This is a genomic window from Paracidovorax valerianellae (assembly GCF_900102625.1).
In the GTDB taxonomy this organism is placed as follows: Bacteria; Pseudomonadota; Gammaproteobacteria; order Burkholderiales; family Burkholderiaceae_C; genus Paracidovorax; species Paracidovorax valerianellae.
Genome location: NZ_FMZC01000002.1, coordinates 442,953 through 497,672, shown reverse-complemented (window position 1 = coordinate 497,672; position 54,720 = coordinate 442,953). Strand labels below are relative to the sequence as shown.

The 54,720-nt window shown below is 65.3% G+C and carries 53 protein-coding genes, 1 tRNA gene and 1 riboswitch (2 of these 55 running past the window's edge); of the genes, 27 read left to right on the top strand and 27 right to left on the bottom strand.

What is annotated here, in order from left to right:
• On the bottom strand, nt 1-156 hold the 5' portion of the coding sequence (gene rpmB / locus BLT03_RS04945) for a 50S ribosomal protein L28 (protein WP_087496789.1). The gene continues 78 nt to the left of window position 1, outside the view; 156 of the gene's 234 nt are visible here — the first part of the coding sequence; its start codon is at nt 154-156; its stop codon lies beyond the left edge, outside the window.
• A 196-nt stretch (nt 157-352) separates the two neighbouring features.
• On the bottom strand, nt 353-1,312 hold the full coding sequence (trxB, locus tag BLT03_RS04940) for a thioredoxin-disulfide reductase (RefSeq protein ID WP_092740866.1): 960 nt from the start codon (nt 1,310-1,312) through the stop codon (nt 353-355).
• 9 nt (nt 1,313-1,321) lie between these two features.
• Here trxB and BLT03_RS23765 point away from each other — a divergent pair, with 9 nt between their 5' ends.
• From BLT03_RS23765 to lolA, 3 genes are all read left to right on the top strand, one after another.
• Nucleotides 1,322-1,546 carry a hypothetical protein gene (locus tag BLT03_RS23765; protein ID WP_139160323.1) on the top strand — a complete coding sequence of 75 codons (225 nt, stop codon included), beginning with the start codon at nt 1,322-1,324 and terminating at the stop codon, nt 1,544-1,546.
• Entirely contained in the window at nt 1,543-3,885 is a 2,343-nt protein-coding gene (locus tag BLT03_RS04935; protein WP_092740864.1) for a DNA translocase FtsK, read from the top strand. The genes BLT03_RS23765 and BLT03_RS04935 overlap by 4 nt, the downstream gene beginning before the upstream one ends.
• A gap of 61 nt (nt 3,886-3,946) precedes the next feature.
• Nucleotides 3,947-4,579: an outer membrane lipoprotein periplasmic chaperone LolA gene (gene lolA / locus BLT03_RS04930; RefSeq protein WP_092740862.1), complete on the top strand. Its 633-nt coding sequence runs from the start codon at nt 3,947-3,949 to the stop codon at nt 4,577-4,579.
• A gap of 153 nt (nt 4,580-4,732) precedes the next feature.
• Here lolA and BLT03_RS04925 read toward each other — a convergent pair whose 3' ends face one another.
• A complete protein-coding gene (locus BLT03_RS04925) occupies nt 4,733-5,095 on the bottom strand; it encodes a DUF1304 domain-containing protein (RefSeq protein WP_092740860.1) in 363 nt (120 codons plus the stop codon).
• A 259-nt stretch (nt 5,096-5,354) separates the two neighbouring features.
• Here BLT03_RS04925 and BLT03_RS04920 point away from each other — a divergent pair, with 259 nt between their 5' ends.
• From BLT03_RS04920 to BLT03_RS04900, 5 genes are all read left to right on the top strand, one after another.
• Nucleotides 5,355-6,659 carry a replication-associated recombination protein A gene (locus BLT03_RS04920; RefSeq protein ID WP_092740858.1) on the top strand — a complete coding sequence of 435 codons (1,305 nt, stop codon included), beginning with the start codon at nt 5,355-5,357 and terminating at the stop codon, nt 6,657-6,659.
• 526 nt (nt 6,660-7,185) lie between these two features.
• The gene (locus BLT03_RS04915) at nt 7,186-8,115 is read left to right on the top strand and encodes a branched-chain amino acid ABC transporter permease (RefSeq protein ID WP_092740856.1); all 930 of its coding nucleotides are present in this window, start codon (nt 7,186-7,188) and stop codon (nt 8,113-8,115) included.
• Nucleotides 8,116-8,128: 13 nt separating this feature from the next.
• Nucleotides 8,129-9,208 carry an ABC transporter permease subunit gene (locus BLT03_RS04910; RefSeq protein WP_092740854.1) on the top strand — a complete coding sequence of 360 codons (1,080 nt, stop codon included), beginning with the start codon at nt 8,129-8,131 and terminating at the stop codon, nt 9,206-9,208.
• 19 nt (nt 9,209-9,227) lie between these two features.
• Nucleotides 9,228-10,010 (top strand): ABC transporter ATP-binding protein, encoded by a 783-nt coding sequence (locus tag BLT03_RS04905; RefSeq protein WP_092740852.1) that lies wholly within the window; start codon nt 9,228-9,230, stop codon nt 10,008-10,010.
• 2 nt (nt 10,011-10,012) lie between these two features.
• Nucleotides 10,013-10,741, top strand: a complete 729-nt coding sequence (locus BLT03_RS04900; RefSeq protein ID WP_092740850.1) for an ABC transporter ATP-binding protein — start codon at nt 10,013-10,015, stop codon at nt 10,739-10,741.
• Nucleotides 10,742-10,825: 84 nt separating this feature from the next.
• Here BLT03_RS04900 and BLT03_RS04895 read toward each other — a convergent pair whose 3' ends face one another.
• Nucleotides 10,826-11,428 (bottom strand): outer membrane beta-barrel protein, encoded by a 603-nt coding sequence (locus BLT03_RS04895; RefSeq protein WP_092740848.1) that lies wholly within the window; start codon nt 11,426-11,428, stop codon nt 10,826-10,828.
• A gap of 294 nt (nt 11,429-11,722) precedes the next feature.
• On the opposite strand from BLT03_RS04895, the gene BLT03_RS04890 reads away from it, so the two are divergent.
• Together BLT03_RS04890 and BLT03_RS04885 are read left to right on the top strand one after the other, a co-directional pair.
• On the top strand, nt 11,723-12,370 hold the full coding sequence (locus BLT03_RS04890) for a DUF47 domain-containing protein (RefSeq protein WP_092740846.1): 648 nt from the start codon (nt 11,723-11,725) through the stop codon (nt 12,368-12,370).
• Nucleotides 12,371-12,404: 34 nt separating this feature from the next.
• Nucleotides 12,405-13,415 carry an inorganic phosphate transporter gene (locus BLT03_RS04885; RefSeq protein WP_092740844.1) on the top strand — a complete coding sequence of 337 codons (1,011 nt, stop codon included), beginning with the start codon at nt 12,405-12,407 and terminating at the stop codon, nt 13,413-13,415.
• Nucleotides 13,416-13,512: 97 nt separating this feature from the next.
• On the opposite strand, the gene BLT03_RS04880 is transcribed toward BLT03_RS04885, so the two are convergent.
• Nucleotides 13,513-13,959 carry an NINE protein gene (locus BLT03_RS04880; protein WP_092740842.1) on the bottom strand — a complete coding sequence of 149 codons (447 nt, stop codon included), beginning with the start codon at nt 13,957-13,959 and terminating at the stop codon, nt 13,513-13,515.
• 10 nt (nt 13,960-13,969) lie between these two features.
• Nucleotides 13,970-14,491, bottom strand: a complete 522-nt coding sequence (locus BLT03_RS04875) for a GNAT family N-acetyltransferase (protein WP_092740840.1) — start codon at nt 14,489-14,491, stop codon at nt 13,970-13,972.
• 124 nt (nt 14,492-14,615) lie between these two features.
• On the opposite strand from BLT03_RS04875, the gene rpsP reads away from it, so the two are divergent.
• The 7 genes from rpsP to BLT03_RS04840 all read left to right on the top strand — a co-directional run bounded on the left by rpsP (nt 14,616) and on the right by BLT03_RS04840 (nt 19,915).
• Nucleotides 14,616-14,867, top strand: a complete 252-nt coding sequence (rpsP, locus tag BLT03_RS04870; RefSeq protein ID WP_092740838.1) for a 30S ribosomal protein S16 — start codon at nt 14,616-14,618, stop codon at nt 14,865-14,867.
• 86 nt (nt 14,868-14,953) lie between these two features.
• Nucleotides 14,954-15,526: a ribosome maturation factor RimM gene (gene rimM, locus BLT03_RS04865; protein ID WP_092740836.1), complete on the top strand. Its 573-nt coding sequence runs from the start codon at nt 14,954-14,956 to the stop codon at nt 15,524-15,526.
• A 52-nt stretch (nt 15,527-15,578) separates the two neighbouring features.
• Nucleotides 15,579-16,346, top strand: a complete 768-nt coding sequence (gene trmD / locus BLT03_RS04860) for a tRNA (guanosine(37)-N1)-methyltransferase TrmD (RefSeq protein WP_092741095.1) — start codon at nt 15,579-15,581, stop codon at nt 16,344-16,346.
• A 112-nt stretch (nt 16,347-16,458) separates the two neighbouring features.
• A complete protein-coding gene (gene rplS / locus BLT03_RS04855) occupies nt 16,459-16,860 on the top strand; it encodes a 50S ribosomal protein L19 (RefSeq protein WP_092740834.1) in 402 nt (133 codons plus the stop codon).
• 85 nt (nt 16,861-16,945) lie between these two features.
• On the top strand, nt 16,946-17,674 hold the full coding sequence (locus BLT03_RS04850) for a CoA pyrophosphatase (protein ID WP_175537662.1): 729 nt from the start codon (nt 16,946-16,948) through the stop codon (nt 17,672-17,674).
• Nucleotides 17,675-17,739: 65 nt separating this feature from the next.
• Nucleotides 17,740-18,717 carry a CobD/CbiB family protein gene (locus BLT03_RS04845; protein ID WP_092740830.1) on the top strand — a complete coding sequence of 326 codons (978 nt, stop codon included), beginning with the start codon at nt 17,740-17,742 and terminating at the stop codon, nt 18,715-18,717.
• A gap of 82 nt (nt 18,718-18,799) precedes the next feature.
• Entirely contained in the window at nt 18,800-19,915 is a 1,116-nt protein-coding gene (locus BLT03_RS04840; protein ID WP_175537661.1) for a hypothetical protein, read from the top strand.
• A 25-nt stretch (nt 19,916-19,940) separates the two neighbouring features.
• On the opposite strand, the gene rsgA is transcribed toward BLT03_RS04840, so the two are convergent.
• From rsgA to BLT03_RS04825, 3 genes are read right to left on the bottom strand one after another with little or no spacing between them, the layout of a single operon-like run.
• Nucleotides 19,941-20,915 (bottom strand): ribosome small subunit-dependent GTPase A, encoded by a 975-nt coding sequence (gene rsgA / locus BLT03_RS04835; protein WP_092740827.1) that lies wholly within the window; start codon nt 20,913-20,915, stop codon nt 19,941-19,943.
• An 18-nt stretch (nt 20,916-20,933) separates the two neighbouring features.
• The gene (locus tag BLT03_RS04830; protein WP_092740825.1) at nt 20,934-21,272 is read right to left on the bottom strand and encodes a 4a-hydroxytetrahydrobiopterin dehydratase; all 339 of its coding nucleotides are present in this window, start codon (nt 21,270-21,272) and stop codon (nt 20,934-20,936) included.
• Entirely contained in the window at nt 21,269-22,588 is a 1,320-nt protein-coding gene (locus BLT03_RS04825) for a M48 family metallopeptidase (RefSeq protein WP_245711245.1), read from the bottom strand. The genes BLT03_RS04830 and BLT03_RS04825 overlap by 4 nt, the downstream gene beginning before the upstream one ends.
• Before the next feature lie 37 nt (nt 22,589-22,625).
• Here BLT03_RS04825 and orn point away from each other — a divergent pair, with 37 nt between their 5' ends.
• The 3 genes from orn to BLT03_RS04810 all read left to right on the top strand — a co-directional run bounded on the left by orn (nt 22,626) and on the right by BLT03_RS04810 (nt 27,020).
• Nucleotides 22,626-23,204 (top strand): oligoribonuclease, encoded by a 579-nt coding sequence (gene orn / locus BLT03_RS04820; RefSeq protein WP_092741092.1) that lies wholly within the window; start codon nt 22,626-22,628, stop codon nt 23,202-23,204.
• Nucleotides 23,205-23,470: 266 nt separating this feature from the next.
• Nucleotides 23,471-25,423 carry a DEAD/DEAH box helicase gene (locus tag BLT03_RS04815; protein WP_092740821.1) on the top strand — a complete coding sequence of 651 codons (1,953 nt, stop codon included), beginning with the start codon at nt 23,471-23,473 and terminating at the stop codon, nt 25,421-25,423.
• 130 nt (nt 25,424-25,553) lie between these two features.
• Nucleotides 25,554-27,020, top strand: coding sequence for a sensor domain-containing diguanylate cyclase (locus BLT03_RS04810; RefSeq protein WP_092740819.1), 1,467 nt, complete (start codon nt 25,554-25,556; stop codon nt 27,018-27,020).
• Nucleotides 27,021-27,111: 91 nt separating this feature from the next.
• On the opposite strand, the gene BLT03_RS04805 is transcribed toward BLT03_RS04810, so the two are convergent.
• On the bottom strand, nt 27,112-28,344 hold the full coding sequence (locus BLT03_RS04805; RefSeq protein ID WP_092740817.1) for a multidrug effflux MFS transporter: 1,233 nt from the start codon (nt 28,342-28,344) through the stop codon (nt 27,112-27,114).
• Between the two features lie 189 nt (nt 28,345-28,533).
• Nucleotides 28,534-28,799: riboswitch (cobalamin riboswitch) on the top strand.
• Between the two features lie 246 nt (nt 28,800-29,045).
• On the opposite strand from BLT03_RS04805, the gene cobW reads away from it, so the two are divergent.
• The 4 genes from cobW to BLT03_RS04785 are packed head-to-tail and all read left to right on the top strand — an operon-like array spanning nt 29,046 to nt 35,880.
• Nucleotides 29,046-30,095, top strand: coding sequence for a cobalamin biosynthesis protein CobW (gene cobW, locus BLT03_RS04800; RefSeq protein ID WP_092740815.1), 1,050 nt, complete (start codon nt 29,046-29,048; stop codon nt 30,093-30,095).
• A gap of 21 nt (nt 30,096-30,116) precedes the next feature.
• Entirely contained in the window at nt 30,117-33,962 is a 3,846-nt protein-coding gene (cobN, locus tag BLT03_RS04795) for a cobaltochelatase subunit CobN (protein ID WP_092740813.1), read from the top strand.
• Nucleotides 33,959-35,215, top strand: coding sequence for a magnesium chelatase ATPase subunit I (locus BLT03_RS04790; RefSeq protein WP_092740811.1), 1,257 nt, complete (start codon nt 33,959-33,961; stop codon nt 35,213-35,215). Before cobN ends, BLT03_RS04790 begins: the two co-directional genes overlap by 4 nt.
• A gap of 20 nt (nt 35,216-35,235) precedes the next feature.
• The gene (locus BLT03_RS04785) at nt 35,236-35,880 is read left to right on the top strand and encodes a vWA domain-containing protein (protein WP_139160321.1); all 645 of its coding nucleotides are present in this window, start codon (nt 35,236-35,238) and stop codon (nt 35,878-35,880) included.
• Between the two features lie 177 nt (nt 35,881-36,057).
• Here BLT03_RS04785 and BLT03_RS04780 read toward each other — a convergent pair whose 3' ends face one another.
• The 3 genes from BLT03_RS04780 to BLT03_RS04770 form a co-directional block, all read right to left on the bottom strand.
• On the bottom strand, nt 36,058-36,987 hold the full coding sequence (locus tag BLT03_RS04780; protein WP_092740809.1) for an ABC transporter substrate-binding protein: 930 nt from the start codon (nt 36,985-36,987) through the stop codon (nt 36,058-36,060).
• 117 nt (nt 36,988-37,104) lie between these two features.
• Nucleotides 37,105-37,587, bottom strand: a complete 483-nt coding sequence (locus BLT03_RS04775; protein WP_092740807.1) for a copper chaperone PCu(A)C — start codon at nt 37,585-37,587, stop codon at nt 37,105-37,107.
• A gap of 162 nt (nt 37,588-37,749) precedes the next feature.
• Nucleotides 37,750-38,115: a hypothetical protein gene (locus BLT03_RS04770; RefSeq protein WP_092740805.1), complete on the bottom strand. Its 366-nt coding sequence runs from the start codon at nt 38,113-38,115 to the stop codon at nt 37,750-37,752.
• Between the two features lie 219 nt (nt 38,116-38,334).
• On the opposite strand from BLT03_RS04770, the gene BLT03_RS04765 reads away from it, so the two are divergent.
• Nucleotides 38,335-39,429, top strand: coding sequence for an SDR family oxidoreductase (locus BLT03_RS04765; protein WP_092740803.1), 1,095 nt, complete (start codon nt 38,335-38,337; stop codon nt 39,427-39,429).
• A gap of 51 nt (nt 39,430-39,480) precedes the next feature.
• On the opposite strand, the gene BLT03_RS04760 is transcribed toward BLT03_RS04765, so the two are convergent.
• The 7 genes from BLT03_RS04760 to BLT03_RS04730 form a co-directional block, all read right to left on the bottom strand.
• Complete coding sequence (locus BLT03_RS04760; protein WP_092740801.1) at nt 39,481-39,897, bottom strand: pyridoxamine 5'-phosphate oxidase family protein; 417 nt, start codon at nt 39,895-39,897, stop codon at nt 39,481-39,483.
• A gap of 26 nt (nt 39,898-39,923) precedes the next feature.
• Nucleotides 39,924-40,139, bottom strand: a complete 216-nt coding sequence (locus tag BLT03_RS04755; RefSeq protein ID WP_092740799.1) for a DUF3606 domain-containing protein — start codon at nt 40,137-40,139, stop codon at nt 39,924-39,926.
• Between the two features lie 267 nt (nt 40,140-40,406).
• A tRNA-Lys gene (locus BLT03_RS04750) sits at nt 40,407-40,482 on the bottom strand.
• Nucleotides 40,483-40,619: 137 nt separating this feature from the next.
• Nucleotides 40,620-41,597 carry a GMP reductase gene (locus tag BLT03_RS04745; RefSeq protein WP_092740797.1) on the bottom strand — a complete coding sequence of 326 codons (978 nt, stop codon included), beginning with the start codon at nt 41,595-41,597 and terminating at the stop codon, nt 40,620-40,622.
• Between the two features lie 180 nt (nt 41,598-41,777).
• On the bottom strand, nt 41,778-42,497 hold the full coding sequence (locus BLT03_RS04740; RefSeq protein WP_092740795.1) for a hypothetical protein: 720 nt from the start codon (nt 42,495-42,497) through the stop codon (nt 41,778-41,780).
• Nucleotides 42,498-42,595: 98 nt separating this feature from the next.
• Nucleotides 42,596-43,621 (bottom strand): Bug family tripartite tricarboxylate transporter substrate binding protein, encoded by a 1,026-nt coding sequence (locus tag BLT03_RS04735; protein ID WP_092740793.1) that lies wholly within the window; start codon nt 43,619-43,621, stop codon nt 42,596-42,598.
• 47 nt (nt 43,622-43,668) lie between these two features.
• On the bottom strand, nt 43,669-44,877 hold the full coding sequence (locus tag BLT03_RS04730) for a M20 family metallopeptidase (protein WP_092740791.1): 1,209 nt from the start codon (nt 44,875-44,877) through the stop codon (nt 43,669-43,671).
• A gap of 154 nt (nt 44,878-45,031) precedes the next feature.
• Between BLT03_RS04730 and BLT03_RS04725 the strand changes: the two genes are divergently transcribed.
• Both BLT03_RS04725 and BLT03_RS04720 read left to right on the top strand, forming a co-directional pair.
• Nucleotides 45,032-45,937 carry a MurR/RpiR family transcriptional regulator gene (locus BLT03_RS04725; RefSeq protein ID WP_092740789.1) on the top strand — a complete coding sequence of 302 codons (906 nt, stop codon included), beginning with the start codon at nt 45,032-45,034 and terminating at the stop codon, nt 45,935-45,937.
• A 47-nt stretch (nt 45,938-45,984) separates the two neighbouring features.
• On the top strand, nt 45,985-48,447 hold the full coding sequence (locus BLT03_RS04720; RefSeq protein WP_092740787.1) for a UvrD-helicase domain-containing protein: 2,463 nt from the start codon (nt 45,985-45,987) through the stop codon (nt 48,445-48,447).
• 51 nt (nt 48,448-48,498) lie between these two features.
• Here the strand turns inward: BLT03_RS04720 and BLT03_RS04715 are convergent, their stop codons facing one another.
• The 7 genes from BLT03_RS04715 to BLT03_RS04685 form a co-directional block, all read right to left on the bottom strand.
• Nucleotides 48,499-49,029 carry a phage tail protein gene (locus BLT03_RS04715; RefSeq protein ID WP_092740785.1) on the bottom strand — a complete coding sequence of 177 codons (531 nt, stop codon included), beginning with the start codon at nt 49,027-49,029 and terminating at the stop codon, nt 48,499-48,501.
• 12 nt (nt 49,030-49,041) lie between these two features.
• Nucleotides 49,042-50,331, bottom strand: a complete 1,290-nt coding sequence (locus BLT03_RS04710; protein ID WP_092740783.1) for an ABC transporter substrate-binding protein — start codon at nt 50,329-50,331, stop codon at nt 49,042-49,044.
• Entirely contained in the window at nt 50,328-51,389 is a 1,062-nt protein-coding gene (locus BLT03_RS04705) for a sulfotransferase family protein (RefSeq protein WP_245711244.1), read from the bottom strand. The genes BLT03_RS04710 and BLT03_RS04705 overlap by 4 nt, the downstream gene beginning before the upstream one ends.
• Nucleotides 51,377-52,222, bottom strand: coding sequence for an aspartyl/asparaginyl beta-hydroxylase domain-containing protein (locus BLT03_RS04700; protein ID WP_092740781.1), 846 nt, complete (start codon nt 52,220-52,222; stop codon nt 51,377-51,379). The genes BLT03_RS04705 and BLT03_RS04700 overlap by 13 nt, the downstream gene beginning before the upstream one ends.
• A gap of 48 nt (nt 52,223-52,270) precedes the next feature.
• On the bottom strand, nt 52,271-53,008 hold the full coding sequence (locus BLT03_RS04695; RefSeq protein ID WP_092740779.1) for a collagen-like protein: 738 nt from the start codon (nt 53,006-53,008) through the stop codon (nt 52,271-52,273).
• Between the two features lie 121 nt (nt 53,009-53,129).
• A complete protein-coding gene (locus BLT03_RS04690) occupies nt 53,130-54,326 on the bottom strand; it encodes a DUF1513 domain-containing protein (RefSeq protein WP_245711243.1) in 1,197 nt (398 codons plus the stop codon).
• 4 nt (nt 54,327-54,330) lie between these two features.
• Nucleotides 54,331-54,720: the 3' end of an imelysin family protein gene (locus tag BLT03_RS04685; RefSeq protein WP_092740775.1), read on the bottom strand. It continues 747 nt past the right edge of the window; 390 of the gene's 1,137 nt are visible here — the last part of the coding sequence; its start codon lies off the right edge, out of view; it ends in the stop codon at nt 54,331-54,333.

Sequence of the window (54,720 nt, the reverse complement as noted above, 5' to 3'; positions counted from 1 at the left end):
GGAAATGCGCAGACGAACCCAACGGTTTTCGCTCTCGACCCAGAAACGGCGGTATTGCAGGTTCGGCAGAAACCGGCGCTTGGTTTTGTTGTTGGCGTGGGAAACGTTGTTCCCAACCATCGGGCCTTTGCCCGTGACTTCACATACGCGTGCCATGAGGACACTCCGATATTTTCAACGGCCTTAAAGCGAATGCCCTGCGGCTTCATCGGCGCAAACACCGTGAATCGCAAGGCCTGCTGCCAGCCTCACCTCGCCAGATTAGGGTGGCGGTAACCCGATCGCCTCATCCAAGCGCCGACGCGAGTCGGCCTTCAATTTCAGCAAAGCCGCGGATTATAGCCCGCTTTGCTCAGATGACGCCATCCTGCTCCAGGAAGCGCTGCGCATCGAGCGCGGCCATGCAGCCCGTGCCGGCGCTGGTGATGGCCTGGCGGTAGACATGGTCCTGCACATCGCCGGCGGCGAAGATGCCCGGCACGCTGGTCTGCGTGGCAAAGCCCTTGAGGCCGCCCTGCGTGACGATGTAGCCGTTCTCCATGGTGAGCTGGCCTTCGAAGATGCCGGTGTTGGGCGAGTGCCCGATGGCGATGAAGCAGCCTTGCAGCGTGATGTCTTCGGTGGTGCCGTCCACCGTGCTCTTCACGCGGATGCCCGTCACGCCGCCGTCGTTGCCCAGCACTTCGTCCAGGGTGTGAAAGAGCTTCAGCTCGATCTTGCCGGCCGCGACTTTTTCGTTGAGCTTGTCCACCAGGATGGGCTCGGCCTTGAACTTGTCGCGGCGGTGCACCAGCGTGACCTTGCGCGCGATGTTGGACAGGTACAGCGCCTCTTCCACGGCGGTGTTGCCGCCGCCGACCACGCAGACGTCCTGCTCGCGGTAAAAGAAACCGTCACAGGTTGCGCAGCCCGAAACGCCTCGGCCCATGAAGGCTTCTTCGGAGGGCAAGCCCAGGTATTTGGCCGAAGCGCCCGTCGCGAGGATGAGCGCATCGCAGGTGTAGGTGCCGCTGTCGCCCGTCAGTGTGAAGGGGCGCTGGCTGAAATCGACCTTGTTGATGTGGTCGAAGATGATCTGGGTCTTGAAGCGCTCTGCGTGCTCCAGGAAGCGCTGCATCAGGTCCGGGCCCTGCACGCCGTGCACGTCCGCCGGCCAGTTGTCCACTTCGGTCGTGGTCATCAGCTGGCCGCCCTGGGCGATGCCCGTGATGAGCACCGGGCTCAGGTTGGCGCGCGCTGCGTACACGGCGGCGGTGTAGCCGGCGGGGCCGGAGCCGAGGATCAGGACTTTGGCGTGTTGCGTGTTGGACATGGAAGGTAAATGTTTGTTGCGCCCGCGGCCGGGCTGAAATGGCAGATGTGGCCGCGACCGCGGAGTATCAACCCGCAGGCGCAGGCGAAAGGCGCCGCTTTTTCAATCGCGCCCATTGTAAGAAGCGATCAAGAATCGCTGGAGAAGCCGGGCGGCGGGGCAGGGCGTTTCACCGCTTTCGTGGCGCATGCCGCGCAATGCGCATCGGGTAAGCTTGGCCGCGCACTTTTATGACCTATTCCCTCAATACCCTCAACGCTTCCGCGGGCAAATCGCCACCCCGCAGCGGAGCAGCCCGTTTCGGCCACGAGATCAGCCTGGTGCTGGGTCTGGTGGCGCTGGTTTTCTGGCTCCTGGCCCTGGCCACCTATTCCGGGCAGGACGCTGCCTGGTCCACCTCCGGCGTGGGCGACGGCCGCCTGATGGCCAACTGGGCAGGCCGCTTCGGGGCCTGGCTGGCGGACAGCAGCTATTTCGCGCTCGGTTTCTCCGTCTGGTGGTGCGTGGCCGCAGCGATGCGGGCCTGGATCGCTTCGCTGGCGCGCTGGATGCGCGGCGGCGAAGACGCCTCCGCCAACGCGCACAGCCCGATGGTGCGCCGCGCCATGTTCTGGGGAGGCCTCGTGCTGCTGATGGCGGCCAGCACCGGGCTCGAATGGTCCCGGCTGTACCGGCTGGAATCCCTGCTGCCGGGTCACGCCGGTGGCGCGATCGGCTACATCACCGGGCCTGCCGGCGTGAAGTGGCTGGGCTTTACAGGCTCGGGGCTGGTGGGCGTGATCCTGGTGGTGGTGGGCGCGGCGCTGGTGTTCCGTTTTTCCTGGGGCCATGTCGCCGAGCGGCTTGGCGGGCGCATCGATGCGCTGGTGCAGTTTGGCCGCGCCAAGCGCGAAAAAGCCAAGGACGTGGCCGTGGGCAAGCGTGCTGCGCGCGAGCGCGAAGAAGTGGTGCTGGAAGAGCGCCATGAGGTCGAGCAGCACCATCCGCAGCCCGTGCAGATCATCGAGCCGGTGCTGTCCGATGTGCCCCAGAGCGCCCGCGTGGTGAAAGAGCGGCAAAAGCCGTTGTTCACCGAAATGCCCGACAGCCGCCTGCCGCAGGTCGATCTGCTGGACGGCCCGCCCGCACAGCGCCAGGAGACGGTTTCTCCCGAAACCCTGGAGATGACCAGCCGCCTGATCGAGAAGAAGCTGAAGGATTTCGGCGTGGAAGTGCGGGTCGTCGCCGCCATGCCCGGCCCGGTCATCACCCGCTACGAGATCGAGCCCGCCACGGGCGTGAAGGGCTCGCAGATCGTCGGCTTGGCGAAGGACCTGGCGCGTTCGCTGTCGCTCGTCTCCATCCGCGTGATCGAGACGATTCCGGGCAAGAACTTCATGGCGCTGGAACTGCCCAATGCCAAGCGCCAGTCGATCCGGCTGTCCGAAATTCTCGGCTCTCACGTGTACCACGAGGGCAAGAGCATGCTCACGATGGGCCTTGGTAAGGACATCGTGGGCAACCCTGTGGTGGCCGACCTGGCCAAGATGCCGCACGTGCTGGTGGCCGGCACGACCGGTTCGGGCAAGTCGGTGGGGATCAACGCGATGATCCTTTCGCTGCTCTACAAGGCTGAGGCGCGCGATGTGCGCCTGCTCATGATCGATCCGAAGATGCTGGAAATGTCGGTCTACGAAGGCATTCCGCACCTGCTGGCGCCCGTGGTCACCGACATGAAACAGGCGGCCCACGGCTTGAACTGGTGCGTGGCCGAAATGGAGCGCCGCTACAAGCTCATGAGCAAGCTGGGCGTGCGCAACCTGGCCGGCTACAACGTGAAGATCGACGAGGCCAAGGCCCGCGAGGAATTCATCTACAACCCCTTCAGCCTGACGCCCGAAGAGCCCGAGCCGCTGCAGCGCCTGCCGCACATCGTGGTGGTGATCGACGAGCTGGCCGACCTGATGATGGTGGTCGGCAAGAAGATCGAAGAGCTGATCGCCCGGCTGGCGCAAAAAGCCCGCGCGGCCGGCATCCACCTGATCCTGGCCACGCAACGCCCCAGCGTGGACGTGATCACCGGCCTCATCAAGGCCAACATTCCCACCCGCATCGCCTTTCAGGTGAGCAGCAAGATCGACAGCCGGACCATCCTGGACCAGATGGGCGCCGAAGCCCTGCTGGGGATGGGCGACATGCTCTACATGGCCAGCGGCACCGGACTGCCCGTGCGTGTGCACGGCGCCTTCGTGTCCGATGAGGAAGTGCACCGCGTGGTGAGCTACCTCAAGAGCCAGGGCGAGCCCGACTACATCGACGGCGTGCTCGAAGGCGGCACGGTCGATGGTGAAGACGGTGCGCTCGGCGACGCGGACGGCAATGGGGGCGAAAAAGACCCCATGTACGACCAGGCGGTGGAGGTGGTGCTGAAAGACCGCAAGGCCAGCATTTCGTACGTGCAGCGCAAGCTGCGCATCGGCTACAACCGCTCCGCCCGCCTGCTCGAGGACATGGAAAAGGCCGGCCTGGTGAGCGGCCTGACCACCAGCGGCCAGCGCGAAGTGCTGGTGCCCGCACGCGGCGCCGCCGAATGAACACAGCCCGCACCGACGTTCCCGTCAACGCTCCCGCTTTCGTCCCTGCGACCGAGACCCCATGAAAAAACTGATCCTCACTGCCCTGATCGCCGCCGCCGCCCAGTGCGCCAGCGCGGACGGCCTCCAAAGCCTCGAATCCTTCATGAAGGGCGCCGCAGCCGGCCGCGCCGACTTCACGCAGACCGTCACCTCGCCGCCCAAAGACGGCGAGACGGCCCGCACCAAGACGTCGAGCGGCACCTTCGAATTCCAGCGCCCGGGGCGCTTTCGCTTCGCCTACAAGAAGCCGTTCGAGCAGACCATCGTGGCGGACGGCAAGACGCTGTGGCTCTACGACGCCGACCTGAACCAGGTCACCCAGCGCTCGCAGTCGCAGGCCCTGGGCACGACGCCTGCCGCACTGCTGGCCTCGGCGCCCGACCTGCAGGCGCTGCGTGCCGATTTCACGCTGGAATCCGTGCCCGAGCAGGACGGCCTGCAATGGGTGCTGGCCACTCCGAAGGCCAAGGACGGGCAGCTCAAGAGCGTGCGCGTGGGCTTTCGCGGCGAGCAACTGGCGGCGCTCGACATTCTGGACAGCTTCGGCCAGCGTTCGGCCATCCGCTTCAACAACGTGCAGTCGAGCCCATCGCTGCCGGCATCCACCTTCGAATTCAAGCCGCCAGCGGGTGCGGACGTGGTCCGGCAGTAAAGCGGCAATGCTTTTGCGCGGCAATGGATCAGCAGTTGGTTGCTATAAATTTCATAGCATACTACCGTTGATTTTATTGCGCTGGAGGCCTAAAAGGCTTTAAATCCGCCAGGGGCGTGTCACCGCGGCGATGGCGCCGCGGCGTGGCCTTTCTCAACGTCCGGCCAGCAGCACCAGTGCCAGGCCCACCGCCGCCGGAATGGCCTGGATGAACAGGATTTTCCGGGCCGCCGTGGCAGCGCCGTACAGGCCCGCCACCAGCACGCACACCAGGAAGAACACCTTCACCCCAAAGCCGGCATCGCCCAGCCACAGGCCCCAGAAGAGTCCGGCTGCCAGGAAACCGTTGTACAGCCCCTGGTTGGCCGCCAGCACTTTGGTAGCGGCTGCCCGCTCGGGCGTTTGCCGGAAGGCACGCAGGCCGGCGGGCTTGTCCCACAGGAACATCTCCAGCACCAGGATGTAGACGTGGAGCAGGGCGATCAGGGCGACGACGGCATTGGCAGCGATGGACATGGGGGTCTCCTCCTCAGGTGTTGGAATGGTTGGTGCGCCGCATTGTGCGGGATATTCCCGTGACCGCACTGGGGCGAAGCGCCGGTCGTCGCTGGCGCAGAATCATCACCCGGCTAACCTGCGGTCAGTGAGGGCATAGGCTGGCCATTGCCGTTATCTGCTCGGTGCCCAGTCCTTCGCTGGCAAGACTCGATGCCGCGCCCGCTGAGCCCTCATCGATCCCTTCATTCCACAACCTTCCTCGTTGACCTCCAAATCCATGGCCGATCTGTTTTCCACTGCCCCCACCGCACCGCTGGCCGAAGCCCTGCGCCCGGCCAGCCTGGACGAGGTCATCGGCCAATCGCACCTGATCGGTGCAGGCCGCCCGCTGCGGCTGGCGTTCGAGTCGGGCAAGCCGCATTCGATGATCCTCTGGGGCCCGCCCGGCGTGGGCAAGACCACGCTGGCGCGGCTCACGGCCAGTGCCTTTGGTTATGAATTCATCGCGCTGTCGGCCGTGTTCTCGGGGGTGAAGGAAATCCGTGCGTCGATGGAGCAGGCCGAACACAACCTGGCACTGGGCAAGAAGACCATCCTGTTCGTCGATGAAATCCACCGCTTCAACAAGAGCCAGCAGGACGGCCTGCTGCCCTTCGTGGAGTCCGGCCTGGTGACCTTCGTGGGCGCGACCACCGAGAACCCGTCGTTCGAAGTCAATTCGGCGCTGCTGTCACGGGCACAGGTCTATGTGCTTCAGGCGTTGAACGACGACGAGCTGAAGCAACTGGTGCGTCGCGCGCAGGAGAAAGTGCTCACCCACATGCAACTGGACGACGCGGCGGTCGATACCCTGGTGGGCTATGCCGACGGCGATGCGCGGCGCCTGCTGAATCTGGTCGAGCAGACCGACACCGCTGCGCGCGCTGCCGGCGTGCAGCAGGTGGATGCGGCTTTCCTGGAGAGCGCGCTGACCCTCAACGCGCGGCGCTTCGACAAAGGCGGCGACAACTTCTACGACCAGATTTCGGCACTGCACAAGTCGGTGCGCGGATCGCACCCCGATGCGGCGCTGTACTGGCTCAGCCGCATGCTGGATGGCGGTGCGGATGCGCGGTATCTCTCGCGCCGCATCGTTCGCATGGCCTGGGAAGACATCGGCCTGGCAGATCCGCGGGCCATGCAGATCGCCAACGACGCAGCGCTCACTTACGAACGGCTGGGTTCGCCCGAGGGCGAACTGGCGCTGGCCCAGGCCGTGATCTACCTGGCCGTGGCGCCCAAGAGCAACGCGGGCTACATGGCCTACAACCAAGCCAAGGCGTTCATCAAAAAAGACAAGTCGCGCGAGGTGCCCAACCATCTGCGCAACGCGCCCACCAAGCTCATGAAGGAGCTGGGCCATGGCAAGGCCTACCGTTATGCGCACGACGAACCGGGTGGGTATGCCGCAGGCGAAACATACCTGCCCGAAGGCATGCCCGAGCCCGGCTGGTACCAGCCCGTTCCGCGCGGCCTGGAGGCCAAGATCGCCGACAAGCTCTCGCAACTGCGGCAGCTGGACCGGGAAGCCGATAGCGAGTGAGAGGAGGCGGGCCGCGCCGCCACTGCCGACGACACGAGATGGCGGGGCGCTTGGCTGCTATTTTTTACCAACTGGTTGAATATCAGGCCGGCGTCTGAATGCCGCATGGCGATTCTTGCGGTGCCAATATCGTCCGGCATGCGTTTGCCGGGAATGGGCATACCGCCCGTTACCGTTTGGGCGCTTAAACCGGTTTTGCGAGGCAGGCGATGTTTTACAACGAGTCAAACCGCGCATAAACCAAAGGTCAAGCGCTGCCGTCAGACATCGTATAAGTCATCGCCGGCAATCCTGCTGCTGCATCACAACGGCTAATGCACGGGGCGCCCCGCTGATGGGGTTCTCGTCCAAGGGAAAACCCCGCCAAACGTGCTAAAGGCACGGGGATTCAACTGGCTACAATCCCGTCCACCAAACCCGCACAGCTTTGCTCCTGGCGGGTTTTTTGCTAGGTGGCACTCGGGCTCACGAGGCAGTGCCGATTCCGGCCTGCAAAGTGCGCGCGTTACAAACGAAGGACTTTTTTATGGACATCTTGCTGCAGCAGATCATCAACGGTCTGGTACTCGGCAGCATGTACGCCTTGATAGCCTTGGGCTACACAATGGTGTACGGCATTATTCAGCTGATTAACTTTGCCCACGGAGAAGTGCTGATGATCGGCGCTCTCACCAGTTGGAGTTGTATCGGCCTCATGCAAGAGGCCATGCCCGGCGCACCGGGCTGGGTCATTCTTCTGCTGGCGACGATCATTGCCTGCGTCGTGGCCGCCGCCCTGAACTTCGTCATCGAAAAAGTCGCCTACAAGCCGCTGCGCAGCAGCCCGCGCCTGGCTCCCCTGATCACCGCCATCGGCATGTCGATCCTGCTGCAGACGCTGGCCATGATCATCTGGAAGCCGAACTACAAGCCGTATCCCACGTTGCTGCCTACGACGCCGTTCCAGGTCGGCGGCGCGGTGATCACTTCTACCCAGGTGCTCATCCTGAGCGTGACGGTGGTGGCACTGGCCTCGCTGGTGTATCTGGTGAACTACACGAAGCTCGGCCGCGCGATGCGCGCCACGGCGGAAAACCCCCGCGTGGCCTCCCTGATGGGCGTGAAGCCCGACATGGTGATCTCGGCGACCTTCATCATCGGCGCCATCCTGGCGGCCATCGCCGGCATCATGTACGCCTCCAACTACGGAACCGCACAGCACACCATGGGCTTCCTGCCCGGCCTCAAGGCCTTCACGGCAGCGGTGTTCGGCGGCATCGGCAACCTCGCCGGCGCCGTGGTGGGCGGCATCCTGCTGGGGCTGATCGAGGCGATCGGCTCGGGCTACATCGGCACCCTGACGGGCGGCCTGCTGGGCAGCCACTACACCGACATCTTTGCATTCATCGTGCTCATCATCATCCTCACGCTGCGCCCCTCGGGCCTGCTGGGCGAGCGTGTGGCCGATCGCGCCTGAGGAACCCATTTCCATGAAGCACAACAAACCCGCACAGTGGATCGTCGGCGGCATCGCGCTGCTGCTGCTTCCCTTCATGCTGCAGTATTTCGGCAACGCCTGGGTGCGCATCGCCGACCTGGCCCTGCTGTATGTCCTGCTGGCCCTGGGCCTGAACATCGTGGTCGGCTACGCCGGCCTGCTGGATCTGGGCTACGTGGCGTTCTACGCCGTGGGCGCCTATCTGTTCGCCTTGATGGCGTCGCCGCATCTGTCGGAAACCTTCGCCTCATTCGCGGCCATGTTCCCCAACGGGTTGCATACCTCGCTATGGCTCGTCATACCGCTCGCGGCCTTGGTGGCCGCAATATTTGGGGCGGTGCTGGGGGCTCCCACGCTCAAGCTGCGCGGGGACTACCTGGCCATCGTGACGCTGGGCTTCGGCGAAATCATCCGCATCTTCCTGAACAATCTGGACCATCCCGTCAACCTGACCAATGGCCCCAAGGGCATCGGGCAGATCGATTCGGTGAAGGTCTTCGGGCTGGACCTGGGCAAGCGGCTGGAGGTGTTCGGCTTCGACATCTCTTCGGTCACGCTGTATTACTACCTGTTCCTCGTGCTGGTGGTGCTGAGCGTCATCATCTGCTATCGCCTCCAGGATTCGCGCATCGGCCGAGCCTGGATGGCCATCCGTGAAGACGAGATCGCCGCCAAGGCCATGGGCATCAACACCCGCAACATGAAGCTGCTGGCCTTCGGCATGGGCGCTTCGTTCGGCGGCGTCTCCGGCGCCATGTTCGGTGCGTTCCAAGGCTTCGTGTCGCCCGAATCGTTCAGCCTGATGGAGTCGGTCATGATCGTCGCCATGGTGGTGCTGGGCGGCATCGGCCACATCCCCGGCGTGATCCTGGGTGCCGTGCTGCTGTCGGCCCTGCCTGAAGTGCTGCGCTACGTGGCCGGCCCGCTGCAGGCCATGACCGACGGCCGCCTCGACTCCGCCATCCTGCGCCAACTGCTGATCGCACTGGCCATGATCATCATCATGCTGCTGCGTCCCCGCGGCCTGTGGCCCGCGCCCGACCACGGCAAGAGCCTGACGCAAAAGACCTGAACAGCACTGAAAGTTAGAAATGGCAGAGAAATCCAACGATGTGGTGCTGAAGGTCGCCGGCATTTCCAAGCGCTTCGGCGGCTTGCAAGCCCTCTCCGACGTCGGCATCACCATTGAACGGGGTCAGGTCTATGGCCTGATCGGTCCCAACGGCGCCGGCAAGACCACGTTCTTCAACGTGATCACCGGCCTGTACACGCCCGACAGCGGCAGCTTCGAACTGGCCGGCAAGCCCTACCAGCCCACGGCCGTGCATGAAGTGGCGAAAGCGGGCATTGCCCGCACGTTCCAGAACATCCGCCTCTTCGCCGAAATGACGGCGCTGGAGAACGTGATGGTCGGACGCCACATCCGCACCAAGTCGGGGCTGCTGGGCGCCGTGCTGCGCACCAAGGCCTTCAAGGCGGAGGAGTCCGCGATCGCGCGCCGTGCGCAGGAGCTGCTCGACTATGTGGGCATCGGCAAGTTCGCCGACTACAAGGCGCGCACCTTGAGCTACGGCGACCAGCGCCGCCTGGAGATCGCCCGCGCTCTCGCGACCGACCCGCAGCTGATCGCGCTCGACGAGCCTGCCGCCGGCATGAACGCCACCGAGAAGGTGCAGCTGCGCGAGTTGATCGACCGCATCCGCAACGACAACCGCACCATCTTGCTCATCGAGCACGACGTGAAGCTGGTGATGGGCCTGTGCGACCGCGTCACGGTGCTCGACTACGGCAAGCAGATCGCCGAAGGCACGCCTGCCACCGTGCAGAAGAATGAAAAAGTGATTGAGGCCTACCTGGGCACCGGAGGACATTGAGAATGGCCGAAAAATCCAACAACGTGTTGCTCAAGGTCTCGGGCCTGAAGGTGGCATACGGCGGTATCCAGGCCGTGAAGGGTGTGGACTTCGAGGTGCGCGAGGGGGAGCTGGTATCGCTGATCGGCTCCAACGGTGCCGGCAAGACGACCACCATGAAAGCCATCACGGGCACGCTGCCCTTTGCCGATGGCGACATCGAATACCTGGGCCACAGCATCCGGGGCAAGGGGGCCTGGGACCTGGTGAAGCAAGGCCTCGTGATGGTGCCGGAAGGCCGGGGCGTGTTCGCGCGCATGACCATCACCGAGAACCTGCAGATGGGCGCCTACATCCGCAACGACAAGGCCGGCATCGCTGCCGACATCGAGAAGATGTTCACCATCTTCCCGCGCCTGCGCGAGCGCAAGGACCAGCTGGCCGGCACCATGTCCGGCGGCGAGCAGCAGATGCTGGCGATGGGCCGTGCGCTCATGAGCCAGCCCAAGGTGCTGCTGCTGGACGAGCCCTCCATGGGCCTGTCTCCGATCATGGTCGACAAGATCTTCGAGGTGGTGCGCGACGTGTACGCCCTGGGCGTGACCATCGTTCTGGTGGAGCAGAACGCCAGCCGTGCGCTGGCGCTGGCCGACCGCGGCTATGTGATGGAGTCGGGCCTCATCACCATGACGGGCCCGGGCCAGCAACTGCTGAGCGATCCGCGCGTGCGCGCCGCCTACTTGGGCGAGTGAGCCGACACTGCCGCCGCGCGGTTTCGCCGGCGCATGAAAAAAGGGCCTCGCGGGGCCCTTTTTCTTTGTGCGAAATCAATGGGTTCAGTAACGGTACTGGACACCCACCGTGGTCATGTCCACATCCGATTTGCCATCGGCAAAATTCATGCGGTGGCGTTCCCATTCGACCACGGCCGCCCACTGCGGGTTGAAGGCCCAGCGCACGCCGGCGCCGTACGACAGGCCAAAGCCGTTGTCGTCGCCCGTCGTGACGCCGAAGCCCGGATTGCCCGAGGTCTTGGTGCGCCCGTACGTCGTACCGACCTTGCCGAACACGTCGAATTGCTCGCTCAGCGGCAGGCGGCCGACCAGGCTGAGGTTCAGGCCCTGGGCCTTGGTTTCGCCGCCCACGCGGGTGGCATTGCCGAAGTTGAGGTAGCCGAACTCGATCCCGAAATTCTGGTTGAAGTAGCCGCCGGTGTAGATCTTCCAGGCGGTGTCGGTGTCGTCGAACGAGAAGCCACCCGTGCCGCTGCGCAGGTCGTACTTGGACTGGCCGCCGCTCAGGCCGACATAGCCTTGCTGCGTGCTGGGAATGAACGAGTCGCGGTTGGACGATGCGCGATTGGCCGGTTGCGCCTGGGCTGCAACGGCGCCGAACGCCAGCGCGAGAACGCACGGAAGAACGCGAAGCGTGGTTTTCATGGGGAAATCCTTTGGCATGGAAGCGTGAAATAGGAAGGGCGGATGCGTCTGAACAGGTGCGGGTCAGGATCAGGGACTGCCGATTCAATGTAAGACGCACCTTTTGGGTGCCCTGTGGGCTGGAATGCGCGATGCCTGTAGGAGTCGCCTGACGCATGGCTTACACGCTAGGTCCGGCCTTTGCGTCAGGGCCACGCAGGCCGCGCGGTTAAACTCCCGCCTTTCGCAAAGTGTCATCGTCCTGTCACATCCGTGGCATCGTCCGGCGATGGGTGTGTTTGTTCAGGAGTCCGCATGTTTTTTGGAAAGCTGTTGCCCCGAGAGGGCAATTTTTTCGAGATGTTCAATCAGCATGCTGACCGCATCGTCGAGGCCGCCCGCGCGTTTTCTCAGCTGGTCGCTAATTACAACGATCCGCACCTGCGTGACAAATACAACCAGGACGTGGACAACGCCGAGCGCGCTGCAGACCGCGTGACCCATGAGGTCAACCGCTCGCTGCACAAGACCTTCATCACGCCCATCGACCGCGAACAGATCCATTCGCTCATCAACACGATGGACGACGTGGCCGATCTGATCCAGGACTCGGCCGAGACCATGGCGCTGTACGACGTGCGCCATATGACCGAAGAAATCACCCGCCTGACCGACATCAGCCTCAAGTGCTGCGAGCGCGTGCGCGATGCGGTCAAGCTGCTGGAGAAGATTGCCGACCCGGCCGTGGCCGAGGCTGCGCTCAAGACCTGCGAAGAGATCGACCGGCTGGAAGGCGATGCCGACCGCGTCATGCGCAGCGCCATGAGCAAGCTGTTCCGCGAGGAGCCCGATGTGCGGGAGGTGCTCAAGCTCAAGGCCATTTATGAGCTGCTGGAAACCATCACCGACAAGTGCGAGGACGTGGCCAACCACATCGAGGGCATCATCCTCGAGAACTCCTGATCCCGGCCTGCCAAGAAGAAACACGCTCTAACGCATGGAAACCGTCCAAACCGCCCTGTGGGTCGTGATGCTCCTGGTGGCGCTGGCCATCCTGTTCGACTTCATGAACGGGTTTCACGATGCCGCCAACTCCATCGCCACCGTGGTCTCCACCGGGGTGCTCAAGCCGACGCAGGCCGTCCTCTTCGCTGCGTTCTTCAACGTCATCGCCATCTTCATTTTCCACTTGAGCGTGGCCGCCACCATCGGCAAGGGCATCGTCCAGCCCGGGGTGGTGGACACGCACGTGATCTTCGGGGCCCTGGTGGGCGCGATCACTTGGAACGTCATCACCTGGTACTACGGCATTCCCAGCAGCTCCTCGCACGCCCTCATCGGCGGCATCGTGGGCGCAGTCATTGCGAAGGCAGGGGCCGGGGCGTTGCTGTCGGCGGGCATCCTGAAGACGGTGGCCTTCATCTTCGTCTCGCCGCTGCTCGGGTTTCTGTTGGGCTCGCTGATGATGGTGGCGGTCGCCTGGATCTTTCGCCGGTCGCGGCCGAGCAAGGTGGACAAGTGGTTTCGCCGGCTGCAATTGATATCGGCCGGTGCCTACAGCCTGGGCCACGGCGGCAACGACGCGCAAAAAACCATCGGAATCATCTGGCTGCTGCTGATCGCCACGGGCTATGCGTCTGCCTCTGACACCTCTCCGCCCACCTGGACCATCGTGGCGTGCTATCTGGCCATCGGGCTGGGCACCATGTTCGGCGGCTGGCGCATCGTCAAGACCATGGGGCAGAAGATTACGAAGCTCAAGCCGGTCGGCGGCTTCTGTGCGGAAACGGGCGGGGCGATGACGCTGTTCATCGCAACGGCGCTCGGCATTCCGGTCTCCACCACCCACACCATCACGGGCGCCATCGTCGGCGTGGGTTCCACCCAGCGGGCCAGTGCGGTGCGCTGGGGCGTGGCGGGCAACATCGTCTGGGCCTGGATCTTGACCATCCCGGCCAGCGCGTTCGTGGCCGCCATCGCGTACTGGGTCAGCCTGCAGCTCTACTGATCGGTCGTGATTCCAGGTTGAGAGGGCCTGCTATATTTTTTATAGCTGCTACCGCAATATTCTCTAGGGCGCGGGGCACTTTTGATGCCCAACTCCACTATTGGGAAATCTTGCGGGCTTCCTCGATCTGGTACTCGAAATAGCGCTGAAAGCTGAAGGCCAGGCTGGCCATCAGCACGGCGGTGCCCACGAGCAGCGACAGCGCAATGGCAAAAATGGTGAACCAGTGCGTGCGCCCGGGCGCTGCTTCGGGTGATGCGGCCGGATTGAAGCGGGCGTTCCATTTCTCAGGCGTCATCAAGCCATACAGGATGGCGCGCAGTGCGCAGCCTGCGATGGTGAAACCCAGCAGCGGAATGAGCAGCCAGCTTGCGTGGTCATCCTGTCCCATTTCCTGCACCCGCTGGATGCCGTAGATCCCCAGCGCCGTGGGGATGGGCAGCAGCCAGCCCACCATGTCCGACAGGCCATGCAGATAGAAGCGGTGCAATCCCAGAGGCCCACCAACGAAGGCCAGCCAGGCGGCGATGGTTTTGTTCTTCATTGCCGGCCGATCATTCTGGCGATGTGGTGTCGCCTGCCCCCAGCGGCTTTTCCATGAGCACGATGTCACGCCAGGCGCCGAATTTCCACCCCACCGAGCGCATCACGCCGACTTCGGCGAAGCCGGCCGCCCGGTGCACCCCGATGGAGCCCGCGTTGGCGGAATCGCCGATCACCGCGAGCAACTTGCGAACGCCGGCCGCTTCCGCCTGCAGTGCCAGCGCATCCAGGAGTTTGCGGCCTATGCCCATGCCCCGGGCGGCATCAGCCACGTAAATGGAGTCCTCCGCCGAGAAGCGGTAGGCCGGGCGTGGCTTGAACCAGTTGGCGTAGGCGAATCCGAGAATCTGGCCATCCTTTTCCGCCACGATGTAAGGCAACCCGCGGGACAGCACGTCTGAGCGGCGGCCGGCCATGTCGGATTCCGTCGGCGGATCCACCTCGAAAGTGCCCGTGCCATGCAGCACATGGTGTTGGTAAATGGCGGTAATGGCGGCGATATCTTCGGTGCGGCTGTCGCGGATAGTGGGCATGTTCGATGAAGTGGCTATAATCGCGGGCTTTGCAGCGTGTCGCTGGCCGGGTGGCCATGTCGCGTGTCTCAAACGCAGCAAAAAACCATGCAGCTTTACGCTGCGACCACCCGAAGGATTCATTATGGTCGTTATTCGACTCTCCCGCGGCGGCTCCAAAGGTCGTCCGTTCTTCAACATCGTCGTGGCCGACAAGCGCGTGCGCCGCGATGGCCGATTCATCGAGCGCCTGGGTTTTTACAACCCTACGGCCAAGGAAAGCGAAGAAGGCCTGCGCATTGCGCAAGACCGTCTGACCTACTGGCAAAGCGTGGGCGCACAGTCGTCGCCCACCGTGGACCGTCTGATCAAGCAGGCTGCCAAGAAGGCTGCCTGATCCGCGTCCTCCGGACAAAAGGCGGGTTCCGTTGGTTTTGCTGACGGACCCCGCCTTTTTTCTTTTTTGAAATCCTGTTGCACACCATGCCTAACCTCCCCGTTCTTGAGCCTGCCGAATTGCCGCCCGACGCGGTGGAGATCGGCCGTATTGCCGATGCCTGGGGTGTGAAGGGCTGGTTCAAGGTGATGGCATACAGTGCCGACCCCGAAGCGCTGTTTTCGTCCAAGCGCTGGTATCTGCAGCCCAGCGAGAAGGGCGCCAAGAGCTTTTTCGAAGGCACCGTGGTGCTGGCGGTGCGACAGGCGCGCGAGCACTCCGACACGGTCGTGGCCTCTGCGCAGGGTGTGGACGATCGGGATGCCGCCGAGGCGCTGCGCGGTGCGCGCATCTTCGTGCCTCGCTCGAGTTTTCCAACGGCTGCGGAAGACGAGTATTACTGGGTTGATCTGATCGGTCTTGCAGTGGTCAATCGCGAGGGTACCGCCTTGGGGAACGTGCGCGAACTGCTGTCCACCGGCCCGCAAACCACCTTGGTGCTTGCTTATGAGCATGAGGGCAAGGAGCAAGAGCGAATGATTCCGTTCGTCTCTGCTTTCATCGACAAGGTGGAGTTGTCCGAGCGCCGAATCACCGTCGACTGGCAGCCTGACTATTGAGTTGGATTGAGAAATCCGGGCCGTTGACCTGTCTGTGTTTGCGCCCATCACCATGCGTTTCGACGTCATCACTCTATTTCCTGAACTGTTCGCCCCCTTTCTGGTGAGCGGCGTGACGCGGCGCGCCTATGCGTCGGGCCAGGTCGAGGTGCGGTTGTGGAATCCGCGCGACCATGCCGAAGGTAATTACCGCCGTGTGGACGATCGGCCTTTCGGTGGCGGGCCCGGCATGGTGATGATGGCCGAGCCTTTGGCGCGATGCCTGGCGGCCATCCGTGCAGACCGGGCGGAAGATGCTGAGCACCAGGCGCCGCTGGTTCTGTTCTCACCGATCGGTCGGGTCCTCGACCACGCGGGCGTGACCTGCTGGTCCGGCAGTGCAGGGGCTGTTTTGCTGTGTGGCCGCTATGAAGGCATCGATCAGCGATTCATCGATGCGCATGTGCAGATTCAGCTCAGCCTGGGTGACTTCGTGCTGTCTGGCGGCGAAATCCCTGCCATGGCGCTGCTGGATGCGGTGGCGCGGCTGCAGCCGGGTGTGCTGAACGACGAAGGCAGCCACCAGTTCGACAGCTTCAACGAGGCCCTGGATGGGTTGCTTGACTGTCCGCATTACACCCGCCCCGAAGAATGGAGCGGCCTGAAGGTTCCCGCTCCGCTGCTGTCGGGGCACCATGTCCAGATCGAGCGCTGGCGGCGGGATCAACGCCTGGCCATTACCGCCGAGCATCGCCCGGAACTCATCGAGGTCGCGCGCGCGCAGGGATTGTTGGGCAAGGCCGACGAAGCTTTTTTGGCAAAAAACGGCAGCTTGCTATAATCGTGGGCTTTTCGATCCTCTGGCCGGCCGCTTTCGCCTTTCGCTGCGAAAGCACCTCCGTCAATCCCGACGCTTGCCAATCTTGGCGCGGACATGATCGTTGGATGCAAACATGAATCTGATCCAGACTCTCGAGCAGGAAGAAATCGCCCGCTTGAACAAGACCATCCCCGAATTCTCTCCTGGCGACACCGTCATCGTGAGCGTGAACGTGGTGGAAGGTACCCGCAAGCGCGTGCAGGCTTACGAAGGCGTGGTGATCGCCAAGCGCAATCGCGGCCTGAACAGCGGCTTCACGGTGCGCAAGATCTCCAGCGGAGAAGGCGTGGAGCGTACGTTCCAGACCTACAGCCCGCTGATCGCCAACATCGAAGTCAAGCGCCGCGGCGATGTGCGCCGTGCCAAGCTGTACTACCTGCGTGAACGCAGTGGCAAGTCGGCACGTATCAAGGAAAAGCTGCCTTCGCGTGTCAAGCAAGCAGCGGCACCCGCTGCGGCTGCTACCGCCGCATAAGGCACTTCGCGATCTGCCCCCAAGCCGCTACAGCGCATGCCGTAGCGGCTTTTTCTTTGGCCGCCCAATTGCTGGGCTCGCACCCATGACGCAGCCACTCTTACCGTCTTCCGCGATGCCGTCGGTGATCGCGCCACTTTCCACCCTGCCGCAGTTCGACCCGCGCCAGGTGCCTGTCCTGGGACTGGACTCTCATCTGCCGGTGGTTCCTGCCGCTGCACAAACAGCCGAGGCGCTGCGCCGCCGATTCGCCTCGCCGCCAGCGTGGACGCCGGAAGTCGTGCACGAACGTGCCTTGACCGACCGCCCGCTGCGGCATGCAGCCGTGCTGATACCGATCGTGATGCGCGAGCGCCCCATGGTTTTGCTGACGGAGCGCACCGTGCATTTGTCGACGCATTCGGGGCAGGTGGCCTTTCCCGGCGGAAGTGCCGATCCGGAAGACGCAAATCCCGCCGCCACCGCGTTGCGGGAGGCGTGGGAAGAGGTGGGGTTGGAGGCGCAGTACGTAGAGGTCCTGGGTGAGCTGGCGACCTACCGCACAGGCACAGGGTTCAGCATCACGCCCGTCGTCGCGCTGGTGCACCCAGAGTGCACGTTCCATCCCAATGCCTACGAGGTGGCAGAGCTCTTCGAGGTGCCGCTGGATTATTTGCTCGATCCAGCACACCACCGGCGCCATGCGTTCGAATGGGAAGGAGTCGTCCGTGAATGGTTTTCCATGCCGTATGAGGACGGGGCCGGCAAGACCCATTTCATCTGGGGTGCGACGGCGGGCATGCTGCGCAATTTCTACCGGTTCATGTTGGCCTGATCTCCGGTTATTTTCCGCATGAATGGCCGGCCGCGTGCTGAACCGGGCCGCTATCATTGCCCACCATGAGTTTCTTTGCCATCCTGTTCGCGTTGCTCATCGAGCAGGCACGCCCTCTGGCGCGCAGCAACCCCATTCACGCGGGTGTTCGCGCGTGGGCACTGTCGATCAGCCGCAACTTCGATGCGGGCAAATCCCATCACGGATGGGTGGCATGGGCGCTTGCGGTACTGGTTCCCTCGCTGGCCGTGCTGGCGGTGCATTGGCTGCTGTTCTACGGAATTGGCTGGCCTGCCGCAGTGGTCTGGAACGTTGCGGTGCTCTACGTCACTCTCGGCTTTCGCCAGTTCAGCCACCACTTCACCAACATTCGCGATGCGCTGGAAGAGCGCGACGAGGACAGTGCGCGGGCGCGGCTGGCCGCCTGGCAGCAGGTCGATGTCGGGCAACTGCCGCGCAGCGAAATCGTGCGGCACGTGGTCGAGTATTCCGTCATCGCCGCGCACCGCCATGTCTTCGGCGTCCTGGCTTGCTTTTCAGTGCTGGCAGCCTTGGGGATGGGCCCGACGGGCGCGGTCCTGTATCGGCTGGCTGAATTCGTCTCCCGTTACTGGAAGGCCGGCAGTCCACACCCTGCCAGCGCTTCGCTGCAGCGCGCGTCGGCCCAGTCCTGGACCGTGATCGACTGGCTGCCTGCCCGTCTGACAGCACTCAGCTTTGCCGTGGTGGGTAGCTTCGAAGAGGCCATTGATGGCTGGCGCTTCCATGCCCAGCGATTTCCGAATGACAACGATGGCGTCGTGCTTGCCGCGACGTCCGGTGCCATCAACGTGAGGTTGGGCGGAGAGGCGCTGCGTGCCAAGGTGGACCCGCTATCGCCTGCCGGCTTCGACGGTGAGATCGAAGCCGCGGGCAGCGATGTCACGCCGGGCCGCGAGCCGGAAGTTGGGCACCTGCGCAGCGTGGTGGGCCTGGTGTGGCGCTCAGTCGTGGTGTGGATGCTGCTGCTGGCCCTGCTCACCCTGGCGCGCCTTCTGGGTTGATTGCGCCGGTTCACTGCTTTGACGCTTGAATAGGCCAAGCGATTTACTTATTCGCAGGCTCAGCAAGCCGCCCGTTGTCCCATTGGCCTGCACACAGGCTCTGAGAGCACTCCCCATGACGCGATCCGACTCCCTTTCTCATGAACCGCTCAACCAGGAAGTAGCTGCGGCTGCCTCGCGCTTTTGGGCCTCTGTCCTGGCTGAGCAGACCGAACTGCAGGGATTGGAGTCCGTTCTGTTCATGGAGCGGCTCAATGTCTTGCTGGAGCCCTGCGTGCCGGGCGTGACCGTCGAGGTGGCAGGCGCGGGTAAAGAGGGCGCCGTCGAAGGGGCGCGGCTCGTGTTCACAGCCCACGGCAGTGCCGAGCGGTTTGCCGATGTCCAGGCGCTGACGAACCACGCGCCACCGCAATTGCCATGGCGGGTGGAGGCTTTCCGCCAGAGAATGCCCGGCGGTTTCGGCATGCGCATGGATGGGTTCGATTTGGCCACCCATGAATTGCTGGTGCGCGTGGGGCAGATCGACGGGCGCATTGCTTTGGCGCTCGCGTTTTCCAAGCCGGTGCCCATGGACCTGCAGGACCATGCGCGGCACATGGCGTTCATCCTGCTCGATCACATGCTCGGCGAGTACGACTTTTCAGTGAAGGTGGGCGTCGTGGAGTTCGAAGCCGACGGGGTCAGCGATGACGCAGGCTTCGAAAACTGGGAGCCTGCGACGCTGGATGACAGCGTGGCACGCATCGATACTTTCTGGCGGGACACCCTGGGCCGCACGGCCATCTATCCGGCAGAGCCGGTGCGCTGGGCGGCGCTTGAGGGGCGTGACGGCAATGGCGACCCGATCATGGCGCAGGTCAACCTGAGCGCCAATGCATTGGTGGCTCGTGCAGATTTTGGATGGAGAGTCCAGGCGAGCCTCCCCGCGAATGACAAGTCCGCGCTGCAACAGGCACAGGATTTCGAAGATGCCTGGGTCGGCGCTGCCACGATGTACCAGCAAGGCATTTGCAGTCACATTGTGTTGAGGGGCGGCACGCGCGTCGTGCACTGCTACGTCACCAATGCCGATCATGCGCTGGAGGCGGCACGCCGTGCCGCAGAAGGTTTGCCTGGCATGGAAGCGCCCGTGCTGGAAGCCCAGCACGAGCCGGCATGGAGCGATTACCTGACGTGGTACGTGGAATGCCGTGACTGATCTGGCACTTGCAGATGGCTGCAGATCACCAGTGCCGATGCTCGCTCAATTCGGCAAATAGATTGCTATAAATTTGATAGCGATTGGCGCTGATGGAACCTGCGCCAGAGCGCGATTCGCCTTGTAGTCCATCCACATGCGCCATCACGGCGCAGCCGGGCTCGTGCAGGTGAGTGCAGTTATAGAACTTGCAGTCCTGGGCATACAGGCCAATATCAGGCATGTATCGCGGCAGATCGGCCGGACCGATATGGTGCAGGCCGAATTCCTGGAAACCTGGCGAGTCGATGAGGGCGGTTTGCCGCTCTTCGTCGACCCAATACCACGTCGTCGTGGTCGTCGTGTGCTTGCCGGAGTTGAGTGCTTGCGAAATCTCACCCGTGAGCGCGGTCGCGCCCGGTACCAACAGGTTGATCAGTGTGCTTTTGCCAGCACCTGACGGCCCGAGCACCAGCGTGGTTTTGCCGGCCAGGCGTTCCATCAGCGCCGCCTTGTCGACCTCGCCCGATTCGGACAATGACAGTGGCATTACCCCATAGTGGTGGCCGTCCGCTTTGTTCCCGCCCATGTGCCGATAGGGCAGCAGGCGCTCCCAGGCGCGTGCGAAGGGCTCAACCAAATCGCTCTTGTTCAGGGCAATGATGGGCGTGATCTGCTCGGCTTCCGCTGCGATGAGCGCCCGGGCAAGCTGGCTTTCCGAAAACACCGGCTCGGCGGCGATCAGGATCAAGACCTGATCGAGGTTGGCCGCAAAGGATTTGGTGCGAATTTCGTCTTGCCGGTAAAACAGGTTCCGGCGTTCCTTGACCTTCTCGATGGTGCCCTCATCACCCTGGCCGGGCGGGGCCGCCTGCCAAAGAACATGGTCTCCCACCACCGCCTGGCTTTTCTTTCCGCGGGGGTGGCAGATGCGGCGCTGGCCGTCGGGCGACTCGACAAGGCAGTGCCGGCCATGGCTGGCCACCACCAGTCCGTCAAACAGGGCGCTGCGCTCAGCCATGGCGGGCTTTGGAACGGGTCATGCGGCCAGCAAGGCGTCAAAGCGCGATGCACATTCGATGTCGGTGGCCGAGATGCCGTTCACATCATGCGTGTTCAGGCGCACGACGCAGCGGTTGTAGTGCACGGACAGGTCGGGATGGTGGTCCTGCGCATTGGCAACGAAAGCGACCGCGTTGACGAACGAAATGGTCTCGTAGTAATCGGCGAAACGGTAGGTCTTCTCGATCGCCACGTCGGCGCCATCGCCGGTCAATTTCCAGCCTTCGAGATCGGCGAGTTTTGCGACGATTTCAGTGGCCGTCAGTGCACGCCGGGTTTGCGTGGACCAGTCTTTTTTAGGAAGCATCGAAGTCATGGTGTCAGGGCCAGATTGGGCATGCGCGCCAGCCGTTCGGTGGCGGGCGGATGCGAGTAGTAGAACTTCACGTACACCGGGTCGGGCGTGAGGGTGGAGGCATTGTCTTCATACAGCTTGAGCAACGCTGTGGCGAGATCGCTACCGTTGGTCTGGGCCACCGCATAGGCATCTGCCTCGAACTCGTGGCGGCGTGACAGCTGTGCGAACAATGGGGAAATGAAGAACGTGAACACCGGTACGGCAAGAAGGAAGAGCAGCAGTGCCAAGGCATCGTTGGGTGCAGAACCTGCGACGCCTTCGAGCGACAGGTTGGGTAGCACGCCCAGGCCGGTGTAAAACCAGCCTTTCGTGGAAAGCCAGCCTAACAGCGCAAAGCCCGCCAGGCTCAGCGCGAACAGGCTCACGATGCGTTTGACGATGTGGCGGTGCTTGAAATGGCCCAGTTCATGGGCCAACACGGCTTCGACCTCGCCAGGAGACAACTGCCGCAGCAAGGTGTCGTAGAAAACCACGCGCTTGGCCGCGCCGAACCCTGTGAAATAGGCGTTGGCATGTGCGCTGCGGCGGCTGCCGTCCATCACGAAAAGGCCTTTAGCTGCAAAGCCGCAGCGCTGCATCAGGGCCGTGACGCGGGCCTTCAGAGACTCGTCTTCCAGCGGCTGAAACTTGTTGAACAGCGGCGCGATGAAGATCGGGTACACCACCATGAGCAACAGGTTGAAGCCCATCCAGGCGCCCCAAGCCCAGAGCCACCACAAAGGGCCAGCGGCTCCCATCAGCCACAGGATCAGCGCCGCGATCGGCAGGCCGATGGCCGCACCCATCAGACTGGACTTGGCCAAATCTGCAAGCCACAGGCGGGGCGTCATCTGGTTGAAGCCAAAGCGCTGTTCGATCACGAAGGTCTGGTAAAGCGTGGCGGGCAGATCGATCAAGCCGCTGATGACCGCAAACGCGGCCAGCAATGCGAGTTGCTGCACCATTCCCCCGTCCAGGAGGTTCAGCAAGAACTGGTTCAATGCATCCAGGCCACCCAGCAACGTCCATCCCAGCAGCACGGCAGCGCCCAGCGCCATTTCCAGCAGGCCGAAACGCGCCTTGGTGATGGTGTAGTCAGCGGCTTTCTGATGCGCGGCGAGCGGTATGCGGTGGGCAAAAGCGGCGGGTACGGCATTGCGATGCCGCGCCACGTGGCGGATCTGGCGCGATGCCAGCCAAAACCGGAGTACGAGTCCGGCCACGAGGAAGACGGCGAACACCAGCGTGAGCAGGGTCGAAGGCGCCAGCAGCGCGGAAGGGGCAGGGATGGGCATGTGCGGCGAGTTTAGGCCATCGGCGACAATGCCGGCCATGTCTGACATCGCCAACCCCACTGCGCCCGTGCTGTCCAAATCCGACCAGAATCTTGTCTGGCTTGACTGTGAAATGACTGGGCTGAACCCGGAAACCGACCGCCTGCTTGAAATCGCTGTCGTGGTCACAGGGCCCAGCCTCTCTCCGCGGATTGAGGGCCCGGTGTTTGCGCTTCACCAATCGGATGCCTTGTTGAATGGCATGGATGCCTGGAACAAGGGAACGCACGGCCGCAGCGGACTGATCGACAAGGTCCGTGCATCTACCGTGACGGAAGCCGAGGCTGAGCAGGAGATCATTCAATTTCTCTCTCGCTACGTTCCCAAGGGCTCCGCGCCGATGTGTGGCAACAGCATCGGGCAGGACCGCCGCTTCCTCGTGAAGTACATGCCACGCCTGGAAGCGTTTTTCCACTACCGCAATCTGGATGTCAGCACCTTGAAGGAACTGGCCAAGCGCTGGAAGCCAGAGGCCTATACGACCTTCAAGAAAGCGCAGCGCCACACCGCTTTGGCGGACGTGCACGAATCCATCGACGAATTGGCGCACTACCGTACGCATCTGCTCGCGCTGTGATTGCATAGCGCGGCAATCAACGGAATGCATTGCGGGAAAACCCCAGCCATGCAATAATCGCTGGCTGCGCGGAAATCTCGCGCAGTTTGTGCATCTCCCTTCACACACTGGGTCTGCGGCCTGCTGATACTTCAGCTTGGATCCCGCGCTAATGCCCACCTGCTCGGCAACATGCTGATGCTGGTTTCGTTTGATGGTTGATGTTTTTTAACCATTGACGAAGCCACCGCGTGCTACGCACGCGGCCGTCTTCGTGTGAGAAAAATATGACCGACACTTTCCAAGTGCAGGGCGAATTCGCGCCTGCTGAATCTTCCATGGCCGTTGAAACGCTGGAATCCGCAGCGATCGAAACCGGCGAATCCACTCAATCGATCCAATCCGCTGAATCTGTTGAAGCCGCTGTGGTGGCCGAAGACGCAGCGCCCGCACTGCCCAACGGTTTCGTCCGACTGGGCCTGGCGCCCGAACTGGTGCAGGCAGTGGCTGATCTCGGCTACACCCAGCCCACCAGCGTTCAAGAGCGTGCCATTCCTCTGGCCATGGGCTCGGGCGATGGGTCCAGCCAGTTCATCGATCTGATGGTTTCCAGCCAGACCGGCAGCGGCAAGACCGCCGCCTTCCTGCTGCCTGTTCTGCACACGCTGATCCGCCAGCAGGCGGAAGCCGATGCCGCTGCCCGCGACGAGTACGACCGCGCTGCCGCTGAAGCCGTTGCCCGTGGCGAACCGGCTCCCAAGCGCAAGCGCAAGGACCCCACCAATCCCCGCAACTTCAAGGCTGCCGCTCCTGGCGCCCTGATCCTGTGCCCTACCCGCGAACTGGCCCAGCAAGTGGCCCACGACGCCATCGAACTGGTGAAGCATTGCCGCGGCCTGCGTGTCGCCAATGTGGTGGGTGGCATTCCTTACCAACTGCAGATCGCCAAGCTGCAGAACGCCAACCTCGTGGTCGCCACGCCCGGCCGTCTGCTGGACCTGCAGCGTTCGATGCAGATCAAGCTCGATCAAGTGCAGTTCCTGGTGGTGGACGAAGCCGACCGCATGCTCGACCTCGGTTTCTCCGATGACCTGGCCGAGTTGAACCAGCTGACCGCCCAACGCCAGCAGACCATGATGTTCAGTGCCACGTTCGCACCACGCATCCAGCAACTGGCCATGCGCGTCATGCACGACAACGGCTCTTCGGTGCAGAAGATCCAGATCGATTCGCCGCAAGAAAAGCATGCCAACATCAAGCAAGTTCTGTTCTGGGCCGACAACGCCCAGCACAAGCGCAAGCTGCTGGACCACTGGCTGCGTGACACCACGATCAACCAGGCCATCGTTTTCGCCAGCACGCAAGTGGAGTGCGACGGCCTTGCCAACGATCTGCAGCAAGAAGGCTTTTCCGCCGTCGCGTTGCACGGTGCCCTGAGCCAGGGCCTGCGCAATCGCCGTCTGATGGCGCTGCGCAGCGGTCAGGTGCAGGTGTTGGTGGCTACTGACGTGGCGGCTCGCGGCATCGATGTGCCCACCATCACGCACGTCTTCAACTACGGCCTGCCGATGAAGGCTGAGGATTACACCCACCGCATCGGCCGTACTGGCCGTGCAGGCCGCGATGGTCTGGCTGTGACGTTTGCCGAGTTCCGCGATCGCCGCAAGATTTTCGACATCGAAGGCTACAGCAAGCAGCAATTCAAGTCGGAAGTGGTTCCTGGCCTGGAGCCACAGCAACGTGCGCCGCAGGCACGGCCTGAATTCGGTGGTCGTGGTCGCCAAGGTGGCTACGAGAACCGTGATGGTTTCTCGCGTGATCGCAAGCCGGCAGGCGCTGGCCGCGGTGGCTTCGGTGGCGGTTTCGCCGGCAACGACCGCAGTGGTTTCGGTGGACGCGGTGCTCCCGCTCCACGTGCTGCAGGCGGCGGTTACCAAGGTGCCGGCGGCCACGCTGCTCCGCGCGATGAGCAACGTGGCTTTGGCAACGGTCCTCGTCGTGACGGCGACAGCTATGGCCGCAAGCCAGGCTTCGGCGAGTCCCCCCGTGGCAACAGCTTCGGTGGCGGCCGCAACGAAGGTGGTGGCGCTCCCCGTGGAGATTTCTCACCTCGTGGCGACTTTGCACCCCGTGGCGAGTTCGCACCCCGCAAGCCTGCATTCGCCAAGCCCGGCGCTGGTGGTGGCAAGCCATTCGTGCCGCACGACGCACGCAAGCGCCCAGCACGTCCTGCACGCTGATCCAATAGCCCACTGCGGCTGACATGAAAGCCAACCCTTGCGGGTTGGCTTTTTTGTTGGTGGACCCGCAGCATGGAAAAGGAGCCAACGTTGTGTGCCTGACAATCACCGCTTGGATTGGAGGTTTCAAATGCCGTCTTCTTTGTCCTCGGGTGCCGATTTCGAGCACATGTTCGACATCGCGCCCGTCTCGCTCTGGCTAGAGGACTACAGCGCACTCAAGCAATTGTTCGATCAGTGGCGCAGCGAGGGCGTGCAGGACATCACCGAGCATGTCCGGCAAAACCCATCGTGCCTGCGGCAGTACGGAAAGTGTCTGAGGATTCTCAAAGTGAACCAGCGCACGCTGGACCTCTTTGCCGCGCCAGATCAGGCCACGCTGGAGGCCTCGCTCGGCCAGGTGTTCCGCGACGACATGCATGAGCAGTCGTTGCCGGAGATGCAGCAACTGTGGGCGGGTGCCACTGAGTTTTCCAACCAGGCGGTCAACTACGCCTTGGATGGCCGGCGGCTCGACGTGCAACTCCGTGGGCGCATCCTTCCCGGACATGAGCACGACTGGAGCCGCGTTCTGGTGTCTCTGGAAGACAACACCGAGCAACTCCAGGCGCGCCGCGCCCTGCAGGAAAGCGAGCTGTATGCCCGCGGCCTTTTCGAGAATTCGCCCGTGTCGCTCTGGGTTGAAGACTTCAGTGCGGTCAAGCGGCTGCTGGACGAGGTGCGGTCCCAGGGCATTCGGGATTTCAAGACTTTCCTCAAGGTCCACCCGGAATTCGTGGTGCGGTGCATGCATGAGATCCGCGTGATCGACGTCAATCAGGAAACGCTGTCGATGTTCGGTGCCGACTCCAAGGCAATGCTGCTGCACCACATCGGCAAGGTGTTCCGCGACGAAATGCAGGAGTCCTTCGCGGAGCAATTGCTGGACTTGTGGGATGGCAGGCTCTGGCAGCAGCGCGAGGTGGTGAACTATTCCCTCTCGGGCGAAGCGGTGAACATCCACATGCAGTTCGCCATCCTGGCCGAGCACGCGCACGACTGGGACGTGGTGCTGTTATCGCTGGTGGACATCACCGCTCGCAAGAAGGCCGAGGCCTATCTTGAATACCTGGGCAAGCACGATGTACTGACGCAGTTGCGCAATCGGGCGTTTTATGTCGAGGAGCTGAACCGTCTCACGCGAAAGGGCCCCTGGCCTGTGGCTGTTCTCGTGATCGACATGAACGGGTTGAAGGCCATCAACGACGAAGAGGGCCATGCGGCTGGCGATGCCATGCTGCGGCGCGTGGGCGAGGTACTGGCCAAGGCGGTGGATGCGCCCGCATGTGCGGCGCGCATCGGCGGCGACGAGTTCACGGTGCTGATGCCCGCTACCGACGAGCGCGGAGCCCATTCGCTCATGGAACGCATCGGCTCCATGCTGGACCTGAACAATCAGTTCTACCCCGGCCGGCCGCTCAGCCTGTCGATGGGGGTGTCCAGCGCCGCATCGGGGGATCAGCTGGAGGCGGCGGTCAATCGGGCGGACCAAGCCATGTACGCCGAAAAGATGCGCTACTACCAAACCCGCGATACAGACCGGCGCCGGGGCAACTGAGTGGATGGCGCTCAGCCGCGCTTAATGTGACTGAGCGGTCGCAGCGACCGAGCCGCAGAGCGGCGCGTATACGCCTTCTACCCGATTTGTGTCAGGCTACGGAGGCCGTGCGGCCGACGTCCGGCCAGCGGTGGTGCAGGTACACCCAGGCCAACAGGCCCACGCACATCATTCCCAGCGAGGCACCGGCCAGCCACAGGGTCGAATGCATGACCAGTGGAGCGACCACGCCTGCGACGAGCCCGTTGGCCGTCGATCCCACGAAGGCTTGCAGCGAAGACGCCATGCCCCGCCGCTCGGGATGCAGGTCGAGCACCAGCAGCGTGACCACTGGCACCATCAGTGCCCAGCCGAAAGCGAACACGGCGATCGGTATCAGTGCCCATGAAACATGCGCGGTGAACAATGCATTGGCCAGCAGGTTCACGATGGACATCGAAAACATGATCAAGAAGCCGTGGCGGATCTGCCGTTTCGGTGCAATACGCCCTGCCAGGCGCCCGCTGAGCCACGCGCCACCCATGATTCCGGAGATGGTGAGGATGAAGAACCAGAAGAAATGGGTCGGCGCAAGCCCCAGGTGATCGCCCAGAAACGCCGGCGCCGCCAGCACGTACAGGAACATGCCGTTGAAAGGCACACCGCTGGCCAAAGCCAGCAGCAAAAAGCGGGGGCTCGAACCCAGTTCCCAATAGCCGCGCAGCAGATGGCGTGCATTGAAAGGCTGGCGCTGGTCGGCGTGCAGGGTTTCTGGCAGCAGACGGTAGTTGGCAAGCCACAGGGCCCCGCCGATGCCCGTCAGAAACCAGAACACGCTGTGCCAGCCTGCGTGCACGAACAGCCATCCACCGATGATGGGAGCGATGGCTGGCGCCACGCCGAAGTAGATGGTGACCTGACTCATCACCTGCTGCGCTTGCGCTGGCGGGAACATGTCGCGGATCACTGCGCGCGACACCACGATGCCGGCGCCTGCGGAAAGGCCTTGCATGGCGCGGAAGACCACCAGTTGCCCGATGCTTTCCGACAGTGCACAGCCGGCCGATGCCAGCGTGAAGATGGCGATGCCCCACAGCACCACGGGCCTGCGGCCGAAGCTGTCCGACAGCGCGCCATGGAACAGCGTCATGAAGGCGAACCCGAACAGGTAGGCCGACAGCGTCTGCTGCATTTCCACCGGCGAGGCGCCAAGCGCTGCGGCGATGCCCGAGAACGCAGGAATGTAGGTGTCGATGGAAAAAGGCCCCAGCATGCCCAGCAGCGCCAGCAGGACGGCAAGGGCCCAGCGCGGTGCGCGCCAGATGTTGTGGGCTTCAGGATTCATGGGTTTTTCGTGGGGGACGGCAGGCAGGCGGAAACGAACACGTACCCGCCGCCGGCAGGTACGTGCGCGCGATTATCGGCCAGCTCGCATCGAAAAGGCTTGGTCGCGCCGCAAGGGTGTCCGGTCGGGGACGCGCAGGCCGATCCCGGATAATCCCGCCGGGAGAACTGCAAGGCGCAACGCGCAGCGGTCCTCCTCGGTGAGAAGGTGCCCACAGGCTGCAAGGTCTGGGGTTCAACGGGAAGCAGGTGCGTGCATGCGTCGCTCTGGCGCTGCCACAAATCCTGCGCTGCCCCCGCAACGGTCAGCGGATCAGAGACCCTCGTGCCGACGCGCATCGCGCCGGCGGCCACTGCGCATGACAGCGTGGGAAGGCCGAGGGTTTCGTCACCAAGGGCATTTGTGCTCGATGGCGGTCCGCAAGCCCGGATACCGGCCTTCTGCATCGCGCCGGACGCTGCGGGCACCGCCCGTGGCGTGTTTTATGGAACGCCTTGCGGGAGAGCGGGGCAGCCTGGACAACACATGCATTCTTCAACGCTTCAGCGGGCGCGACATCGGCCCTGCACGCCACCCGACTTTTTTCGACAGGAGGCCAGCCGATCGTGTGCGGCTGCCGCGCCATCTGACCCCGCGTCCAACCCGCCAAACATCGTCGATCGCCGAGATCCCGTCGGACCGCTCCGTTGAAAGAACCCTCCATGCAAACGCCAAAAATCCCCGCCACCATCGTCACCGGCTTCCTCGGGAGCGGCAAGACCACGCTGCTGAGCCACATCCTGGACAACGCCGACGGCCGTCGCATTGCCGTGATCGTCAACGAGTTCGGTGAACTCGGTATCGATGGCGAAATCCTCAAAGGCTGCGGCATCGGCTGCGACGAATCGGGCAACGAGCGCGAAGGCGCGCTGTATGAACTGGCCAACGGATGCATGTGCTGCACCGTGCAGGAAGAGTTCTTTCCGGTGATGAAGCTGCTCGCCGAGCGGCGTGACCAGATCGACGCGGTGCTCATCGAGACCTCGGGCCTGGCGCTGCCCAAGCCGCTGGTGCAGGCCTTTCAGTGGCCGGAGATCGCCAACGTGTTCACCGTCGATGCGGTCGTGACGGTGGTGGACACACCCGCAGCCGCCAGTGGCCAGTTCGCGGCCAACCCCCAGGCTGTGGACGACCTGCGCCGCGCGGACCCCAACCTCGACCACGAATCGCCGCTGCACGAATTGTTCGAAGACCAGTTGTCCGCCGCCGATCTGGTCGTGCTCAACAAAACCGATCTGGTGAATGCCGATGCGCTGGCCCGTGTGCAAGCGTTGGTGCGTGAAGAGATTCCTTCGTCCGTGAAGATCGTCCAGGCCGAGCAGGGCCGCTTGCCGCTCGATGTGTTGCTGGGCCTGTCGAAGGCGTCGGAAGCCACGATCGACCAGCGCCAGAGCCACCACGACCATGAAGAGGACCACGATCACGACGAGTTCGATGCGCACGTGATCGACCTGCCGGCCGTGGACCGCGAACGCCTGCTCGCGGCCCTGGCGGGCTTGGTGGAGCGGCACGCCATCCTGCGCGTGAAGGGTTTTGCGGCCATTCCCGGCAAGCCGATGCGCTGGCTGCTGCAGGGTGTGGGGCGGCGCTTCGACCACCACTTCGACCGCGCCTGGCGCGAGGGGGAAGACCGAAGCACGCGCCTCGTCTTCATCGGCCAGGATTTGGATGCGGAGGTACTGCGCGCCGGGCTCGAGGGCGTGGCGGCTTGACGGCCGGGCCGGCCTGACGCCATGCATCTGCTCAGCACCCGCCCCGGCGGTTTCGTCGAAGACGAAACCATCGTCACCCGCCTGGACCAGACGCCGGCCGAGATCGTCATCCTGAGTTCGGCCGATACCACGCTCTCGCTGCTGTCGGCCGCCTGTGCCGAACTGGCGCGCACACAGCCGGGCTTTCCCACCGTGCGGCTAGCCAATCTGCTCTATCTGCGCCAGCCCGCCTCGTTGGACCTTTACCTGGACGAGGTGCTGCGCCATGCGCAGGTGGTGGTGCTCGACCATCTGGGGTCCGAATCCGCGTGGCCCTACGGCATTCAGCAGATCGGTGCGCTCGCGCGCCGCCAGGGCCAGCGCCTGGCCATGTTCTCGGGCGACCTGCAGGAAGACCCGCACCTCGTCGAGCGCAGCACGCTGGCCCCATCGGTGTGCCATTTGCTGTGGCAGTACCTGCGTGCGGGCGGTGCTGGCAATGCGCTGCAGTTCCTGCGGGCCGTCGCGTTTCACGGGCTGGGCCATGGCCATGCACCGCTGCCACCGCGCAGCTTGCCGCAGGCCGCGGTGCATGTGCCGCCAGCGCTGGCGGCTTCGCGGCCGGCCGGGCACACGGTGCCGGGCATCGACGAGCTCTGCGCCGCCTGGGTGCCAGGCGCGCCGGTGGTGGCGCTCGTCTTCTACCGCTCGCACCTCATGGCGGGCAACACCGCGGCGTTCGATGCGCTGGCGCTCTCGCTGGTTCGCCATGGGCTGAACCCTTTGCCGGTCGCGCTCGATTCGCTCAAGGACCCGCTGTGCCTGTCGACCCTGCAGGCGCTGTGCGGTCAGCACGCCGTTCAACTGGTGTTGAACACCACGGCATTCGCCGCGCTGGAGGAGGGGGCTGCGCTGGCGGGCGATGCGCCGGTGCTGCAGGTCATCGCCAGCGGCGGCAATCGCGAGGACTGGTGGGCGGACAGCCAGGGCCTGCGCCCGCGCGACATCGCCATGCAGGTGGTGCTGCCCGAGATGGACGGGCGCATCGTTACGCGCGCCATCAGTTTCAAAGGACTTTCGCACCGCTGTGCCTTCACGCAGACCGATGTGGTGGCGTATCAGCCCGAGCCCGACAGGGTGGATTTCGTTGCGGCACTGGCCCAGCGCTGGTGCCGTTTGCGCAGCCTGCCGGCCGGGGAAAAACGCATTGCACTCGTCCTCGCCAACTACCCCGGCAGCGAGGGCCGGTTGGGCAGTGGCGTGGGCCTGGACACGCCCGCCTCGGTCATCGGCATCCTGCGGCGAATGCATGCCGAGGGCTATGCGCTTGGCGATCCCGCTTCGCTGCCGCCCGATGGCGATGCGCTCATGCAGGTTTTGCAGCAGGGCATTGCCAACGATCCCGCGCAGTGGCCGTTGCGGCCTGCATGGCAGAGCTATGCGCTGTCGGATTACCTTGCGCGGCTGGCGGCGCTGCCCGCCGGCATGGCCGACGCCATCCACACGCGCTGGGGTGCGCCCGAAGCCGATCCGCTGCTGCGCCAGGGCCGGTTCATGATCGCCGGCTTGCGGCTGGGGAAGGTGTTCGTCGGCATTCAGCCCGCGCGCGCCAATGCGGCGGGATCGCAGGAGCAGTCCACCGCCGGCGCACAGGACTATGCGAGCTACCACGACGCCGAACTGGTGCCGCCGCATGGCTATCTGGCGTTTTACTTCTGGCTGCGCGACGTGTTCGCCATCGATGCCATCGTGCATGTGGGCAAGCACGGCAACCTCGAATGGCTGCCGGGCAAGAGCCTGGCGCTGTCGCAGGCATGCTGGCCCGACGCGATCCTGGGGCCGATGCCACACCTGTATCCGTTCATCGTGAACGATCCGGGCGAGGGCGCCCAGGCCAAGCGCCGCAGCCAGGCGGTGATCATTGACCACCTCATGCCGCCGCTCACCCGCGCTGAAAACCATGGCCCGATGCAGGACCTGGAGCGGCTGGTGGACGAGTATTACGACGCACTGCTCGTGGATGCACGCCGTGCCACGCTGCTGCGCCGGCAGATCCTGGAGGCAGTGCGCCGACAGCACCTGCTCGAAGAGCTGGACCTGGCCGCGCTGGCGGGCGGCGCGCAGGACGACGATGCCATCCTCACGCGCATCGACGCCTACCTGTGCGAGCTCAAGGAAACGCAGATCCGCGATGGCCTGCATGTCTTCGGTGCCTCGCCCACCGGGCGCCAGCGGCGCGATACCTTGCTGGCCCTGGCCCGCTACCCTTCCGGCGACGGGCAGGGCGCACAAGCGGGATTGCTGCAGGCCCTGGCCGATGACCTGCTGCCGGGCGAGCCCTTCGATCCGCTGCAGATCGACACCGCCCAGCCCTGGCAAGGCCCCCGACCCGCCGCGCTGCAAGGCGTGAGCGGCGACCCCTGGCGGCATCACGGCGACACCCGCGAGCGGCTGGAGCTGCTGGCCCTGCAACTGCTGGAGGGCGTCGGCACGCCGGCCGCCGACTTGCCGAGAACGTGGGCCGTCCTGGAGCGCGTACAGGGCACGCTGGCCGCTGCGCTGGACGCTTGTGGTGGGCAAGAGCTGGAGCAGTTGTTGCGTGGCTTGCGCGGCCTGTTCGTGCCGCCGGGGCCGAGCGGATCGCCTTCGCGCGGGCGGCCCGACGTGCTGCCCACCGGCCGCAACTTCTACACGCTGGACACGCGGGCCATCCCCACGCGCACGGCCTGGGAGCTGGGCCAGCAATCTGCCCAGCGCATTCTGGAGCGCTACCTGCAAGAGCATGGCGAGTACCCGCGCACGCTGGGCCTGTCGGTCTGGGGCACGGCCACCATGCGCACCGGTGGCGACGATATCGCCCAGGCGTTCGCGCTGATCGGCGTGCGGCCGCGCTGGGCGCCGGGCAGCCAGCGCGTGGTCGATTTCGAGGTGGTGCCGCGCGTGGGGCTGGGCCGGCCCCGCATCGACGTCACCCTGCGCATTTCGGGCTTCTTCCGCGATGCGTTTCCGGGCACGGTGCAGATGTTCGACGCGGCCGTGCAGGCCGTGGCCGAGCTGGAGGCCGAGGACGCCGAAGAGAACCCCATCCGCGCCCGCATCCTTGAAGAATGCGCCGCGCTGCAGCAACAGGGCGTAGAGGCCGCCGCCGCGCGCCGCCAGGCCGGTTGGCGCGTGTTCGGCGCACCGCCCGGCCATTACGGGTCGGGGCTGAACGGCCTGTTCCAGTCCGGCGACTGGCAGGACGATGGCGACCTGGCCCGCGCCTATGTCGGCTGGAGCGCGCATGCCTATGGCCAGGAGGCTGCCGGCGAGCCGGCGGGCGAAGCGCTCGCACGACGGCTCCAGGGGCTGGACGTGGTCGCGCAGAACCAGGACAGCCGCGAGCACGACCTGCTCGACTCCAGCGATTACTACCAGTTCCAGGGCGGCATGGCCGCTGCCGTGCGGCACCTGTCGGGCCGCCAACCCGCGATGTACCACGGCGACCATGCCAATCCGCAGGCGCCCCGCATTCGCACCCTCAAGGAAGAGATCGGCCGCGTGGTGCGCGCCCGCGTCACCAACCCCAAGTGGATCGATGGTGCCAAGCGCCACGGCTACAAGGGGGCTTTCGAGATGGCGGCCACAGTGGACTACCTGTTCGGCTTCGACGCCACCACGCGCCAAGTGAGCGACCACCACTACACGCTGGTGGCCGACGCCTACGTGCTGGACGCCGGCACGCGCGACTTCGTGCGCGACCACAATCCCGCAGCCCTGCGCGACATGCTCGAACGCTTGCTGGAGGCGATGCAGCGCGGCCTGTGGCAATACCCGGGCCCCTACCAACAGGCGCTCGAAGACCTGCTGCTCGATCACGAAAACCACATGGAAGGACTGCGCGGATGACCTCGCTTCCCCCGCTGAACGCCGGTACGCCAGCCCACAACGTGCCATCGCCTGTACCGTTGCCCGCGCTGTTTCCTTTTTCCGCCATCGCGGGCCAACCGCTGCTGGTGCAGGCCTTGTTGCTGGCCGCCATCGATCCGGCGCTGGGCGGCGTGCTCGTCGAGGGCCCGCGCGGCACCGCCAAATCCACGGCTGCCCGGGCGCTGGCCGAACTGATCGAGGGCGCGCCCTTCGTCACCTTGCCGCTGGGCGCCTCGCTGGAACATCTGGTCGGCACGCTGGACCTGGGGCAGGCGATGGCCGGGAACACGGTCGCATTCGCGCCGGGCTTGCTGGCACGCGCTCATGGTGGCGTGCTGTATGTGGACGAGATCAATCTGCTGCCCGACGCGCTGGTCGACGCGCTGCTGGACGCCGCTGCCAGCGGTGTGAACGCCGTGGAGCGCGACGGTATCTCGCACCGCCATGCCGCCCGCTTCGTGCTGGTGGGCACCATGAACCCGGAGGAGGGCGCGCTGCGCCCCCAGTTGCTGGACCGCATGGGCCTTTGCGTGCGCCTGTGCAACGTGGCGGATGCCGCCGAGCGCCAGGCCATCGTGCGGTCGCGCCTGGCGTTCGATCTGGACCCGCCCGCCTTTCGCGAGCGGTTTGCCGGGGCGCAGGCCGACCTGGCGCAGCGCCTTCGCACCGCGCGGGAGCGCATAGCCCAGCCCGGTGCGCTGCCCTGGCCGGATGCGGTGCTCGCCACGGTCAGCGAGCGTTGCATCGCCGCCCAGGTCGATGGCCTGCGTGCCGACTTGGTGATGCTGCGCGCCGCCCGTGCGCTGGCCGCCTGGGAAGGCGCTGCCGCGGTGCAGCCCGGGCATGTGGACCAAGTGGCGGAACTGGTGCTGGTGCACCGCCGCCGCCCGGGCAGCGAGACCGCTGTGGCGCCCGCTCCCAGCACTTCCTGCCACTCGCCAAAAGCTCCGGACACGAAAAATCCGCAGAACGATAGCCGCGGCCCCGGCGAAGCAGCGGGCCCGAAGAACGACGCTGATTCCAACGCCAACGCCAACGCCAACGCCAACGCCAACGCTGAGACATCGGCGCCGCAAACCGCCTCTGCCAGCGGCGGCGACCCTGGATCACCCGGCGGCCCGTCGGACTGGGGCGCGCTGCCGCCCGAGCCTGTCGGCACGCAGGCTTTCAAGCCCGTGCGCCCGTGGCTGGCGCCCGCCAGCGGGCAGGGCGCTGCACCAAAAAAAGCCTGAGCCCCCACCCCGCGCGCGCCATGGCACGTGATGGAGACCGGGGGCGCGGCGACGAAGCACCTCAGCCTGACCCGCGTGGCGACCAGCCCGGCGCGTGGGACTGGCCGCGCACCTTCATTGCCCGTGGTGCGGCCACCGTGCTGCAGCGCGACCATCTGCGCCGCCAGACTGCGCAGGCCCGCACCGGGCGGCTGCATTGCTTCGTGCTCGACTGCTCGGCTTCGATGGTGGCCAGCGGCGCTCTGGCGCGCGCCAAGGGCGTGTTGCTGGCGCTGATGGAGGAGGCTTACCGCGAGCGCGACGATGTGGCGCTGCTGTGCTTCGGCGGTGATGGCGTGCAACTGCGCGTATCGCCCCAGCGCGCTCCGGCCTGGAGCGATGGCTGGGTGGCGCCCATCGGCGGTGGTGGGGGAACCCCGCTGGACCGTGCCGTGTCGCACGCGGCCCAGGTGCTGGACGGTGCGCGGGGCCGCCAGGGCTGGCTATGGCTGCTCACCGATGGCCGCACACGCGAGCAGCCCGAGCGGCCGGCTTCGGCCCACACCGCCTGCGTGGTGGACTTCGACACTGCCCGGCTGGCCCTGCACCGGGCCGAGCGATTGGCGCGGCAATGGCAAGCGCGGTACTGGAGCGTGAGCGACGGGGCGGCCTCGCAGGCGCTATGAAAAGGTGAGCTGCCACCGCTTATCTCTGTAGGGTTGCAGCAATGAATTGCCCTGAAGTGCAATACCTACTAGGGCAGATTGCTATATTTTTTAATAGCAAGTGCGATGCGATGCGATGCGATGCGATGCGAGGACAGGGCTGAGGCAACTCGTTCGTGCCGTGTCGCCCATTGGCCCTCAAGGCAGGGCGGTCGAGCGGCGGTCCACCGACGCCAGGCAGTCCAGAATCTCCTGCGCGGCCTCGTCCATGCGCGGGCCGGGTCGCACCATCACGTCGAAATGCGATTCGGTGATGCGGCAAAACCGTCCGCGCTGCACTGCGCCCATAGTGCTCCATCCGGGGCGGGAGGCGATGGGCGGCGTGCCCCGGCCTTCGTTGGTGATGAGCAAATCGGGCTCGGCGCGCACCGCGTATTCAGGCCCCAGCTTCGGGAACGCGCCCAGACTGCCGGGCACCACGTTGCGCAGCCCCAGCCGTGCCAGCGTCTCGCCGATGAAAGAAGCCTCGCTGGCTGCCGCAGAGCCGCCGTGCAGCTCGAAGTACACCCGCCGGCCTTGCCAGGCGGCGGGAACGCGCGCGCGGGCCGCATTCAGCCGCACATCGGTGCGCTGCCAGAGCGCCTCGCCTGCGCCGGGTTTGCCGATGGCCTGCGCCACCGCTTCCATGTTGCGCCGCATGTCGGCGTGGGTCTTGGCGTCCAGCGCCAGCACCTTGATGCCCAGGCTTTCCAGCCGCTCGACCACGCGGTTGCGGGGCCGCAGCAGCACCAGGTCGGGCCGCAACGCGATGATGCGTTCCACATTGGCATCCGCCAGGCTGCCCACCTGCGGCAACTGGCGCACCGATTCCGGCCAGTTGGAATGCCGGTCCACCCCGACGAGGCGATCGCACGCGTCCAGCGCGCACAGTGTTTCGGTCAGCGAGGGTTGCAGCGAGACGATGCGCATCGCTGGCCGTGGCAACTCCACCGTCTGCTGGCGGTCGTCGGCGATGCGGATGCCGGCCTGCGCAGCCCCTGCCAGCAGCCAGAGCAGCAGGCACAGCGATGCACACGGTCGGTCGATGAGGGAGAGGCGCAAGAGGGCGGGCAGGCGGTGAAGCGGCATGGAGCGCGGTATTGTGCCGGCCCGCGAGGGCCAGATCCCGCATGGCCGGGCGGGGGCACGGCGGCGGTGCGGCTGGTCAGCACAGTGCTTCGAAGCCTGCGCTGACCGAATGCAGGCTCAATGCTTGTGGTCGCCGTGGCCGGCCGGTGCCTGGCTGGCGCTGACGCCGCGCGCCTGGGCCTTCACTTCCATCGACTCACGCTTGCCGTCCTTGCCTTCGAACACCAGCGTGATCGGCACCGTGTCGCCTTCCTTCACGGGCTTGGGCAAGTCCATCAACATCACGTGGTAGCCACCGGGCTTGAGTTCCACGGCCTTGCCGGCCGGCAGCTCGACCGCAGGAACCTCGCGCATCTTCATCACGTCGCCTTCCATTTTCATCTCGTGGATTTCGGCCAGCGGCGCGGCGGGCGAGCTGACCGACACCAGTCGGGTGTCCTTGGCGGCATTCAGGCGCATGAACGCGCCCGTGGCCTTCTGGTTGGGCACCGAGGCGCGCACCCAGGCGTCCTGCACGGTGACCTGCGCGTGGGCGGCAGTGGCGGCCAGAAGGGCCAGGGCGATGGAAACGGAAAAAGCGGAAGTACGGTTCTTGGGCATGAAAGCTCCTTGGAAGCAAAAACGGTAGGGCGGTGCTCACTGCATGCAGGCTGCACGCCAGTGGATGCCCCGTGAGGCATGAAGATCAAGAGAAAAGCGCGAGGCCGAGGCCGAGGCAGTGCGGCTGTGCGCATGCAGCCTGCCTGCCCCCGAATGGCGGAGTCACACAACCAGAGGTGGCGCGCGGGGCGGAAACGGAGACCCTGTCGCTTCGGCCTGCGGGGCGCAGTACCGCGGGGCGGGCATCGACGGCAACGGGCTTTGCGTGCGCAGCCCCGCCGATGCGCAGACCGGCGGCAACGCCGAAGGCAGGCACAGCGGGCATTCCAGGCCATGGTGCAACGGTGGCGCCGCATCATCCGTCGCGCCGACGCTGGCAACCACCCAACGTGCTTCGCCGCCTGCGGAGCACACCTGCTCCATGCGCTGTGGATGAACCAGCGGCGCGGCGATCGCCACACCGAGCGACGCCACGAACCACGCCAGGATCAGGCGTGCCAGGAAGCGGGCGTGGCGCAGTGTGTGCATGTGCGGCGCATTATCGCCGCGTGCTTTTCAGCACCCTTCGCAGGCCTTGCCCAATCGCTGGGCAACGCCCAGTGCGCAATGGGTTTCCTGCAAACGGACGGCGCGTTTTCCGACGCAATGGCTTTTTCCGCCCACGCAGCCTTGTGCGTCTTCGGCAGCCCGCCTTGCCCTGTGACGGGCGGCACGCTGTGATCGGCCACCCTCATCAGGAGCTTCTTCATGCCCACCTCGCCACCCTCCAAAGCCAAGCCCAAAACCAGCGTTGCTGCCGCTTCCAAGGTCGCCGCCAAAACCAGCGCCGTGGAGTCGCCCGACACCGAAGCGGTGGCCCGCAAGCAGGTGCGCATCCAAAAAGAACAGGATGCCAAGGACCAAGCTGCGAAGGCCAAGTCAGCCGCTAAACCGACAACCGCCTCCAAAAGCGCCAGCAAGAAGGCCGCGCCCGGCGCGGGGCGCGCCGCGCCCGTGCCGCCGATGCCCGAGCAGCATCTGGAGAAGCCGGGCATCGAGGCCGACATGGAACTGGCTCCCCAGTTCGAGGCACCCCATTACCAGGGCAGCGGCAAGCTCGAAGGCTTTTCCGCTATCGTCACGGGCGGGGATTCCGGCATCGGCCGTGCGGTGGCCGTGCTCTTTGCCCGCGAAGGGGCCGACGTGGCCATCGTTTACCTGAACGAGCACGAAGACGCCGAAGTCACGCGCCAGCATGTCGAAAAGGAAGGCCGCCGCTGCATCCTCATTCCGGGTGACGTGAAGAGCGCCGCCTTTTGCCAACGCGCCGTGCGCAAGACCGTTTCCACGCTCGGCAAGCTCGACGTTTTGGTGAACAACGCCGCCTTCCAGGAGCATGCTGCTTCGCTGGCCGACTTGACCGAAGAACGATTCGACGAAACGTTCAAGACCAACATCTACGGCTACTTCCACATGGCCCAGGCCGCGCTGCCGCACCTCAAGCGTGGCTCGGCCATCATCAACACCGGATCGGTCACGGGCCTGCGCGGCAGCAAGGAATTGCTGGACTACTCCGCCACCAAGGGCGCGATCCACGCCTTCACCAAGGCGCTGGCCAGCAACTTGGCGGAAGAGGGCATTCGCGTCAATGCCGTGGCGCCCGGCCCGGTGTGGACGCCTTTGAACCCTGCGGACCGCAGCGCTGAAGGGGTTGCCAAGTTCGGCAGCCAGACCCAGCTTGGCCGCGCGGCGCAGCCCGAAGAGCTGTCGCCCGCTTATGTGTTCCTTGCTTCGCCTGTGTGCTCCAGCTACATCACCGGGATCGTGCTGCCGATCACCGGCAATGCCGGAGACGGGGCCTGATGCAATGGCAAAGGCGCGGCCCGAAGTTGTCGGGCCGCGTCGCGCAATGGGTCAGACCGTGATGTCGCCGTCGTCTTCGCCATCCCAATAGTGGATGCGCGAAGCCTTCACGCGGATCATCACCAGCCCCTCGGTGTCGATGCCGTCTTCGAACCAGCGATCGAGATCGGGCGTCCAGTGCTCGGCAAACGTGTCGCGATCGCGCACGAGTTCAGCGCGTCCCTCGACTGCCACCAAAAAGGCTTTCGCTCCCTGGAAGGCGAGCGACACCTGCGGATCGCGTTCGATGTCGGCCACCATGCGCGACTGGGCCCAGGTGAAGTAGCAAGAAGTGCCGTCGTAATCGACTTCGCGGTTGTTGCTCATCGGCCGGCCGGCGATGGCGCCGCCATCGGTATGGGTGGAGAGCATCGCGATGTCGATATCGCGCATCTTTTCGGCCAGGTCGGCCAGGTTCTTTTGGGGCATGGTGCGGTTCTCGGAGATGTGGTGTTTCAGCGATCGGCGCCCAGCTCTTCCACGCGGTCATCGTTGGTGGTGCTACGGGTGCCTTTGAGATGCATTTCCACATCCGCCGCTTTGTCGCCGACGGCGGCGACGGCTTCTTTCAACTGCAGCTCGCTCACGGCGAGCTTGTTGGACCATTTGGCGGTGATGGCGGCGTCATTGATGTCGATGCGATCGGGCTGTACGCCTGCGGCTTGGTTCATGTCAGTCTCCTGATGGAAAGGAAGAGGAAGGTGACTTTTGAACCTAAGGGGCACATGGGCCCCACCCTGTAGGCAGAACGCGCTCACTGCCGGAGGGATTGCCGCACAGGGCATCGATTTCGCATGAGCAACGCGGTTTGAACGCTGGCACTTATTGCTGCCGACGGGCAGTTCGTTGACCAACACCAGGGCGAAAACGCCGCGCCCATAAAAAAAGCCGACGCTATTTTTGTAGCATCGGCTTTAGTTGCCTTGGAGGCTTATGAGTGGTGGGTCCTGAGTGACTCGAACACTCGACCTACGGATTAAGAGTCCGCTGCTCTACCAACTGAGCTAAGAACCCACTTTTTGAAAAGCTGTCTGCATTGCTGCAGAGCCTCGAATTATGCACCAACTTTTGTGGCGTTTGCAAGCGCTACAGAAAAAAGTGCGCTCATTGACGGCTCGGCCGCACGCGAGATGGGCCTTGCCCTGCAAGCGTTACATGAGCAGATGCTCGCCCGCGTTGTCGCCGCCCAGGATCACGTAGTTCACCTTGCGAATATCCATGAGCTTGCGGCCGCCGGAATAGCTGATCGAGCTTTGCACGTCCTGCTCCATTTCGACCAGCGTGCTGGCCAGCGTGCCCTTGATGGGTTCGAGGATGCGCTTGCCTTCCACGTGCTTGTACTCGCCCTTGTTGAAGTCGCTGGCCGAGCCGTAGTACTCCTTGAACAAGGCGCCATCCACTTCCACCGTCTTTCCGGGTGATTCTTCATGGCCCGCGAACAGCGATCCGATCATCACCATGGTCGCGCCGAAACGGATGCTCTTGGCGATGTCGCCATGGTCGCGGATGCCGCCGTCCGCGATGATGGGCTTGGTGGCCACGCGCGCGCACCACTTGAGCGCCGACAGCTGCCAGCCACCCGTGCCGAACCCCGTCTTGAGCTTGGTGATGCACACCTTGCCGGGGCCGATGCCGACCTTGGTCGCGTCGGCGCCCCAGTTTTCCAGGTCGATGATGGCCTCCGGCGTGCCAACGTTGCCGGCGATGACGAACGACCCCGGCAGCTTTTCCTTGAGGTAGGCGATCATGTTCTTCACCGTGTCGGCATGGCCATGGGCGATGTCGATGGTGATGTATTCGGGCACCAGGCCCGCCGCAGCCAGCTGGTCCACGGTGTCGTAGTCGGGCTTCTTGACCCCGAGAGAGATCGAGGCGTAGCAGCCGGCCGCGTGCATGTCGCGCACGAACTGCACGTTGTCCAGGTCGAAGCGGTGCATCACGTAGAAGTAGCCGCTTTTCGCCATCCAGAGGCAGATCTTTTCGTCCACCACGGTTTTCATGTTGGCCGGCACCACAGGCAGGCGGAAAGTGCGCTGGCCCAGCGTCACGCTGGCATCGCACTCGGAGCGGCTTTCCACGCGGCATTTGCGCGGCAGCAGCAGGACGTTGTCGTAGTCGAAGATTTCCATCAGATTTCCAAGCTCCATCGAAGGACGCGGCGGAAGGATTTCCGCCACGGTGGGCGCTTGGCTTGCGGACCGGCTCTGCGGGTGCCACCGCCATGGGCAGCACCGGACCCTGCTGTGCGCAGGCGCAAAAAAAACCGGGCGTCAAGAAACTTGGGCCCGGTGACTGATTCTACCCGCCGCTCAAGACCCTGCGGCGCACCGGGACTGCGCGGCGGCCACGATGCGGCCTTGCGCATCCTGGAGCCAGCCTGCCACGAAGAGCCGCTCGGGGTTGGCGCCCTCGGGCGTTCGCATGGAGCGGTTCTCCATCCAGGATGATTGCTCCTTTTTTGATAGCGATGTGCCGGCGTTCCATATGCCCTGGAGCACATTTCGAACCACATTGCGATCGACCGGCGTTCCCGCGGTGCCGGCCGGAACGCTTTCCACCAACACCAGCGAATAGGCATAGTCGCCGGCAGGCAGCGGCGCACGTGGAGCCGGTTTGAAGGAGATGCCAGTGCCGAGGTAATCATTCATCGCCAGGCCGCTGGCCACGCGCAGGCGGCCGGGCAGGGGCTGGACCTCGGCCGTGTGAGTGTCCGAGAACTGCGGAACGCCCCGGCCCAGATCCTGCAGGCGCTGCAGGGCGTCACGCGTGGCTGCCGCCGACAGCGGGGCATCGTCGGCCAGGCCGCCGGGCACGATCCAGTCGAGCACCAGTGCGCTGGGGCCGGGCACGTGCGCCGGTGGGCCGGCCCAGCAGGACTCGCAGTCCGCGTTGATGAAGCGTTCGTACAAGGCCACGGGCTGGGCGGTGCCGTCGCTGGAGCAAGAGGCCTGGGCCTGCGCCAAAAGCGGGCTGCAGCCCAGTGCGGCGAGCAGGGCCAGGGCCGGCAGGGAAGGGTGGTTGGAGCGCATGGTCGGCGTGGGCGGCAGTGGTGATTGCGCGCCATGTTCCCACAAGATGCCACGCGGCCGGAACCACCGGCCGCGTGGCGGGGCCGGTGCCCCTGCGATTACTCGGGCTTCACGTTGGCGCGGCGGACCACGTCGCCGTATGCCACCAGACGCTCGGCCATCATCTTCTCGAACCCGGCCGGTGCCATGTCTTCCGGCGCGATCACGCCGCGACCGCGCAGGTTCTCCAGCATCGACGGTTCGGTGGCGGCCGTGCGGATGGCCTTATGCAGCGTGGCGACGATGTCGGGCGGCGTGTTGGCCGGGGCAGCGATGCCGGTCCACGAGGTCTGGTTGAGCGGTGCGTGGCCCAGTTCGGCGAAGGTGGGCACGTCGGGCAATTGCGGCAGGCGCTGTGGCGATGCCACGGCGAGCGCGCGCAGTTTGCCGGCTTGTATGTGCGGCAGGAAGATGACCAGGTTGTCGAGCGTGAACTGCACCTCGTTCGCCAGCACGGCCGTGATGAGGGGCGAGCCGCCGCGGTAGGGCACATGCACGGCCTGGGTGCCGACGGCGAGCTGCATCATTTCCACATTCAACTGGCCCATGCTGCCAGCGCCGGCGCTGCAGAAGTTGAGCTTGCCCGGGCGCTCCTTGGCATAGGCCACGAACTCGGCGAAGGTCTTTACCGGCAAGCTGGGGTGCACCACCAGCACGTTGGGCTGACGGCCCAGGATGGCGATGTTGTCGAAGTCCTTGATGGGGTCGTAACCCAGGTTGGGCTGTACCAGCGGATTGGCCAGGTGGCTGCTCTGCGACGAGACCACGAGGGTGTAGCCGTCGGCCTTGGAGCGGGCCACGAACTGCGCGCCGATCGATCCACCTGCGCCGGGCTTGTTGTCGATCACCATGGGCACGCCCAGGATGCGGCCGAGCGGCTCGGCGTATTGCCGGGCCATCACGTCCACCGAGCCGCCGGGCGGGAAGGGCACGACGAGCGTGATCGGGCGGGTGGGATACGTCTCGGCCGCGTGGCTGGCCAGGGCGGGAAGCCCGGCCAGGCCCAGGCCGAGGCTGGAGGCCAGGACCTGGCGGCGGGTCAGGGGGCTGGCGCTGTGCGAAGAAAGGTCGGTGCGAAAAGGCATGGCAGAGGCAATGTCAAAAAGGGCAAACGGTCGAACAAAACATCGGGTCAACCCAGCGCGAGCAGGGTGAGCGCGAGCGCCTGGGCTCGGGGTACGAAGGTGGTCAGGTCGCAGAACTCGCGCTCGCTGTGGGCATAGCCTCCCACCGGGCCCAGCGCGCACAGCGAGGGAATGCCCATCGACGAAGTGATGCCGCTGTCGGCGGCGCCGCCCGTGAATTCGCCCTCCACCGCGAAGCCGACCTGCGCGGCGCAGCGCTGATAGGCCGCCAGCAGATCGGCAGGGGTGCGGGCCATCGGCAAAGTGCCCGTCTGCTCCACGATGCGGCCACTGGTGCGGGGCAGCGATTCTTCTTCGATGATGGCGCGGATGCGGGCCTGCACTGCGTCCAGGTCGTTTTCGGCGGTGTAGCGCAGGTCCAGATGGGCCTTTGCCAGCGGTGCGACCACGTTGGAGGCCATGCCGCCCTGGATGAAGCCGACGTTGAGCGTCACGCCCGGCTCGCAGCCGTTGAGGGCATGCAGCGCGATCGTCTTGCGCGCCAGGGCCTCGATGGCGCTTGCACCCTGGGCGGGGTTGATGCCCGCGTGCGCGGCCACGCCTTGCACCTCGAAATCGATGCGGTACGAGCCCTTGCGCTCCACCACCACATTGCCGGAGATGCGGCCCGGCTCGGCATTGAGCACGGCACGCGCGCCCTGGGAGATTTCGCGGATCACCGTGCGGCAGGCGGGCGAGCCCACTTCTTCGTCGCACGAGAAAAACAGGTGCACGGGCGAGGCATTGCCGCCGAACCGCGCCAGGGCTTCGGCCACGAAGACATTCATCACCAGGCCGGATTTCATGTCGGCCACGCCGGGGCCGAACGCCTTGCCGGCCTCGACGCGCCAGGGGCGCTCGGCGGCAGTGCCCAGGGGAAACACCGTGTCCATGTGGCCCATGAGCTGCAGGTGACCAGTGGCAGTCGGGCTGCTGCCCGGAATCCGGGCCAGCAGGCACTCGCCCCAGCCGGGCTGCGGCCGGGTTTCGACCGCGATGCCGGCTGCCTCCAGGCGCCCGCGCAGCAGTGCCGCCACTTGCTGCACGCCCGGCACATGGCCGCTGCCGCTGTCGGTGTTCACCACATCGCGCAGCAGATCGAACATGGCGCTTTCCTGCGACGCCAGCCATTCCAGCATCGGTTGGGCCGCGGGCGACGGAGCGGTGCCGGCCTCGGGGCTGGCGGGGTGGGCTGGAGCTTCGATCGAGGTGGACATGGGGGCAGGCTCGTGGAATGAAATGAATATTTCAATGATCATATATTCTTGAAACAATCATTGCAATGCGGCTGCGGTCGCTATGCTTGCCGCGCGGTGCTCCAACTGCCGCCCGCCAAACCCCCTTTCAACGTTTTGCCATTGCACCTTCGCCATGCTCCTGACCGAACGGCTCGTTCTTCACGCATCCACCCTGACGGCCAGCGAGCGGGCGTTGGCGGATGATCTGCAGCGCCATTACCCCGACGGCCTGCTCGACTCGGCCAGTGCCATGGCGTCGCGGGCGGGCACCAGTGCCTCTACCGTGGTGCGACTTTTCGCCAAGCTGGGCTATGCCAGCCTCGCCGAGGTGCGACGTGAGGCCCGCAGCGAAGTGACCGTGCTGCTGCAGACGCCCGCCCAGCGCACCCGGGCCACCATTGGCAGCGACCGCACGCTGGCCGAATGCGTGGACGATGCCTTGCTGCACGACCAGCACAACCTGACCGCCACGCGCCAGGGGCTGGACATGGCCGTCTTCGGAGCGGTGGTGAATGCCGTCAGCGGCTGCAAGGGACGCGTCTTCGTGATGGCCGAAAAGAACAGCGTGCCCGTGTCGTCCTACCTCACCACGCACCTCAACATGTGCCGTCCGCAGGTGCTCGAACTGGGCGCGGGCGCACCCTTCGCCGTGGACCGGCTGCTGTGGACCCAGCCGCAGGATGTGCTGCTGGTGTTCACCATCCGCCGCTATTCCAATGGTGCATTGCTGGCCGCGCAGCACTTTCGGCAACAGGGCTGCACGGTGATCGCCATCACCGACAGCGCGGCCGCGCCCATCGTCGCGTGCGCCCACCACAGCCTGCTGGTGGCCACGGCCAATGCGTCGCCGTTCGATTCATACACCGCCGCGTTCTTCCTGTGCAACGCACTGGTGTCCGCCGTGGCGCAGCAGCGGCACGGCGAGGTGGCACAGACCCTGCAGCGGCGCGACGCGCTGTGGAAGGACTTCGAGGCCGACGCGGTGGACGGCCTGCGCCGCACGCCCCAGCCTGCCGGCCGGCCTCGCGGCGGGGCATAGCAGCCCCACGGCCGGGTGCGGCAGGTGGAGGTTTCTACAATGGCGAAATGCTCCCACACGACCTGTTTTCCGGCGCGCCAGCGCCTTTCGGTGCTGGCGATGCCGGCCCCGCGCCGCAGTCCGACGCCGCTTCGCCGCTGCTGCAGAACCTGAACGACGAGCAATTGGGCGCGGTCACGCTGCCTGCCGGGCACGCCCTGATCCTGGCCGGCGCCGGCTCCGGCAAGACCCGCGTGCTCACCACCCGCATCGCGTGGCTGCTGCAAAACGGCTATGTCACGCCCGGCGGCATCCTGGCCGTCACCTTCACCAACAAGGCCGCCAAGGAAATGGTGTTGCGCCTCTCGGCCATGCTGCCGGTGAATGTGCGCGGCATGTGGATCGGCACCTTCCACGGCCTGTGCAACCGGCTGCTGCGCGCGCACTACAAACTGGCCGGCCTGCCCCAGGCCTTTCAGATCCTGGACACGCAGGACCAGCTCTCGGCCGTCAAGCGCCTGTGCAAGCAGTTCAGCATCGACGAAGAGCGCTTTCCGCCCAAGCAGGTGCAGTACTTCATCAGCGGCTGCAAGGAAGAGGGCCTGCGCCCCGGCGACGTGGACGCGCGCGACGCCGATGCCCGCAAGAAGGTCGAGCTGTATCAACTGTATGAAGAGCAATGCCAGCGCGAAGGCGTGGTCGATTTCGGCGAGCTGATGCTGCGCAGCTACGAACTGCTGCGCGACAACGACCCGGTGCGCGAGCACTACCAGCGGCGGTTCCAGCACATCCTGGTGGACGAGTTCCAGGACACCAACAAGCTGCAATACGCCTGGCTCAAGCAGTTGGCGGGCGACGTGACCGAAGGCCATTTCCAGGCCCACGGCAGCGTGATCGCCGTGGGCGACGACGACCAGAGCATCTACGCCTTTCGCGGTGCGCGCGTGGGCAACATGGCCGACTTCGTGCGCGAGTTCGACGTGCAGCGCCAGATCAAGCTGGAGCAGAACTACCGCAGCTACAGCAACATCCTCGACTCCGCCAACGCGCTCATCAGCCACAACAGCAAGCGGTTGGGCAAGAACCTGCGCACCACGCAAGGTCCCGGCGAGCCGGTGCGCGTGTTCGAGGCGACCACCGACCTGGCCGAAGCGCAGTGGATGGTGGAAGAGATCCGCCAGCTCGTGCGCAGCGACGGCTTCGAGCGCAAGGAAGTCGCCGTGCTCTACCGCAGCAATGCGCAGAGCCGGGTGATCGAGTCGGCGCTGTTCAATGCGGCGGTGCCCTATCGCGTGTACGGGGGGCTGCGGTTCTTCGAGCGGGCTGAAATCAAGCATGCGTTGGCATATCTGCGCGTGCTGGAGAACCCGCACGACGACACGAGCTTTCTGCGCGTCGTCAATTTCCCGCCGCGCGGCATCGGTGCGCGCACGGTCGAGGTGCTGCAGGATGCGGCGCGCAGCGCAGGCTGCTCGCTGCACGACGCCGTGACAGCGGTGCCTGGCAAGGCCGGCGCCAACCTGGGCAGCTTCGTCGCGCTGGTGGATGTGCTGCGCGAGCAGACCCAGGGCATGACCCTGCGCGGCATCATCGAACAGATGCTGGAGTCGAGCGGCCTGCTGGAGCACTTCCGCTCCGAGAAGGAAGGCGCCGACCGCATCGAAAACTTGCAGGAACTGGTGAACGCGGCCGAGAGCTTCGTCACGCAGGAAGGCTTCGGACGCGATGCCATCGCGCTGCCCGTGGACGAGCACGGCACACCGCTCACGCAGAGCCCGGCCAGCCAGGGGCTCGACCCTTCGCTGCCCACGACCGACGAGCCGCTGCCCGGCGGCGTGGCGGGCATCGTCGATACCGACACCGGCGAGACGCTGTCGCCCCTGGCCGCCTTCCTGACCCATGCGGCGCTGGAGGCTGGCGACAACCAGGCCCAGGCCGGACAGGACGCCGTGCAGTTGATGACCGTGCACGCCTCCAAGGGCCTGGAGTTCGATGCCGTTTTCATCGGCGGGATGGAAGAGGGCCTGTTCCCCCACGAAAACGCCATGAGCGACCGCGAAGGGCTGGAAGAAGAGCGGCGCCTCATGTACGTCGCCATCACCCGCGCCCGAAAGCGCCTGTACCTCAGCCATTCGCAGACCCGGCTGTTGCACGGGCAGACGCGCTACAACGTCAAGAGCCGCTTCTTCGACGAACTGCCCGAGGCCGCGCTGAAATGGATCACCCCCAAGCAGCAGGGATTCGGCACGTTTGCTCCTAATTCAGGAGCTGGCGGCGCATATGGATCAAGCGCCAGGGGCGGATTTGGTTATAAATCTGACTCCTTCGCCAGCCCGCCGGTGCCGGCACAGAAGACCGCGCCGTCGCACGGCCTGCGGGTGGGCCTGGGTGTGTTCCACACCAAGTTCGGGGAGGGCAAGGTGCTGGCGCTGGAGGGAACTGGAGACGACGCGCGCGCGCAGGTGAACTTCCCCCGGCACGGCACCAAGTGGCTGGCGCTGTCGGTGGCCAAGCTGACCGTGGTGGATTGAACCGATGCGGGCTGGCGATAGCGACTGTCGCCGATGCCCGTTCATTCCCGTTCAGTTGCGCGACGGGAAGATGCCTTGGAGTGCAATGATGAAGTTCAAGGCAAGGTAGGGTTGCATGTTCTCGTGCGGCTGGTTGCCTCCGGCAGGTCCGCTGGTCAGTCCCGCCAGATTTCCATCGGGCGACTGGTCGGTGAACTGGTCGTCCCGCCGGTTGGAAGCTGCCAGATATTTGCCATTGGGCGCTGCCGAGTTGCCGGGGCTGCTGCTGACTGACATCACGGTGCTGTGGCTGTGCGTCGGCAGTTGGTTGGAAGTGAGCGTGACGCTTTCCCGCCCCCCCATCTCGCCCTGCACGAAGTTGCTGAGTCCCAGCCCCTGGCCCATGCCCAGGGGCACGCGACCTCGCAGGTCAGGCAGCGCGAATGTGGTCTGGCCGTTGCCGCCATACGTCGTGCCCAGCAGGGAAAAGAGGGCTTGGTTTTGCGAGATGGCAAGTGTCTGGCCCCAGCAGAAAGCCCAATTTTTGGGTGCGAAGTTGCCAGCGAACAGTGTGATCTCACCGAGGAATGGGTCTGAAGCCATGATGTGATTCCGTTAAGTCACGAGATAGGAAGAGCTCCAGCCACTGCGGCCAGGGGCTTCCTGGGCAAGGGCTGAGCCGGACATTGCGTGGGACAGTTGGGTGGTGGCGCCGGCCTGGAGCGGTCCGGCATGCAACCAGTGCGGACCTGAACTTTCCCCGCTCGATGGATCGCGAAGCCTTGTACCCCGAGGGCTGTCACCCTCGCTGCCGCGCAGCGCATGGAGCCGCTGCGCACTGTCCGCCCGGTTTTGCCACTCTGCGAAGCGCTGGCCGGCCTCGAAGCCCAGAAGGGCCGGCCCGCTGAGCCCTGCGGACTGACTCGCTCCCCTGGCAGCGCACTGCGCGGCGATGGCCTGGCATGCGTCGGACCGGGCATCCCAGGAAGCCACGCTGGCCCAGCCCTTGAGTGGATCGACGCTGGCGACTGCCGGTCCATGGGTGAACGGGGTGCCCAGCACGGGATGCCGCGCGTTCGGCCGCAGGCGACTCCATTGCTGTTGAAAACGCAGTGCCTGCTGGCCCGAGTACAGGGCCACGGCGACATCGGCCTGAGCCCCATGCAGTGCCGACCGCAGGCCCGCGAATTCTTCCACTCCACCGGGGAGGCCGGAGATATGCACCGCGACGATCGTGCCGCCCGCAGCCTCGAAAGCGCGCCGGAATTCATGCGGAAAGTCGTATCCGCTTTCCAGGAAACCCATGCACAGCACCGCACGGGTGCCCCAGCGGCGAACCGCTTCGCGGCCCATGAGCGCGCTGGACTGCCACAGCTCCAGCGTGTGCGGGATGAGCCAGGGGGACTTGGCATGGCGATGCACCGGCAACCGGTCGGCGCCGGTATCGCTGGCCAATAAAGGAATGCCGCGCTGCTCCAGTATTGGCACGAGCTCGGTGGCGGATTGCATGGGCAGCCATCCGGCCAGCGCATCGACGGCACCGGATTCCACAGCGGCGCGGGCCTGCCGCACCGCGGCATGGGCGCTGTGCCCATAAGGCAGGGGGTGCCATCGCGGCGCAGCATGCCCGCTGGCCTGAGCGCCTGCTTCCAGCCCGGCCATGAATTCGGCCGACAGCGTGGGATAGCGCGATGAGTCGGGAAGCAGAACGCCAACCGTTCGCAAGCCGCCGTGGCGTTCGCCGTCCTGCAAGCCGGCACGTTGCTGTGCCAGGGCCGACCCTGTGGCCCAGGCCGCTGTGGCTGCGGTGGCGGCCGAGGTGCCCAGGAAGCGGCGCCGGCCAGGCCGCGCGAGGGACGACGTCGGGGTGGGTGTCGAAGAGTTCGAAAGGGTCGAAGAGGTCATGGCGTCGTCATCGGAGTTTCCAGGGCCTCGGAATCTGCTCTGGCAGTGCGCTGCGCCGCTGTGCCGTTCATCGTGCGCAGCGTCTCCAGTGCGTCGTAATGCGGGGCGATCCATTGCTCGGCCAGTTCCCGCAACTGGGCCGGCGCCTGCCGGTGCTTTTGCTCGGCGTCGGGAAAGAATGGGTTGTGCGGGTTTTTCGCGTGCATGCCGAAGGTGGCTTCGACCTGCGCGGCAGCGGGGGCGTCGAGCGCCATGCCGAAGTGCGGCGCCACTTTTTCCAGAATGGCCGAGGGCCACTGCCGGTAGTTCAGCAGCAACGTCCGCTCGGGGCGAAACTGCTGCACCATGCCTTCATAGATGGCGCCCAGGCTGCGGGCCCGGTAGGTGTCCAGTCCCATGCGCAGAGCGTCTTCGAATGCGATGCCCGCCGGGTTGACGCCCAGCGGCCCGCCGGGAATCAGGTAAGCGGCACGCTGTTGAAACTGCGACATCAGCACTTCGACCGGGTCGCGGAACAAAAAGAGCCAAGGCGTTTCAGGCCAGGCCTGGGCGATGCGATCGGCATACGCGGTGGCCCAGCAGTCGCACTTGATGACGAGGTGCGTGCGCTGCACGCCATGCCCCGGCAGCGAAGGTTGCGCCCACGCGCTGGCCACGGCCCGGGCCGCAGGGACCGCCAGCGCCGGGTCCAGCGTGGGCAGCCGCGCCTCGGCCCGCATGAGGTCGTCCAGCAGCGGAGCCTCGGACAGCGTCACGTGCTCTTGCAGCGCGGCAAACGCCTGCGTGACGAGGGTCGAGCCGCAGCGCGAAACGTGAAAAACGATGCCCGACGGCACGAGCCCTGGCGAGGTCTGCGCCCAGTCGAGCAGATCGGCCAGCGGCGTCTGCCGGCGCATGGCCTGGTGGAACGGGCGCTGCATGGCCTCCTGCACGCCGTCGGCAAAGAACGGGGTGCGCGTGACCTCGGGCGACGCGCGCATCCAGTCCACCAGCGGTTCTCCGCCAGGGCCCGAATCAATGCGGATGGGCGACCAGCCCTCGAAATTCAGACGACCCATTGCTGCATCCAGGCTTGCCGGCCAGAGGCCATGGCGGAGAGCACTTCCGCCTCGGTGAACGTCCACCCGCGGGCCTCGCCCAGTTCGATGCAGGCCTCGGCGAAGGCCTCTCGCGAGTGGATGCCGAGCAGGTGGTCTTGCAACGCGGGCTCGGCAAAGACCTGCTCCCGGAACCGCGCGAACCGCCACTGCGGGTCTTGTTCGGGCGGGTAGTCCATGCCCGCATCGCCCGCTGCGATGGCGTCGCGCAGGCGGGGCGTGGCTTCGCAGTCCACCACGAGGTGCAGGCGATCCGTGGCACTTCGGTTCACCACGCGGTGAGGCAGCGAAAAATCCGCGTACCACCATTCCGCGGGGCGCATGGGCACGCGTTCGCCGCCCACGTAAAAGAACACCTCGTCGTGGGTGACCAGCGGCAGGTGCATGCGCACCTCGGCACTGCGCAGCCCCACGCCCGCGTCGGTGTGCTCCAGGATGACTCCGCCAGCATCGAGGCGCAGCACGCGCACCGACTTCAACGGCGCGTCGCCGGCCATGGCGGTGACCAGCGCCCGGATCGCCGGGCACCGCGCCATCGCCGGGCCGTCCTGATAAAGGTCAGCCGTGTATTCGCCCGGCGCGCCGGGCACGGACGAACGGTCCGTGCTGCGCAGCGCGGCCACGTGCCAGCCGCCGTTGTGCTTGGCGAGGTTGAAGTGCGGCGCCCAGCCGGTGCCGGGCAAAGCACGGATTTCCGCCAGTGCCGCGTCGATGTCCACGCCATGCGCGAGCCTGCGCGCGTGCGGAAACGCAGCCTGGGCGTGCTTGGCGGATGCAAATGGGGTTTCGGCCATGGGCGGCGGTGCGGTGTGGAAAGACGCGTGCAGGCGGCGAATCAAAGGCTACTGGGAGCAGATCGCGTAGGCGGTGCAGCTTTGCAGGTTGGCGCGGTACGAGTTGAGGGCGCGCACCGTCCAGCCGAACGCGCCCGGATTGCCGCCGCAGTTGGCGACCGGCCGGCTCTCCCCCAGGTAGACCCCCGCATCTTCCGGCGCGGCCTGACCCGTGCTCGCGGCATGGCCGCCACCCAGCACCTTTTCGCCGGCGTTGCAGCAACTGGTGACCGTGCAGGCCTCATTGCCGACGGAGGACAGGGTGAACTCACGGATCGTCACGCCCGTGCTGACTGAGCCCGGCGTGCCGGTGGGGCCCACCGGGCCGGCGGGGCCGGTGCTGCCCGTGGGGCCAACGGCACCGGTCGCGCCTGTCGGGCCTGCAGGGCCGGCCGTTCCGGTGACGCCGGTGGCACCTGTAGCGCCGGCCGGGCCGGTCGCCCCCGTGGCTCCCGTTGCGCCGGTGGCACCCACGAGGCCCGCACTGCAATCGCCGAGCACACCGCCCGGGCCATGGCAGAGCGGTGCGCCCTGCTGCGGCGTGGTGGCCAGTCCGGGCAGTGCGACGGTGCCGGACGCCTCGTCCACCCGCAGCCGGATCTGCGTCTTGTCGCTGTTGGTCACCGAAAAACCGCCGTTGGCCGGCGGCGCCAGAACGATGTCTGCCGCCAAAGCTGCGTGGCAGTGCAGGGCACCCGCCATGAGGGCGGCGATCAGGCGTTTGCGTTGCGGAGGAAGAAAGGACATGGGCACCCCGTAAGAACGCACGGAGTGTAAGAAAAACGAACCGTTTTGCGACGCTTTGTAATATCTCGTATAACTTTTGTTGGCGTATTCCGCGAAGGAACGCGACCGTAGCGTGCAAATGTCAGGGTTTACCCGCAAAAACCCAGTGGTTGTCGACACGGGCCTTGTTCAGCCCGTCCCCATGCAAATGGGGTTGCGAACCTTGCCCGCGGGCGTCTTCGAGCGTGTGCTCCAGGCCGGCCGCCCACAGCGCGGACCCCTGCACCGCGAGCGCGCACACCTCGGGCAAATCGACCAAACGTTGCCAATCCCCTCGTGGACCGAAGGTGGCGATGCCTTGCGCACGCGGGCAGCTCACGGCCCAGCCCTCGGGGGTGGCGGCGATGCTGCCGCCGTAGCCTCGCAGACCTTCCTGCAGGTTGCCCCGCGACTGCTGGGGGGCCGGCGCGGCGGTCCGCAATGCCTTGCCGTCGAAAAGTGCCAGCACCGGTGCCGTGTTCCGGTCCGCTGGGCTGTCGTGCTCTGCCTGCAACGCGATGCCCAGCACGCTGCCGTTGGGGCTCCACGCCAGGTGCCGCAGGCTCAGCCGCGGGTCGTCCAGCCGCCATTGACCCAGCACTTCGCCGGTGCGGCCGTGCAGTCGCACGATGGACGAGTCCATGGTGTCCAACGCCCGTTTCACGCGGCCGGTTTCGGGTGCGGTGGGCACGCCGCCGTTGGCGACGAGCAACGTCGGCGTGCCGTCGGCTAGGGTGCGGCGATCCCAGATGAGTTCATGCGCATCGATGCCTTGCGTGGGCCACGCTTGCAAGGTGTCCAGCGTGTCTGCGCTGCGCTGCACGACCAGGCTCTGACCCGTTTCGGCATCGGTTTCGGTGGCGTAGAGCAGCCGTCCGTCCGGGGAGGCGATCACGTGGCCGTTGAACGAGCGGGCACCGTCCGACCATTGCCACACCGGCTCGCGCCCAGTGCCGGGCCACCATCGCACCAGCCAGTCGCCCGGCCGGCGCGATGCCGCCACGATGCTGCCGTCGGGCAAGGGGCACAGGCCGTGGGCGCGCGTAGGAATGTCCAGCGTGTGCGTGGCCTTGAGCGGCGTGTTCTGGCCGGTTTGGGTCTCCAGCACGCCGATGCGGTAACCGCCGTCCTCCTGCTGCCAGGCAGCAGCCAGGCGCAACGAACCCGCAGCGGGCGCGGGGCGTCCCCAGGCCGCGGCCAGCGGCACGGCCAGGCCGAGGCCTGCGCCCAGGCGCAGCGCCTGCCGGCGGGACAAAGCCGCCGGCATCAGCGGGGCGCCGTCCGGTCGCGCGGCCGCCATGGCGTCAGTCCCCATCGGCATCAGAGAAGCCGATGCTCACCTGCAGTGCCGGTGCCACTTCCGCCTCGGCCAGGCGTTTGAGCGCGCTCAATTCCTTGGCCGCTTCGAGCACCTGCGGACCGCCCTTGGCTGCGCCGGCTTTCTGGGCCGCTGCCATGGCGGTGTCGATGCGCGCGGCGGTGGCGCGCAACTGGTCGGCCAGCGGGTTCAGGCCCCGCCCGCGCAGGTAGGTTTCCAGCGGCACCAGCGCCTCGCCGGGCTTGGGCAGGGCTGCGCCTTCGGACAGCACGGTCAGGGTGCGCAGGGCCTTCCATTCGGCGGCCCAGGCCTCGGGCGTGAGGCCGCTCGCGGCGCGGGGATAGTCCGGCGCGCGTGTGCCCTGGGCGGCGCGCAA

Excerpts from the sequence above, each read along its gene's own strand:
- trxB (WP_092740866.1), bottom strand. The coding sequence starts at position 1,312 with ATGTCCAACACGCAACACGCCAAAGTCCTGATCCTCGGCTCCGGCCCC.
- BLT03_RS23765 (WP_139160323.1), top strand. The coding sequence starts at position 1,322 with ATGTTTGTTGCGCCCGCGGCCGGGCTGAAATGGCAGATGTGGCCGCGA.
- BLT03_RS04935 (WP_092740864.1), top strand. The coding sequence starts at position 1,543 with ATGACCTATTCCCTCAATACCCTCAACGCTTCCGCGGGCAAATCGCCA.
- lolA (WP_092740862.1), top strand. The coding sequence starts at position 3,947 with ATGAAAAAACTGATCCTCACTGCCCTGATCGCCGCCGCCGCCCAGTGC.
- BLT03_RS04925 (WP_092740860.1), bottom strand. The coding sequence starts at position 5,095 with ATGTCCATCGCTGCCAATGCCGTCGTCGCCCTGATCGCCCTGCTCCAC.
- BLT03_RS04920 (WP_092740858.1), top strand. The coding sequence starts at position 5,355 with ATGGCCGATCTGTTTTCCACTGCCCCCACCGCACCGCTGGCCGAAGCC.
- BLT03_RS04915 (WP_092740856.1), top strand. The coding sequence starts at position 7,186 with ATGGACATCTTGCTGCAGCAGATCATCAACGGTCTGGTACTCGGCAGC.
- BLT03_RS04910 (WP_092740854.1), top strand. The coding sequence starts at position 8,129 with ATGAAGCACAACAAACCCGCACAGTGGATCGTCGGCGGCATCGCGCTG.
- BLT03_RS04905 (WP_092740852.1), top strand. The coding sequence starts at position 9,228 with ATGGCAGAGAAATCCAACGATGTGGTGCTGAAGGTCGCCGGCATTTCC.
- BLT03_RS04900 (WP_092740850.1), top strand. The coding sequence starts at position 10,013 with ATGGCCGAAAAATCCAACAACGTGTTGCTCAAGGTCTCGGGCCTGAAG.
- BLT03_RS04895 (WP_092740848.1), bottom strand. The coding sequence starts at position 11,428 with ATGAAAACCACGCTTCGCGTTCTTCCGTGCGTTCTCGCGCTGGCGTTC.
- BLT03_RS04890 (WP_092740846.1), top strand. The coding sequence starts at position 11,723 with ATGTTTTTTGGAAAGCTGTTGCCCCGAGAGGGCAATTTTTTCGAGATG.
- BLT03_RS04885 (WP_092740844.1), top strand. The coding sequence starts at position 12,405 with ATGGAAACCGTCCAAACCGCCCTGTGGGTCGTGATGCTCCTGGTGGCG.
- BLT03_RS04880 (WP_092740842.1), bottom strand. The coding sequence starts at position 13,959 with ATGAAGAACAAAACCATCGCCGCCTGGCTGGCCTTCGTTGGTGGGCCT.
- BLT03_RS04875 (WP_092740840.1), bottom strand. The coding sequence starts at position 14,491 with ATGCCCACTATCCGCGACAGCCGCACCGAAGATATCGCCGCCATTACC.
- rpsP (WP_092740838.1), top strand. The coding sequence starts at position 14,616 with ATGGTCGTTATTCGACTCTCCCGCGGCGGCTCCAAAGGTCGTCCGTTC.
- rimM (WP_092740836.1), top strand. The coding sequence starts at position 14,954 with ATGCCTAACCTCCCCGTTCTTGAGCCTGCCGAATTGCCGCCCGACGCG.
- trmD (WP_092741095.1), top strand. The coding sequence starts at position 15,579 with ATGCGTTTCGACGTCATCACTCTATTTCCTGAACTGTTCGCCCCCTTT.
- rplS (WP_092740834.1), top strand. The coding sequence starts at position 16,459 with ATGAATCTGATCCAGACTCTCGAGCAGGAAGAAATCGCCCGCTTGAAC.
- BLT03_RS04850 (WP_175537662.1), top strand. The coding sequence starts at position 16,946 with ATGACGCAGCCACTCTTACCGTCTTCCGCGATGCCGTCGGTGATCGCG.
- BLT03_RS04845 (WP_092740830.1), top strand. The coding sequence starts at position 17,740 with ATGAGTTTCTTTGCCATCCTGTTCGCGTTGCTCATCGAGCAGGCACGC.
- rsgA (WP_092740827.1), bottom strand. The coding sequence starts at position 20,915 with ATGGCTGAGCGCAGCGCCCTGTTTGACGGACTGGTGGTGGCCAGCCAT.
- BLT03_RS04830 (WP_092740825.1), bottom strand. The coding sequence starts at position 21,272 with ATGACTTCGATGCTTCCTAAAAAAGACTGGTCCACGCAAACCCGGCGT.
- BLT03_RS04825 (WP_245711245.1), bottom strand. The coding sequence starts at position 22,588 with ATGCCCATCCCTGCCCCTTCCGCGCTGCTGGCGCCTTCGACCCTGCTC.
- orn (WP_092741092.1), top strand. The coding sequence starts at position 22,626 with ATGTCTGACATCGCCAACCCCACTGCGCCCGTGCTGTCCAAATCCGAC.
- BLT03_RS04815 (WP_092740821.1), top strand. The coding sequence starts at position 23,471 with ATGACCGACACTTTCCAAGTGCAGGGCGAATTCGCGCCTGCTGAATCT.
- BLT03_RS04810 (WP_092740819.1), top strand. The coding sequence starts at position 25,554 with ATGCCGTCTTCTTTGTCCTCGGGTGCCGATTTCGAGCACATGTTCGAC.
- BLT03_RS04805 (WP_092740817.1), bottom strand. The coding sequence starts at position 28,344 with ATGAATCCTGAAGCCCACAACATCTGGCGCGCACCGCGCTGGGCCCTT.
- cobW (WP_092740815.1), top strand. The coding sequence starts at position 29,046 with ATGCAAACGCCAAAAATCCCCGCCACCATCGTCACCGGCTTCCTCGGG.
- cobN (WP_092740813.1), top strand. The coding sequence starts at position 30,117 with ATGCATCTGCTCAGCACCCGCCCCGGCGGTTTCGTCGAAGACGAAACC.
- BLT03_RS04790 (WP_092740811.1), top strand. The coding sequence starts at position 33,959 with ATGACCTCGCTTCCCCCGCTGAACGCCGGTACGCCAGCCCACAACGTG.
- BLT03_RS04785 (WP_139160321.1), top strand. The coding sequence starts at position 35,236 with ATGGCACGTGATGGAGACCGGGGGCGCGGCGACGAAGCACCTCAGCCT.
- BLT03_RS04780 (WP_092740809.1), bottom strand. The coding sequence starts at position 36,987 with ATGCCGCTTCACCGCCTGCCCGCCCTCTTGCGCCTCTCCCTCATCGAC.
- BLT03_RS04775 (WP_092740807.1), bottom strand. The coding sequence starts at position 37,587 with ATGCCCAAGAACCGTACTTCCGCTTTTTCCGTTTCCATCGCCCTGGCC.
- BLT03_RS04770 (WP_092740805.1), bottom strand. The coding sequence starts at position 38,115 with ATGCACACACTGCGCCACGCCCGCTTCCTGGCACGCCTGATCCTGGCG.
- BLT03_RS04765 (WP_092740803.1), top strand. The coding sequence starts at position 38,335 with ATGCCCACCTCGCCACCCTCCAAAGCCAAGCCCAAAACCAGCGTTGCT.
- BLT03_RS04760 (WP_092740801.1), bottom strand. The coding sequence starts at position 39,897 with ATGCCCCAAAAGAACCTGGCCGACCTGGCCGAAAAGATGCGCGATATC.
- BLT03_RS04755 (WP_092740799.1), bottom strand. The coding sequence starts at position 40,139 with ATGAACCAAGCCGCAGGCGTACAGCCCGATCGCATCGACATCAATGAC.
- BLT03_RS04745 (WP_092740797.1), bottom strand. The coding sequence starts at position 41,597 with ATGGAAATCTTCGACTACGACAACGTCCTGCTGCTGCCGCGCAAATGC.
- BLT03_RS04740 (WP_092740795.1), bottom strand. The coding sequence starts at position 42,497 with ATGCGCTCCAACCACCCTTCCCTGCCGGCCCTGGCCCTGCTCGCCGCA.
- BLT03_RS04735 (WP_092740793.1), bottom strand. The coding sequence starts at position 43,621 with ATGCCTTTTCGCACCGACCTTTCTTCGCACAGCGCCAGCCCCCTGACC.
- BLT03_RS04730 (WP_092740791.1), bottom strand. The coding sequence starts at position 44,877 with ATGTCCACCTCGATCGAAGCTCCAGCCCACCCCGCCAGCCCCGAGGCC.
- BLT03_RS04725 (WP_092740789.1), top strand. The coding sequence starts at position 45,032 with ATGCTCCTGACCGAACGGCTCGTTCTTCACGCATCCACCCTGACGGCC.
- BLT03_RS04720 (WP_092740787.1), top strand. The coding sequence starts at position 45,985 with ATGCTCCCACACGACCTGTTTTCCGGCGCGCCAGCGCCTTTCGGTGCT.
- BLT03_RS04715 (WP_092740785.1), bottom strand. The coding sequence starts at position 49,029 with ATGGCTTCAGACCCATTCCTCGGTGAGATCACACTGTTCGCTGGCAAC.
- BLT03_RS04710 (WP_092740783.1), bottom strand. The coding sequence starts at position 50,331 with ATGACCTCTTCGACCCTTTCGAACTCTTCGACACCCACCCCGACGTCG.
- BLT03_RS04705 (WP_245711244.1), bottom strand. The coding sequence starts at position 51,389 with ATGGGTCGTCTGAATTTCGAGGGCTGGTCGCCCATCCGCATTGATTCG.
- BLT03_RS04700 (WP_092740781.1), bottom strand. The coding sequence starts at position 52,222 with ATGGCCGAAACCCCATTTGCATCCGCCAAGCACGCCCAGGCTGCGTTT.
- BLT03_RS04695 (WP_092740779.1), bottom strand. The coding sequence starts at position 53,008 with ATGTCCTTTCTTCCTCCGCAACGCAAACGCCTGATCGCCGCCCTCATG.
- BLT03_RS04690 (WP_245711243.1), bottom strand. The coding sequence starts at position 54,326 with ATGGCGGCCGCGCGACCGGACGGCGCCCCGCTGATGCCGGCGGCTTTG.